The following is a 47,088-nucleotide window of genomic DNA, read 5'->3' on the forward strand; positions in this document are numbered from 1 at the left end:
GCTACACGCCGAAACAGCGTCTGGCACAGGCCGCATGACCTCTACTTTTGAATGCCCCTAAAAATGGGGGGATTACCCACTCTTCCGCATCGGGAACCATATCATTGGGGTAGAGCCGCCGAAACTCGTTTACGAGCCAAGGGGCCAGATACTTCTCCTTGTACTCAGATGCTGCAGGGTCATACGACCGACTATCGAACTTTACTGGAGCTCCACTACCAACCCAGAGCAGGTCTTCGAGTGTCAGCATCTCTCCGGTGGCAAGATTAATGTTTAATGGCGAATCACCAAAGTCAGGGTGTGCACCACCGCAAAAATAGCCGGTAAAGATACTGGCGCTGAGCAAGTTCGGACTGATGAAACGGGGCGTAACCGTCTGGTCGAATTCCCCACCCATAGGGGTACTCATACACTGAAAATAACTGGCGACCTCGCTCCACTGACGCTCTGCCAGCACATGATTGAGTTTCCCAAGCTGCTCAGCAGGTAGCCCTGACGTAATGCGAAAATACGCAATTTTGCTTTGCGGCTCTTGCAGCCATTGCAAGCTATAACCCTGAAATGACTCTCGCTTGCCCGGTTTTAGTGAAAGTCCTTCAAGTCGCATGAGTTCATAAAGATCACGCTTACGCCAGCTGACAAGAACCGGATCCTGTATATCAATGGCGCTGCTATCGACCACCTTCAATGCCACAGAAATAGGCTTCTTCCCGGCCCATGTTCCCTGAAGGCCATTACCGGAGCGCTCGAGGAGCATGGCGATCTTTTCGGGTTCACTGTTATCCCACAATTCTGAGAGCTGCAGGGTCTTACCCTCCCACTTACCCGACAGGGGAATATCCTTTCGGTACTTGCGGTAGAAGTAACGCCCACTGACCGTACCATCTGATGACGTATCAAGGGTCATCACTACCGGCATTCGTCCTACCTTGCCCTGATACACCTCGCTGGCCTGCGTAACCATAGCTAGCAACAAACAACCCAACCCCAGCCAAAACCTTGCTATCACCCTTCTCTCCTGTGTTGTGGCTATTGTCCATCCTCACGCTGCCCACTCATCAGAGTGGGCATATTGAAATTTTCTCTCGCAGAAATGGGCAATCAACAGATGAAACAGGAACCATACGATTCCGGCTTTCATCATGCCAACTCAAACACGAGCAAGCCAAGCAATTAAGCCCAGTTTTTAACTTCTTTCAGACCGCAGAAAGGATCTTTGGCATCTAGAGCGTCTTCGATACGGATCTGTCGCTTGTTCTGGTAAAAAGCCCCGCATTGCGGAGCTTTTTGTTATCGGCAGTAGCCAACTCAGTTGACGGCAACCGGCTGACCCAGCGCATCCGGCGGGGTCTGGAACTCGCGCTCGGCGTCGTCGAAGCGCTCCAGCATGGCCTTGGAGGGGGCCTTGTCCAGCAGGCTGAACACCACAATGGCGAGTCCGGAGAAGAGGAAGCCAGGGATGATTTCATAGAGCCCCAGCCAGCCGAACTGCTTCCAGACGATGACGGTCAGGGCGCCTACCAGCATGCCCGCCAGGGCGCCGTTGCGGGTCATCCGCGACCAGAGCACGGAGAGCAGCACCACGGGGCCGAAGGCGGCACCAAAGCCGGCCCAGGCGTAGCTCACCAGCCCCAGCACCCGGTTTTCCGGGTTCATGGCAACGCTGATGGCAATCAGCGCGATCACCAGTACCATGGCACGACCGACCCACACCAGCTCCTGCTGGGAGGCGTTCTTGCGCAGGAACGGCTTGTAGAGATCCTCGGTGATGGCGCTGGAGCAGACCAGCAGCTGGCAACTGAGGGTACTCATTACCGCCGCCAGGATGGCGGAGAGCAGCACCCCGGCAATCCAGGGGTTGAACAGGATCTTGGAGAGCTCGATGAAGACCCGCTCCGGGTTGCCGGTGACGCCGGCCGCCTGCTCGGTGAAGGTGGAGAAGTAGGCCAGGCCGAAGAAGCCGATGGCGACGGCGCCGCCCAAGCACAGCACCATCCAGGTCATGCTGATACGGCGGGCATTGGCCATGGAGTGGTGGGAATCCGCCGCCATGAAGCGCGCCAGGATGTGGGGCTGGCCGAAGTAGCCCAGGCCCCAGGCCATCAGCGAGATGATGGCGATGAAGTCCAGGTTCTTGAACATGTCGAGGTTGCTGGCGTTCTGCGCCGCCACCTGCACCATGGCTGTGTCGATGCCGCCCACCGCGATGATGACGAACACCGGGGTGAGGATCAGGGCGAAGATCATCAGGGTGGCCTGCACCGTATCGGTCCAGCTCACCGCGAGGAAGCCGCCGAAGAAGGTGTAGGTGATGGTGGCCGCGGCACCGACCCAGAGGGCGGTGTCATAGCTCATGCCGAAGGTGCTCTCGAACAGGCGGGCACCGGCCACCACGCCGGAGGCGCAGTAGATGGTGAAGAACAGCAGGATCACCAGGGCAGAGAGGATGCGCAGCACCCGGCTCTTGTCCTCGAAGCGGTAGGTGAAGTAGTCCGGCAGGGTCAGGGCGTTGCGGTTCTTCTCGGTATGCACCCGCAGCCGACCGGCGACCCAGCGCCAGTTGAGATAGGCCCCCAGGGTGAGGCCGATAGCGATCCAGCTCTCGGAGATGCCGCCGATGAAGACGGCGCCCGGCAGGCCCATCAGGAGCCAACCGCTCATGTCGGAGGCACCGGCGGAGAGGGCGGTCACCCAGCTCCCCATCCGGCGGCCGCCGAGAATGTAGTCGTCAAAGTTGCGGGTGGCGCGATAGGCGATAAAGCCGATCAGAACCATCCCGAGGATGTACACCAGAAAGGTGATGAGCATGGGTGTGCTGGCTGTCATTCAAAACTCCGTTATGTGACGTGTGTACCCGTTCTGACGACGGGCTCTTCCTTAAAAAAACCGCCCTAGCTTAATCAGCAGATCCCATGACCTCAACCTTTTTTAACAAACAGAAAACACAATATAAACGTTTCATCTTTAACCAACAGACCAGCTTTGCCCCGTTCCACCAGATTTTATCCTGACGCAGCAACTGCTTATCCGCCGGGCACGATCCGCGGCACAACCCCGCCACGGCCGTAAAAAAAAGCCCCGACCAGCGGTCGGGGCCATGTCGGCAAGCACCAATCAGCGATTGATCGCGATCGGCATGCCGCTGCGCTGCTCCAGCGCCTGCTTGACCAGCTGGGAGTCGCTGTCGGCGTGGGCGATGAAGCGGGTCACCGCCGGGGTCATCGGCAGCGGCGCAGGCAGGCTGGAGTTGAACTCCTCCTGATTGCGGGAGAGCGGCTGATGCACTTCCAGGTAGCGGCGACCATCCGGCTCGACACTGGCCTTGATCGGCTGGTTGACGAACTGGACGCGGGTACCGACCGGTACCTTCTTGAACAGGTACTCGATGTCGTCGTTGCGCAGGCGCACGCAGCCGTGGCTCACCCGCAGGCCGATGCCGAACTGGGCGTTGGTGCCGTGGATGGCGTACATCTTGCCGATGTAGAGCGCGAACAGCCCCATGGGGTTGTCCGGGCCGGCCGGCCATACTGCCGGCAGGCTTTCACCACGGGCGGCATATTCGGCATGCATCTTGGCGGTCGGGGTCCAGGTCGGGCCCGCCTTCTTGCGCTGCACGCTGGTCACCCAGTTTTCCGGGGTGTCGGTGCCGAGCTGGCCGATGCCGATGGGCAGTACTTCCACCACCTTCTTGCCTTTCGGGTAGTAGTAGAGGCGCATCTCGGCCACGTTCAGCACGATGCCTTCACGGGGCGCATCCGGCAGGATCAGCTGGTGCGGCACGATCAGCTTCTCGCCGGTCTGCAGCAGCAGGGGATCCGCCTTGGGGTTGGCCTCCAGCATGTTGGTCAGCCCCAGCTGGAATTTGGCGGCAGCGGCCTCCAGCGGCTGACCGTTTTCTTCGGCCGGGACCACGTATTCCAGATTTTCACCCACCAGGCGGCTGTTGGCCGCAGGCAGGGCGTATTCAACCGCGAGCGCAGGCGCGGCGCCCAAGAGGAGGCTGCAGCACAGCGCGGCCGCAGTAGTGTGGAGGAGCTTCATAACTTTCCTGTAATGGATGACGTGGTTCAAGACTCTGGGCTGACCCGGAAACGGCGGGCGATCCGGGGGGCGAAGAGAAGGCCGCCATTTTTCTCCTCTGCCGGACAAATTTCAACTGACAAGTGGCGGCGGGTCAGCGATTAATATCGCTTTTTTTAGCCGCCGCCAGCCCCTGCCTATCGGTGGTTTACCCCTTTTGCCAGGCGCGCATATCGTAACCTGTGGGAGATTGGTGCAACCGCAGATGAAATTGCTCAATGATGGCAAAGATGTGGTCGAAAATGTCGGCCTGGATCCCTTCGTAATCGGCCCAGGCGGTGGTCGCCGTGAAGCAGTAGATCTCCAGCGGCAGGCCGTCCGAGGTCGGTGCCAGCTGGCGCACCATCAGGGTCATGTCCTTGCGGATGCCGGGGTGAGCGCGCAGGTAGGCGTCCAGATAGGCGCGCAGGGTGCCGAGGTTGGTGAGGTGACGACCGTTGATGGGGCAGCTGATGGCGTCGCTCAACTGCTGGTTGTAGGCGCTCAGCTCCTGCTCCTTGCGGCTCAGATAGGGCGCCAGCAGCTGGGCCTGCTTGAGCTGCAACTGCTCGTCCGCCGTCAGGAAGCGCACGCTGGTCATGTCGATGTTGACGCTGCGCTTGATGCGCCGACCACCCGACTCCGTCATCCCCTGCCAGTTCTTGAAGGAGTCGGAGATGAGGGCATAGGTGGGGATGGTGGTGATGGTCTTGTCCCAGTTCGACACCTTGACCGTGGTGAGACCAATGTCGGTCACCTCGCCGTCGGCGCCGTACTTGTCCATCTGCAGCCAGTCACCGACGCTCAGCATGCGGTTGGCAGAGAGCTGGATCCCCGCCACCAGCCCGAGGATGGGGTCCTTGAACACCAACATCAGCACTGCGGTCATGGCACCCAGACCGCTGAACAGGAACAGCGGCGACTTGCCGAGCAGCAGGGCGATCATCAGGATGCCCACCAGGATGCTGCCCACCAGCTTCACCCCCTGGAAGATACCGCGCAGGGGCAGATCCCGCCCGAGCCGGGTATAGCGACTCACCGACAGCATGCAGTCGAGCAGGGCAAACAGGGAGAGCAGCAGGAACAGCAGGATCCAGAGCTGGGCCACCATCTCGATCAGTTGCAGGCTATCGGAGTTGCGCGGCAGCCAGATCTCGGCCTGACCGAGCAGCACAGCCCCCTGCAGCACGAAGGCAAGCCGGTAGAACAATCGCTGCTGCAACTGGGGCGGCAGCCACACCTGCTTGGTCTTGCCGAGCACCCCCACCAGCCGCACCAGCAGTACCCGGTGCAGCAGCATGTGCAGCAGCAGCGAGGTGAGCACGATAAAGCCGAGGGCAATCACCAGCCCCATCATGCCGGTTACCTCCAGCCCGAGCCCGGCCAGCCAGCGAAAAAACATCTCCTTCATCCCATCCTCCTGTGCGTGAAACTGCGGTCAGGGTACGTATCTGCCACCCCATGTCAAATGACAGCCGGCACCACGGCCGCCACAAACGACAACGCCCGGCAGAGGCCGGGCGTTGTCTGGGGGCGAGGGGGCGTTAGCCGACCAGGCTCAGGGCATCGCGGGCGATGACCAGCTCTTCGTTGGTGGGCATCACCAGCGCCAGGCGGCTGCCTTCGGCCGTGATGGGGCCTTCACCGCCCAGCACCGCGGCGTTGTTGGCTTCCTTGTCGATCTTGAAGCCGAACAGGGCCAGACGGGCCAGCACCATCTCGCGCACCATGGCGGCGTTTTCACCGATACCACCGGTGAACACCAGGGCGTCCAGACGACCATCCATGGCGGCAGCGTAGGCACCGACATACTTGGCCACCCGGTAGGTGAACACGTCCAGCGCGCGCTTGGCACCGGCGTCGGTGGCGTAGTTGGTGGTGACGTAGCGGCAGTCGCTGCTCGCCTCGGTCATGCCCAGCAGGCCGGACTCGCGAGTCAGGGTGTGGTTGATCTGCTCCACGCTGTAACCGAGCTGGTCGTGCATGAAGAAGACTACAGCGGGGTCTATGTCGCCGGAGCGGGTACCCATCGCCAGCCCTTCCAGCGGGGTCAGGCCCATGGAGGTGTCGACGGATTCACCGCCACGGATGGCACAGACGGAGGCGCCGTTACCCAGGTGGCAGTTGATGATGTTGAGCTCGGAGAGCGGCTTGCCCAGCGCCTTGGCGGTCTCTTCCGCGATGAAGCGGTGGGAGGTGCCATGGGCGCCGTAACGACGGATGCCGTTCTCTTTGTAGAGCTTGTAGGGCAGCGCGTAGAGGTAGGCTTCCTCAGGCAGGGTCTGGTGGAAGGCGGTGTCGAACACGGCCACGTTCTTCTCTGCCAGCGCCGGGAACACCTTCAGCGCGGCACGGATGCCGATCAGGTGCGCCGGGTTGTGCAGGGGGGCGAACGGAATGGCGGCTTCGATACCGGCAATCACGCCGTCATCGATGCGAACGGAACGGGAGAACTGCTCGCCACCGTGCACGATGCGGTGACCGATGGCCACCAGCTGCTCGGCCAGGGTCGGATCCTGCGGCAGGATGTGACCCACGATGTGGTCGAGGGCCTCCTGGTGCGCGGCGCCCGCGCCCAGCATGGCTTCGCCCTTGACCCCGTGGAGTTTCCATTTGATACGTGCATCATCCAGATTGAAGCATTCGGCCAGGCCGGACAGCATGTCCTCACCTGTTTCGGCGTCCATTACGGCAAATTTCAGGGAAGAGCTACCGCAGTTAAGGATCAATACCAACTTGCTCATGTTCTACATCTTCCTGTGCTTCGGCTTTATGCCGACAGTGTCGTGTCATCCAAAGTGGATGGGATTCCCCTGCCGGGGGCTTATGGTCGCAGGAAAGTGCGCCCAATTTTTCAATATGTTAAGTGCAAATCCGGATGATTCCGGGCACTCGTCTCAGCCAGGCTGCGCCAGCGATCACAGGCCGGCCAGCAGATCCCGGTGCACCTTGACCACCAGCTTCTTCACCTGAGCCGGCTGGTTGGGGGTACAGAGGGGGCGATGCAGTTCTCCCGGCCAGAAGATGGCGAAGTCGCCGGGCTGCAACGCCAGATAACTGGTCTGTTCGTCCTCGACGAACCAGAGGTCGGGATGGGGATGATCGGCGCCTTCGGCAACATAGCCATGGGGCCCGACCCCGATCCACTCTTCGCCACGCAGCAGCAGCTGGATGTCCAGGTACTGCTGATGGAACTCGCCACGGCGATCCACGGCCGGCTCGGTCAGCTCTTCGCTCACCAGGCAGAACAGCGTGAGGCCGTCGATCTCCTGTTTGCCGAGCGGCGCCTGCAGCCACTGTTCGACGCTTTGCACCACCTCGACCATGATGCGGTCCAGCGGGGCGGGCAGCGGCGTACGCTGCAGGGTGTTCAGACTGCCGGTGATCATGGCGCTTCCTTAGGTGTATTCAGGCGACATCTTAGCCGCAAAATGAAAAAGGACCCTGTTGAGGTCCTTGTGTCACACCGTCTGCAATCCGTGCAGACAGAGATAGAGCATTTGCTCATATCAAGCGGGATGAGTGCACTGTTACACACTCATCTGCGGCTTGCCAAGAGGCGCAAGCGCGTTCGCCCAGTGATCGTACCAGCTGAAACAATATTATTCACTACTCCAGCACCGTCGACTTTGACCAGACGCAAAAACGGGAGCATCTGCTCCCGTTTTTTTCGCATCACCCGGTGATAACCGGTGCCATTCAAGCCTTGCCGGCGTTCTCCACCGGCTTGGCATACATGGCGCGCCAGATGGCCTTGTGCTCTTCCGGCACCTCCGACTGACGGCTCAGGAAGGCAGCCTGCTCGATGGTATTGGCCTTGCCGGACACATCTGCAGCCAGGTAGTTGCCCGGGAAGAGGCGGTAGTTGCCCCAGATCGCCTTGTCGATCAGCGCGGCCAGCTCATCCGGATCGCTGAAACCCTCGGTGATGGGGGCGCCGAAGGAGACATGCACCCGCCCCTTCTGGCCGACGATGCCGGCGACGATGCTCTCGATGTCCTCGAACTCGCCCTTCTCGTAGCTGCCGTTGACCGACTTCTCGTACAGCTCGCGCGCCTTGGCCTTGTCGGTGGGATCCAGCTCGTAGCTGATGCTGACCGGCACGATATTGAGGCTGCGCATGTAGTCGACGAACTCGATCTTCTGCTTCTTGCCATCCACGTAGAACATCTTGAGGATGGCCGGATCTGTCTTGTCATCGCCGTTCTTGGCGCGCCCTTCCTTCTGGGCGATCCAGATGGAGTGGCCTTCGTGCACCGACTGGCCGATGTAGGCCGACAGCTCGCCGAGCGCCTTCATCATCTCCCGCGGCCCCTTGGCGGAGCGCTTGACGATGAAGCTCTTGTTGAGCTTCATCAGCTCGGTGGCGCAGGGTTTGCGCAGCAGGTTGTCGCCGATGGCAATGCGCACGGTATCGAACCCGTGGGTGTGCAGCCCCCAGTTAACGAACGCCGGATCCATGGCGATGTCCCTGTGGTTGGAGACGAACAGGTAGCCCTGCTCCTTCTTCAGATGCTCGAGCCCGGAGAAGGTCACCCCCTGGGTGGAGGTGGCGATCATCCGGCTCATGTAGCGGGTCACTCCCATCTGCACCTGATGGATGGTGGTCACCTTGGACCACTTGTAGCGCAGGAACTGGCGGATCAGCGGGCGGATGGCCCAGCCCAGCCAGCTCATCAGGGAGCCGAAACGATACTTGGCGATGGCGCCGACAAATTCATCATCCCGGATCAGCCGTTCGATGGCTGCCGGCACTTCCTCATCGCGGTAGGGGCGAATGTCCGCGAATCTATCTACTTCAGTCACAGTGTCAGCCTTGCAGGTAAGGAGTCGCGGCCAGCGCGCGCTGGCCGGAAAATTCAGGGCGCAATTTTACACGCTTTTATGCCGAGGGGTATGTGGCGTGCGTAGATAGTGAGATCTGACCAGTGAAATGAACAAATGGCCCCGTTCGGGCCATTCTTTTTTACTCTTCCACCGTGAACGAGAGCATCATGCCGGTATCCTCGTGCTCCAGCAGATGGCAGTGGGCCATGTAGGCCCGCTCCTTGGGCGCCGTGTGATCGAAACGCACCAGCACCTCGCTGCGCCCGCCCTCCACCTTGACGATGTCCTTCCAGCCGGCGCGATGCGGTGCCACCGGCTGACCGTTCTCGCTCAGGATCCGGAAGCGGGAGCCGTGAATATGGAAGGGGTGCAGCATCATGTCCCCCTCCCCCGAGATGATCCAGCGCTCGGTACGGCCGCGCTTGACCGCAAACTGCGGGTCGTTCATGGCGAAGGCCTGGCCGTTGATGCGGTTGCCGCCGTGCAGATCCAGCGGCTTGGCACTGCCCTTGTCCTCCTGCATCCCCGCCATGGTGTCGTGCTGCATCTCGCCCGCTGGCATGGCCATGGCGCCATGATCCATCCCCGCCATCGACATACCGGCCATCCCCTCGCCCTGCCCGTCCATCTTCATCCCGGCCATGGTGCCCGTATCGCCGTGGGCCATGCTCATGCCCGCCATGGCGCCGTGGCCGTAGCGGCTCATTAGCGCCTGCATCCCCTGCCGGTCCAGCTCGGGATCCATCGACAGGGTCAGGGTGCGGCTCGGCAAGCCTTGGGTGGCCGGCAGCGCCGGCAGCCGGGCCAGGCTGTCCGGCAAGCGTCCCTTGCCCTCGATGAGGGAGGGCCGGATCCGCAGCAGCGGCAGGGCCGCATCGAACGGCGCCAGGGTCATCCCCATCTGGCGTACCGGCAGGGTGAGCAGGTCGAACGCCTTGCCGTTGCGGGCATCCACCATCACCTCGAAGCGCTCCCCCGGCAGCAGCGCCAGCTCGCTCAGCGCCACCGGCTCCGCCAGCAGGCCGCCATCACTGCCGATCACATACAAGGGGCGGCCGTCACTGGTCGCCAGCGTGAGGGAGCGGGCATTGCAGCCGTTGAGCAGCCGCAAGCGCAGCCAGCCGCGAGGCGCATCGTGGGCCGGATAGACGGCGCCGTTGGTCAGCATCAGATCGCCGAACCAGCCGACCGCCGCGCTCATCACATCCAGCTGGTAGTCCACCTGATCCCGCCCATCGAGGCGCTTGTCCTGCAGTACCAGCGGGATGTCGTCCACACCCCAGCGCTGGGGCAGCGGCAGCCGCAGGCTCTCCTCGTCGTCGAGGATGAAGAGCCCGGCCAGCCCCATGGCCACCTGATGGCCGGTCTGTCCGTGGGTGTGGGGGTGATACCAGCAGGTGGCCGCCGGCTGCTCGATGCGAAACGCCGCCTGCCACTCTTTGCCGGACGGGATGCTGGCCTGCGGGCCGCCATCGGCGGTGCCGGGCACCTCCAGCCCGTGCCAGTGCACAGTGGTGGTCTCCGCCAGCTGGTTGGCGACCCGGACTCGCACCGCCTGCCCCTGACGGGCACGCAAAGTGGGGCCGAGCAGGTTGCCGTTGTAGCCCCAGCTATGGGTCGGCTGGCGTCGCCACTGCATCTGGCCCGGCTGGGCCCTGAGCTGGAACACGCCGCTGGTATCCGCCTCCAGCAACGCGGGAATCGGCAGGGCTGGCCGCTCGGCGGCAACCGCCCGACCCCACCGGGGCAGGGCGCCGGCGATACCGACGGCAGTGGAGAATTTGAGAAAATCGCGACGCTGCATGAGTCGTTCCTCGTTGGCCAAAGCGGACCTTCAGCCTAAGCAGCAACCCTGCGTCAAGGTCAAGCCCTGCCAAGCCGGCGGCCGGACAATTTCTGGCTTATCCGCTTGCCAGCAGTGCCATGGTCGTCAAGCCAACGCCAGGCTCACCGCCGCCTCGGCGTGGATGGCAGTGGTATCGTAGAGCAGCACCGCAGCATTGGCCTCCCCCACCAGCAGGGCTATCTCGGTGCAGCCGAGGATCACCGCCTGGGCTCCCGTGTCGGCCAGCGCCCTGATGATGGCCAGGTACTCGGCCCGCGATGCATCGCGAATGTCGCCGAGGCACAGCTCGTCATAGATGATGCGGTGCACCCGCTCCCGCTGCGCCTCGCCGGGCACCAGCACCTCCAGCCCGAACTTCTCCTGCAAGCGCCCCTTGTAAAAATCCTGCTCCATGGTGAAACGGGTGCCGAGCAGGCCGACCCTTTGGATCCCGTCCGCTTGCAGCTGACGCGCGGTGGCATCGGCGATATGGAGCAACGGGATGTCGATGGCAGCCTCGATCTCGGGCGCCACCTTGTGCATGGTGTTGGTGCCGATCAGCAGAAAATCGGCGCCGCCGGCCTGGATGGCCCGCGCCTCGGCCGCCAGCAGGCGGGCGGTGGCGGGCCAGTCCCCGATATGCTGCAGCCGCTCTATCTCGGCAAAGTCGACGCTGCTCAGCAGCACCCGCGCCGAGTGCAGGCCGCCGAGCCGCTCGCGCACGCCCCGGTTGAGCGCCTGATAGTAGCTGACGGTGGACTCCCAGCTCATGCCACCCAGCAGACCGATACATTTCATGGGACCTCCTTGTGTAAAACGATCATGCAAACCGAGTGTGTGAATCGATCGCGCAAACCGAGCAGAGGGCGGCGCGCATCATCGCACCGCCCCGTGAATAAAAAAGGCCCCGCAGGGCCAACAAGACAGCCGGTAAAGGCCCGGGCACAGGCCCGGACTAAATCCAGATCATCAGCACGCAGGCCGCCGTGGCGACCCCCATGCCGAGATTGAAACGACGCCAGCCTCTGGCGGTGCGGATGAGGCGGCGCACCTGGGCACCGAACAGCACCCAGAAGGCCCCGGTATAGAGGCCGGTCACGAAGAAGATGCCGAGCACCCAGATGGCGGAGGGCCAGTAGGCCTCCCCCGCCAGGGTGAAGCCGCTGATGGCGGAGAGCGCCATCATCCACGCCTTGGGGTTGAGCAACTGCAGCATGGCCCCCTGATGGGCCGGGATCAGCGGCCGGTTGCCCTCGGCCGGGCCGCTGGCGGTCGCCACCTTCCAGGCCAGCCAGAGCAGGTAGGCCGAGCCGATGAGCTTGAGCCCGTCGTGCAGCAGCGGCAGCTGCTCGAACATCACCCCCAGCCCCAGCGCCGTGGCTAGGATCATCAGGTTGATCCCCCCCACCACGCCCACCAGCAGGGGCACGCTGCGGCGAAAGCCCTGGGCCGCACCGGCGCTGGTGAGCAGCATGTTGTTGGGGCCCGGCGTGCCACAGGTGATGAGGGCAAAGCCCGCCAGGGGAAGCAACCAGTTCAGATCCATCTCAACCTCTTGATGATGCAGGGCGCCGACTCGGCGACAAGCCTTCTAATATGCAGAGCCGGTGCCCGTCAGACAAGGCCGCAAATGCACTTTCTTCGCATCTTTATGCGGCCCCTGGCAGCACTCAGTACCAGAGCATCACCACGCAGAGCGCGGTCAGCGCCCCCAGGCTGCCGTTGAGCCGGCGCCAGCCTCTGTCAGAGTTGATCCAGCGGCTGAGCTGATGACCGAACAGCACCCAGGCAAAACAGACTGGCAATCCCGCCATGGGGAAGACGGCCATGATGCCCCACAGACTCGGCCAGTAAGCGCTGCCCGGCAGACTGAACAGACTGATGGCGGAGATCCCCATCATCCAGGCCTTGGGGTTGAGGAACTGAAAGCCCAGCCCCTCCAGCAGGGTCAGCGGGCGTGAACGTCGTTCCGGATCGCCGGGGGCACCGGCCACCGCGATGCGCCATGCCAGCCACAGTAAATAGAGGCTGCCCAGCACCTGCAAGCTCAGCTTGAGCAGCGGCCAACGCTCGAACAGGGGGTAGAGCCCCAGCGCCAGCACCAGTTGCAGGACCGGTTGTCCCACCACCACCCCGATCAGATGGGGCAGGGTGCGACGCACCCCGAAGTTGGCGCCGGAGGCGGTCAGCATGAGGTTGTTGGGGCCCGGCGTGCCACAGGTGAGCAACGCAAAGCCAAACAGAGTGGCATACCATTCGATCGTCATCTTTGTACTCCTGAACTGCGCACATTGTATCGATACAATGTGCCACTTTTGGTTGTTATCGGGTTCAAAATCACGCTATATTGCCGATACATTTCGATCAATGGATTTATTGTCACCATGACAATCTGGACCCCGGACCTCACCCCCTTCGCCGGCCCCCTCTACCTCAAGCTGGTGAAGGCCATCGAGCAGGCCATTCAGGACGGCACCCTGCCGCCCGAGACCCGGCTGCCCACCCACAGGGCGCTGGCGGACAAGCTGGGGGTTACCGTCGGCACCGTCACCCGCGCCTATGGCGAGGCGGAGCGGCGCGGGCTGCTGGCCGCCCGGGTGGGGCACGGCACCTGGGTCAAGGGGGAGCATGAGGATCCGGCCAACGCCTGGGTGATCCGCAAGGAGGAGGGACACCGCATCGAGTTGTGGCAGAACCTGCCGGTGCAGCTGGATCGAGCCGCCATCATCCGCCCCATGCTGGCGGAAGTGGCGGACGGGGATCTCAACACCCTGCTCGGTTATGACAAGGAGGCGGGCCAGCCGAGCCAGCGCCAGCTGTTCATCGACTGGCTGGCCGAACAGGGGGTGGCGGGCAGCGAGGAGTATCTGCTGTTCAGCCACGGCGCCCAGCACGGCATCATGCTTTCCCTGCTGGCCACCGGCTGCGTGGGGGAGACCCTGTTCTGCGAAGGGCTCAGCTACCCCGGCATGCTGGGCAACGCCCGTCAGCTGAAGAATCAGGTGGTGGGGCTGGCGATGGACGCAGAGGGGCTGCTGCCCGACGCGCTGGAGGCGGCCTGCCGCACCCGCCGCGCCAAGCTGCTCTACCTCACCCCCACCCTGCAAAATCCCACCACCGCCACCATGAGCCTGGCGCGGCGCGAGGCCATCGTCGCCATCGCCCGTCGCCACGACCTGCTGATCATCGAGGATGACGTCAACGGCCTGCTGCCCCAGCAACCGGTGACGCCGCTGGTCAACCTGGCACCGGAGCGGGTCATCTATCTGGGCAGCCTGGCCAAGATCGCCTGCGGCGGCCTGCGGGTCGGCTTCGTGCTGACCCCGCCGGCCCTGCGCGGCGCCTTCGCCCAGGCGATGCGGCTGTCGAGCTGGATGGTGAGCCCGCTGCTCATCGAGCTGGCCTGCAAGCTGGTGAGCCAGCGCCAGATCATGCCATTGGTCGAACAGCAGCGGCAGATCCTGGCACGTCGCGGCGAGCTGCTGCGCCACCTGCTGCCGGGGGCCTGCTGGCAGGCGGGCTCCATGCACGCCTGGCTGCCGCTGCCGGAACCCTGGCGCAGCCAGGAGTTCGCCGAGGCCGCCAACGCCCTTGACGTCGGCGTGGCCAGCGGGGAACACTTCGCCGCCGGCCAGTTCGCCGCGCCGCAGGGCGTGCGGCTGAGCCTGAGCCAGCCGGCCACCGACGCCCGCGTCGCCGAGGGGCTGGAGCGGCTCGCCGGTCTGCTGCGCGCCGCGCCGCCCACCAATACCCTGCTATAGTCAGCCCCGGCCCAGCCCATCCGTGCGCTCAAAGGAGAGCCCATGCACCCGACCCGCGCCCCCTTGTTGCTCCTCACCCTGCTGCTGGGGGGCTGCGCCGCGCCCGGCCATCAGCAGCTGGGGGCCGCGCTGAGCGGACTGGAGGGAGAGTTGCAACGGCTGGAGGAGGAGCTGGCGGCGATGAACGGCCTGCACTACCAGAAGGCGATCGATGCCCCCCTCAGCCTGCGCCGCCGGCTGAGCGCCCCCGTCCCCACCGCGGAAGGGCTGCTGCCCAGCCGCAGCACGCTGACAGACGGCCCCCTGCTGCGCTACGACTACCGGCTGCCGGCCGGCATGGCCAGCCTGCCCCTCGCCGAGCCCTGTCTGCGCTACGAATTCGAGCTGCGCCACCTGGGCCGCCTCGGCCAGCTCGGCCTGCACTGGCAGGGGGCGGCGGGCTCGGGGGAGCAACTGATCCAGCAGCGCGACTGCCCCTTCTCGGCCAAAGGGCCCGGTCTGCAATAGGCCCGCCGCCGGCCGACCTGCCCCTATGGTCAGTTGAAAGGGGCGAAGCCATCTTGTAGCGTGCCAGCATCCCGACTCCTGCTGGAAGCGCCCATGAAACTGACTCCCCTGTGGCTGGCCCTGTGCAGCCTGCCCGCCCTGGCCTGCGGCCCGGATGGCTGCGAGACGCCGCTCACCCTGCAACTGACCGCCGCCCAGTGCCACCTGAACGGGCTGCCGTTCCTCTCCCCCGACAACGACACCCGCACCAACCTGGCGCTGCTGCTGGCCGATGAGCAGGCCTTCTCGCTGCCCAAGTCGCCGCTGCCGCTGCCCTTCGCCATCGAGGATCTGCTCAACCCGACCCAGGCCGAGCCGGCCCCCGCCGTGCCGGATCCCCTGCTGGCGCTGGCCGCCGGTCTCGGCATCGAGCAGAACACCACCCAGGCCGCCCTGGAGCGGGCCGCCGGCTGGAGCGAGGGGCGCTGCATCAGCAACAATCCGGTTGCGGCCGAAGCCTTCCTGCAGGCGCTGGTCGACACCCCGGCGCTGGGTGCCGACGAGCGCAGCCAGCTGGCCCGCCAGCGGCTGGCCATGCTGGGCCAGTGCGCCCAGCAGATCGAAACGGCGCCGGAGGACAAGGCCATGCCGCTGTCGGCCGCCGGCCAGGGCTTTGCCGACTATCTGGCCGCCAGCCGACTCTTCTATCAGGGGGAGTTCGCCCAGGCCGATGCGCTGTTTGCCGCCCTCGCCGGGCAGGATCAGCCCTGGCTGAAAGAGACGGCGGATTACATGCGGATCCGGGTCGCCCTCAACCAGTCCCAGCAAAGCGCCTTCGATGACTGGGGCACCCTGGATCGCAACCAGATTGACCAGGCCGCCGTGCAGCGCGCCGAGCAGTTCATCGCCGACTATCGCAGTCGCTACCCAGAGGGGCGCTATCTCGACTCCGCCAACGGGCTGCTTCGCCGGCTCGCCTGGTTCAAGGGGGACGAAGCGGCGCTGGCCAGCCTGTTCCAGCAGGCGAGCCGCCAGCCGGGCAACCCGGAGCTGCTCAACGAAATAGACCTCAAGCTGCTGATGCAGCCCGGCTTCACCGGCTCAGCCGCCATGCCGCAGCTGACCCTGGTGCAGGATCTGCGCCGGCTGCGGCTGCACGAGAGCTGGGACGAGTGGCAACCGCTGCAAAGCGGCGAGCTGACGCAGCAGAACGCCCAGTTTGCCAGCAACCCGGCCTGGCTCGCCTATCTGCAGCAGGCCGAGCGCTATTATCTCGCCAAGGATTATGCCGCCGTCATCGCCGCCGCTCCCGCCCTCGGCAAGGGACCACTCGACAACCTGGCGTTCAGCCAGCAGGTGCTCAAGGGCATGGCGCTGGCGGCCAGTCAGGCGCTGCCCGAGGCGGAGCAGCAGTGGCGCGCCCTGCTCGCCAGCCAGCCCACCCCCTTGCAGGATCAGCTGCTGCAGCTGGCTCTGGCCATGACCCTGGAGCGGGCCGGCCGGCTGGAGCAGGTGTTCGCCAAGGAGAGCCCCATCCAGAGCGTTCACTACCGCATTCCGCTGCTGGAGTACGTGGCACCGGCCCCGCTGCTGCGCCGCATGGTGCAGGATGAGCAGGCCTCCGACACCCTGCGCCAGCGCGCCGGCCACACCCTGCGCTACAAGCAGCTGACCCACGGCGACTACCGGGGCTTCCTGCAGGATCTGGCGCTGGCCCCGCTGGCCGCTCCGTTCGACTGGCAAGGAAGCCAGGAGTATCAGTGCCCGGCGCTCACGGCGGTGGTCACCACCCTGGCGGACAACCCCAAATCCCCCAGGGCGCTCAACTGCCTCGGCGAGTTTTTCCTGAGCCAGGGGCTGGACTGGGATCCGCTCCTGCAGCGGCCGGGTGCCGACACCCTGGCGGGCAGCCGGGATCTGTTTGCCGGTCAGCAGCGCAGCCGGCTCGACTGGTATCAACAGGTGATCGCCAACCCCAAGGCCGCCAAGGAGGAGAAGGCCTACGCCCTCTACCGCGCCATCAACTGCTACGCCCCGAGCGGCAACAACAGTTGCGGCAGCCAAGAGATCCCTCTCAGCCAGCGCAAGGGCTGGTTCAACACCCTCAAACGCCAGTACGGAACGAGCCAGTGGGCCAAGCAGCTCAAATATTACTGGTGATGCTGGCGCTGCTGGGCGCCGAGGCCAACGCCGCCGTCGAGGCGAGCCACTACCGCCAGTTCTGGCTGTGGGCCGGGGTCAGGCCCCAGCCGGTGCTGCAACAGGCCGAGCGGCTCTATCTGCATCAGGGGGAGATAGGCCCGCTCGATGCGCGCCAGCCCGTGCGTTTTCAGGGGCAGGGCATAGCGCCGAGCAAGCTGCCGGTAAAGGAGCTCTGGCTCGCCTACCGGGTGGAACGACTCGACTGGGATGAGGCCCTGCTCAAGAGCCTGACCAACCAGCTGGCGGCCTGGCAGCGCAAGGGCAATGAGGTGCGCGGCGTCCAAATCGATTTTGATGCCCGCACCCACCGGCTGGCGGACTATGGCGACTTCCTGCGCCAGCTCCGCCGCCAGCTGCCCGCCGACTGCGCCATCAGCATCACCGGCCTGCTGGACTGGACCCGCACCGGCGATGTGGCGACCCTCAACGCCCTCGCCGGCGTGGTCGACGAGCTGGTGGTACAGACCTATCGCGGCCGCCGCACCGAGCCGGGCTACGCGCGCTACCTGCAGGCGCTGACGCGACTGACCCTGCCCTTCAAGGTGGGGCTGGTGCAGGGAGGCGAGTGGGATCCAACGTGGGAGAGCAGACTGGCCGACTCGGCGGCCTATGGCGGCGCTGTGGTGTTTCTCATCAACCCGCCAGGTGCCTGACGCCGGGGAGGAATTGACCGTCCCCAGGCTGGCGTCGAGCGTGGTAGCTCTTTGACTCCGGCAACATGCCATACTTGTCCGTACCCTGAACCAGCCAAGGAGCGCCAAGGATGCAGATCCTCCTGATCGAAGACGATGCCATGCTCAGCACGGCCCTCTCCCGAGGGCTGAATGAGCAGGGGATCACCCCCGCCCAGCTGACCCACTGCAAGGAGCTGGCGACCCTGCCCACCCTGCTGCGCCAGCAGTCGTTCGATGTGGTCATCTGCCGCCAGTATCACCATCAGGCTCGTGAGGGGGTGCGCTTGCTGCAGGAGGCCCACTATCTGGGTCTGCTCGAGCCGGGCTGCGTGCTGCTGTTGCTGGACGAGGATCACGATCAGCTGCAGTTTCCCCCTTCCGACCTCTACTTTCCGCTGCTACTGCCCATGCCGTTCACCGCCGATCAGCTCACCGCCAGTCTGCGCGAACTGGTGCAGCTGACCGGGCTGACCCGCACCCTGCCCGCCCCGATGAAGCTCAGGGAGTGGCAGGTCAGCTGCGCCCTGTGCGAAGATCTGCTCTACCAACAGCAGAAGTACCGGGAGCTGGGGCCGTTGCTGGACCGGATCAAGGGCTACATGCTGCTGCAGCAGCAGGATCACTTTCACGCCGCCCAGCACTACGCGGTCTGCACCACGGAGCACGATGCCTGGTGGCCGCGCAAGGGGTTGATCCACGCCCTGCTGGGACTGAACAAGCTGGAGAGTGCGCGCAAGGATCTGGCCCGTAACCGGGAACGGCTGCCTGCCCCCCTGCAACTGGAGCTGGCGCTGGCCTGCCTGCTGCACGAGCGGCAGTGGGAAGGGGCCTGGGACGTGCTCACCCTGCTGCTGCAAAAGCAGGCCTGGCAACCGGAGTGGCGCCAGGCGGCCATTCTGCTGGCGCTGCTGCTCAAGGACGAGGGCAAGGCGCTGGAGCAGGCCAACGCCCTCAGCCTGCACTTCTTCGCCGATCACAAGTTCCGGGTATCCATCGAGAATTTCATCCTCAATGCCAGCCTGGCGGTGCTCTGGCACTACCCGAGCGCCGCCCGGATCAGTGCCTTGCAGCAGGAGTATCGCTACCTCAGCCAGGCGGTGACCCTGCGGGCCCACGAGGATGCCTTGCTGCAGGCCCTGATGCTGAGCCTGGACTATCGCTTCGACGAGGCCCTGTTGCTGCTCGCCAAGCACCCGCCGGAGAGCGCGCGGGACAACCACCTCAACCAGCTGCTCGGCTTTGCCGTCAGCCAGTTCTGCGGCCTGCCCCACCACGCCCAGCGCTACCTGAGCCAGCTCAGCCAGTATCAGGCCAGGGTCGCCCCGGCCCCGCTGGTGCAGCAGCTGTTCAAGCAGGTCATCGGCGATTTCATGAAACAGCTGGAGCGGCGCGAGCTGCGGCTGACCTACCTGCGCCAGGAGCGGCAGCGGGCCAGCGCGGCGGGCCAGCACCAGCTGGCCGTGCAGTATGCGCTGACCCTGCAGGAGGAGTTCCCCGCCCTGCCGGGCGATGCCTGGCAACTGCTGGAGCTGCTGCAACTGTGCTGGCCGGCCGGCATGGCCGCCCCCAGGGTGGCCCTGCTGGTGGATCGGCTGGAGCGGCGCCTCAACCACAGCGCCTCCTTCATGGAGCACCACGCCGAGGAGTACCACAAGACCCTGTTGCAGATCCGCTCCCACCTCAATCCCCGCCTACCCACCACGCCCCCCAACTAGGCCCGGTCAGCCGGGCCGCTGTTACAGCAGCCCGCGTACCAGGATGCCGGCGATCAGCAGCGGCGCCACCAGCCGCCAGCACCAGAGCAGGCAGCCGCGTAGCAGCGGCGACAGACCGGCGGGCAGCACGGACTCACCCAGTCGCCAGCCCAGCAGCAGGGTCAGCACCAGACCGAACAGCGGCATCATCAGGTTGGAGGTGAGGTAGTCCAGCAGATCGAAGATGGTCTTGCCGAACAGGGTCAGCTCGCTCCAGGGGCCGAACGACAGGCTGACCGGAATGCCGGACGCCATGATCAGCAGGGTCAGCACCCGGCAGGCACCACGGCGCGACCAACCCCACTCCTCGGTGGTGAAGCGCACCAGGTGCTCCAGCATGGAGATGGAGGAGGAGAGTGCCGCCACCAAGAGCAGCAGGAAGAACACCACCGCCAGCCCCTGGCCGAACGGCAGATGGTTGAACACCGCCGGCATGGTCATAAAGGTGAGCCCTGGGCCGGCGGTGGGATCGATGCCGGTGGAGGCCAGCACCGGGAAGATCATCAACCCCGCCAGCACCGAGATGAGGCTCGCCAGGGTCACGACCCAGACGCCGGAGCGCAGCACGCCCTCGCTGCTCGGCAGGTAAGCACCATAGGTGGTGTGCACGCCAAGCCCGATGGAAAGGGAGAAGAAGGCCAGCCCCAGCGCGTCCAGCACGCCCTGACCGGTCAGCATGGAGAAGTCCGGCAGCAGGAACTGGCGCACCCCGGCCATGGCGCCCGGCATGGAGAGGCCAGTCACCACCAGCAGCATCATCATCACGAACAGGGCCGGCATCATCCAGCGCAGCGCCCGTTCCACCCCCTTCTGCAGGCCCCCCTGCACGAACCACCAGGTGAGCCCGGCAAACACCAGATGGGTCAGCACCGGCCACCAGGGGTGGCTGACATAGCCGTTGAACAAGGCGGTCAGCGCCGCACCCTCGCTCAGGTTGAGCTGCCCGCTCACCGCCAGCGCTGCATAACCCACGGTCCAGCCGCCCACCACGCTGTAGAAGCTGTAGATGAAGAAGCCGCACAGGATCCCCATGTACCCCATCCAGCGCCAGTTCGGCCCCACCAGCTTGTGGAAGGCACCGAGCACCCCGCGCTGGCTGCGGCTGCCGAGCAGGGTTTCACCCACCAGCACGGCCACCCCCAGGGTGAAGCTGAACAGCAGAAACATCAGCAGGAAGGCGCCGCCGCCGTTGGTGGCCGTCACATAGGGAAACTTCCAGATGGCGCCAAGGCCGATCGCCGAACCGGCGGCGGCCAGCACATGACCGATACGGGAAGACCACTGAACCTGGCTCATACAACCTCCGGGCAAGACAACATTCGATACTCCATGGGTAACCGCACGATGCGGGGCAACAAAAAAGGCCGCCTGGTGGCGACCTTTGCAATGAACATTCAGACAAGCTGCGCGTGCAAGGTCACCTCTCTTGCGAGCTAAAAAATCGACCGAACAGGGCAACGCGACGTGACATGAATAATCTGATCTGAATGCTGAAAAGGGATCACAGCCTAAACCATGGAAAGAAAAATTGACACAACATGACCAAACTTTTTTTCATGCGGCCAAAATAATCTTGTTTTCACCCGGCCGGCGCCAAAAATCAGCGCCGCTGCCTCCCCGCCCACGGCCTTGAACGATAATAGTCTTAGCTTGGGCGGGTTCGACGCAACCGGATGGGACCGACCTGCCCTGCCACTCCCTTGCGCAACATGGATGTACCGACGTGACGCACCTGACCGGATACTGGATGAAATGGCTGTTGCCCTGGCTACTGTTGCCTGGCCTGGCGCAGGCCACGCAACCCCCGCTGACCCTGCTCAGCCACGAGCTGCCCCCCTTTACCCACACCAGCGACGGCAAGCTCGGCGGGCTGGCGGTGCAACTGGTGCAGGAGGCCCAGCAGGAGATGGGGGTCGACTACCCCATCAAGATCTACCCCCTCAAACGGGCGCTGGCGCTGACCCGGGTCGAGCCCGGCTTCGCCCTGTTCGTCATTCTGCGCACGCCCCAGCGGGAGCCCCAGTTCAAGTGGGTGGGGCCGCTGTTTCTGAACCGGGTGGTGATCTACCAGACCAGGGGCAGCCAGCCGCTGACCGATCTGGCCCAGCTGCGCCAGCTGGCGCGGGTCGGCGTGCTGCTCGGCAACGCCGATGACGAGCTGCTCACCCGCGAGGGCTACACCAATCTGGTGCGCTGCCAGACCATCGAAGATGCCATCGAACGACTGATGCTCGGCAAGATAGACGCCTTCCCCATGGGGGAGCAGATCATGCCGGCCATCCTGGCCAAGATGAAGTTCTCCCCCCGCAGCGTGGTGAACTCAGGGCTGTTGCTGCAGGAACACTGGCTCTACATCGTCTTCTCGAAGAGCGAGGATGACGCCGTGATCGCCCGCTGGCAGGCGGCCATCGACAAGGTCAGGGACCGTCACCAGCAGCCGCAGCGGCCCATCCGCCAACCCTGATTACACCAGCCCGCGCACCAGGATGCCGCCGATCAGCAGCGGTGCCAGCCAGCGCCAGCAGCCCATCACCAGGGTACGCCAGTGCAGCGCCAGCCCGGCGGGCAGCGCCTGGCGCCCCAGTTTCCAACCCAGCAGCAGGGTGAGCGCCAACCCGAACATGGGCATCATCAGGTTGGAGGTGACGAAGTCGAGCAGCTCGAAGATATTCTTGCCAAACAGGGTCACCTGCGCCCAGGGCCCGAACGACAGGCTGACCGGAATCCCCCCCGCCATCACCAGCGCGGTGATGAGGCCGCAAGCGGCCCGCCGTGACCAGCCCAGGCTCTCACTGACGAAGCACTGCAGGTGTTCCAGCAGCGAGATGGCCGACGACAGCGCCGCCACCACCAGCAAGGCGAAGAACACCACCGCCAGCCCCTGGCCGAACGGCAACTGCTGGAACACCGCCGGCATGGTCATGAAGGTGAGCCCCGGGCCGGAGGCGGGATCGATGCCGGTCGCCGCCAGCACCGGGAAGATCATCAAGCCTGCCAGTACGGCGATGAGGCTTGCCAGCAGCACCACCCAGAGGCTGGAGCGGCCGACCCCGTCACTGGAGGGCAGGTAGGCGCCATAGGTGGTGTGAATGCCAAGGCCGATGGAGAGGGAGAAGAAGGCCAGCCCCATGGCGTCAAGCACGCCGGACATGCCGAGCTTGCTGAAATCCGGCATCAGGAAGTGGCGCACCCCGGCCATGGCGTTGGGCAGGGTGAGGCCGAAGGCCACCAGCATCAGGATCATGATGAACAGGGCCGGCATCATCCAGCGCAGGGTACGCTCCACCCCCTTCTGCACGCCTCCCTGCACGAACCACCAGGTGAGCCCGGCAAACAGCAGGTGGGTCAGCACCGGCCAGAGCGGATCCCCCACATAGTCGTTGAAACGGGCGGTGAGGGCCGCGCCGTCACCGTGCTGCAGACTGCCCGCCAGCGCCATGCCGGTGTAGCCCAGGGTCCAGCCGCCCACTACGCTGTAGAAGCTGTAGATGAGCAGGCTGCTGAGCAGCCCCATGGCGCCGACCCAGCGCCAGCGCTTGCCCATCAGTGCACCGAAGGCCCCCACCACCCCACGTCGGCTCAGGCTGCCGAGCAAGGTCTCCCCCATCAGCACCGCCACCCCCAGGGTGAAGCTGAACAGCAGAAACACCAGCAGGAAGGCGCCACCGCCGTTGGCGGCCGTCACATAGGGGAACTTCCAGATAGCGCCGAGACCGACTGCGGAACCTGCGGCGGCCAGGATATAACCGAGCCGGGATGACCATTGGGACTGCTTCATAAGAACTCCAACCGAGGGGCCCGCCACAAGGGGCCCAAAATGACGCTCAGAGTACGGGGGGGGCTGCGCAATCACAACGCCTCTTATCTGGATAAAACGCGAATTGCTGGCATCATTACCTAATTAAATTCTATTTAACGCGCAATCCTGCCAACAAATAAAAACCGGAGCAATTTTGCTCCGGTTTTACAGGGTGGTGAACCAGCGTTGGGGACTAGATCACCCCCAGCTCCCGCAGCCGCTCCATCAGGTAGCTGTGGGCGGTGTGACGCTCGGAGAGCACCACGTCCGGGCGCGGATGGAGGAACAGCGGCAGGGAGATGCGGGACTTAGCGGCGCTGCCGCCGGTCGGGTTGATGACGCGGTGGGTGGTGGAGGGGTAATAGCCATGGGAGGCTTCCTGCAACATGTCACCGATGTTGATGATGAGGGTGCCAAAATCGCACGGCACGTCCATCCACTCGCCGTCGGACCCCTTCACCTGCAGGCCCGGCTCGTTGGCGGCAGGCAGTATGGTCAGCAGGTTGATGTCTTCATGGGCGGCGGCGCGGATGGCACCCGGCTCCTCGGTGCCGTCGAACGGCGGGTAGTGCAGCACCCGCAGCAGAGTCTTCTGGCTCTCTTCGATCATGGAGGAGAGCGGGCAGCTGTAGTGGGCGGCAATGTCGCTCGGGGTGTACTGCTCGACCCAGCCCAGCAGCTCGGCCGCCAGGTTGTTGGCGAGGCGGTAGTACTCCATCGCCTGCTCTTTCAGCTCGGCCGGCATCTGGCCCCAGGGGTAGAGGTGGAAGTACTCCTTGATGTCCTTCTGGCTGTGGCCCTTGGCCACCTCGGACACCGACGGCGGGAAGTAGCCGTCCTGGGTCTCGCGATTGAACAGAAAATCCTGCTTCTGCTCGCTCATGAAGAAGCGATACCAGTTGTCATAGATGGACTGCACCAGCTCTTTCGGGATGGGGTGATTGGTCAGTACCCCGAAGCCGGTGGTCCGCAGGGATTCGGTGAAGCGCTGCGCCGCATCGGGCGAGCGGTAATCGACGGTCAGGACTTTCATTGTTTTTGTTACATGCCAGTTAAATGATGGCGCAGTTTACCCCGTGACCGGCAACAAGGAAAGGGCGCGGGCCGCCACGCCGCCAGCCCGCGCAAATAGTGACAAACCGCTCAAAAAACGGCGCCGGCCAACACCGTTTTTCATCCCTTGTCCTGCCCCGGCATCCTCTCTAGAATGCCCCCACCATCCCTCTCGGAGCCCGTCGTCCATGTCCCCCAAGATCCTGTTGCTGACCCTACCTTTCCTGCTCGCCGGTTGCAGCTCGCTGTCGGAAGAAGAGTGCCGCACCATGAGCTGGTACAACCTGGGTTATCAGGACGGCGAGCAGGGCAAGACCCGGGCCGCCACCCGCGACTACGTCTCGACCTGCGGCGAATACGGCCTCAAGGTGGACGAGGCGGAGTGGAAACGGGGTTATGCCAAGGGGCTGGAGCTCTACTGCATTCCCGAGCTCGCCTACAGCAAGGGCAAGTCCGGTGCCGAGTATCAGGGCGTCTGTCCCAACGATGCCAGCTTCCTGACCCAGTACGATCGCGGCCGTCAGGAGTACCTGGTGGAGAAACAGCTCAGCGACCTCAAGAGCGACATGGAGCGGACCGAGCGCGACATCGAGACGCTGGAGCGCCAGATCCGCAACGAGAACGACAGCAAGCAGCGCGACTACTACCGCGCCCAGCGCGAACGCGCCATCCGTCACTACGAGGGGCTGCGCCGTGACTACAACCGGATCCGTTTCCCGGATCGGGTGATCCAGTTCTCCTTCGGGAACTGACAAACAAAAAAGGGGCCGACATGGCCCCTTTCTGTTGCTGTTTCTGTCCCTCAGGCGGGCAGAACCCAGCGCTGCAGCGCCAGCGCGATGCCGTCTTCGTTGTGATCGGCGGTGACCCGATCCGCCAGCGCCTGGATCTGTGACGCCGCGTTGCCCATGGCCACCGCCAGCCCCACCTGCTCGAACATGCTGATGTCGTTGTTGTTGTCGCCAAACGCCACCACGTTCTCCATCGCGATCCCTTCGCTCGCCGCCCACTGGGCCAGCCGGTTGCCCTTGCTGCAGCCGGGTTGCACCAGTTCCACCGCATAGGGCGCCGCCCAGTCACGGGTAAAGGGCAGTTGCTCCACCACCTCTGCCATGAAGTGATGGAGCAGGGCGGGATCCTGGTTGAACAGCTCCAGCTTCCAGACAGGCCGGCTGAGCCAGCTCGCCAGATCCTCCGCCGGCAACAGGGAGATCTTGAGATGATCCGGCTGGCTCGCCGACCAGTGGCGCATCCTGGTCACATGCTCCTCGCAGCCGAGGTAGCCGATCCCCTCATCAAGGTGGAACAGGGCCCCCATCTGGTGCGCCTGCACCTCCGCCAGCAGCCGGCTGAGGGGGGCCACCGCCAGCGGATCCCCGGTCAGGATCTGCTCCTGCACCGGATCATAGAGGTAGGCGCCATTGCTGCAGATGATGGGGGTGTCGAGGGCCAGCTCGTGATGGAAAGGACGGGCCGTCATGAAGTGGCGCCCCGTCACCAGCAGCACCTTGATGCCGTGGGCGCGGGCCTGGGCCAGCGCGGCCCGGGTGGCGGACGAGATCTTGTGATCCCGGGTCAGCAGGGTACCGTCCATATCCAACGCAATGGCCTGAAAACGACTCATATCACCTCCAAAATGTCGAAACGGTTGGGGTACCATACAGTCCCGTGTCCAGTGCAATGGCCTGAAAACGACTCATGTCACCGCCAACATGTCGAAACGAATGCGGCGCCATACCAACCCGCGTTCAAATAACGATTCATGCCACCGCCCAAGGCTGAACATAGCGGGCAGCACCGAGCGAGCGGGCAAGCAAGGCAAAGAGCCATACCGTCCCAGAGTCGGCGCCACGATGCAAGTGCCGGTTGCCCCCTTCGCGTCGTTCTGTGATCCCGTCAGCCGGCTTCCACCTGGACGTCGAGCCGCTGCCGCCGATCCGCCGCCCGGCGCAGACCATAGAAGCCGATGGCACAGAGCAGGCTGCACAACGCCGCCAGATAGAAGGGCCACTCGGTGCCCGCCAGCAGCACCAGACTGCCGACCACCACCGCCAGGATCTCGCTGCCCACCGCTAGCCCGCGATAGAGCCCCATCGCCTGCCCCTGCTGCTCGGCATGGCTGCGGTTGGAGACCGCCACCGAGGTCGCCAGCTCTCCCAGGCTCATGCCGATGCCGGTGGGAATGAAGGTGAGAGCCAGCCCCCACCAGTGGCCGGGCAGCACGAACATCAACATGCCCGCCGCCATCACCAGATGGCCGACCACCCCCAGACTGCTGCCACGCCAATGACGAGCCAGGCGTGAACCCAGCCAGGATCCCAGGATCATTGGCACGCTCACCAGCACGGCGGCCTGCGCCAGCTGCACCGGATCCCAGGCCAGCCGCTCCACCAGCCAGACGTTGAAATAGGTGAAGTAGAGCTGCACCGCGCCGTAACTAAGCAGGGTCAGCACGAAGTAGGGCAGCAGCGCCGGTTGCAGCAGTAGCTGGCGGGAAGAGAGGGCCGGTGCCGGCTGCTCACTGCGGACCGCCGCCGGCCGATTGGGCAGCAGCCAGAGCACCAGCAGCAGGTTGACCAGGGTCATGGCTACCGCCAGCCAGGCCGCCAGGCTGTAATCGCCGGAAACCACAGCGGCATAGCCGCCGATCATGGGGCCCACCACCCAGCCCAGGTTCATGCCGATGTTGATCCAGGCGAAGCTGCGCGCCTTGGTTTTGGCGGTGCTCATGTCGGCCGCCATGGCCTGCACGATGGCGATGTCACCGTTGAAGAAGCCCTCCACCACCCGGCTCAGCAACAGCAGCGGCAAGGATCGCCAGGCGATCCCCAGCGCCATCAGGGCGTAGCCCACCAGCACGCCCACCAGACAGAGGGTCAGCACCGGCTTGCGGCCATGACGATCGGAGAGCTTGCCGAGCCAGGGAGCCCCTACCAGTTGAAACAGTGGATAGAGCCCCATGATGACCCCCAGCCATACCTTGCGGCTCCAGTCCGACGCTGCCGGCGTCAGCATGCCCTGGGCCGGATCCAGCAACAGCGGCGCCAGCACCGGAGACGGCAGACTGAAGCCCGCCACCGCCAGCGTCACCGTCATCACCAGTACCCACAGGCTGGCCTGCCCCTTGATCCCTTCCATGTTCGCCCCATTAAATAAAGTTATTGGTTTATTTATGTTGGCGTTCAAACCAGATTAAGTAAAGTGAATTGTTGATTTAAAAAATCCCCCTCCCCATAATGCTCCTATCCATGCCAGAACCGCGGCCGCACCTGCCGACGATGAGAGCCTTGCCATGAACGCCAGCACCGACAAGATATTGTTTCTGCTCAAGAGCCACGGCCCACAGAGTGCCGCCGAGCTGGGAGAGCAGTTGCAGATGACCTCCATGGGGGCTCGCCAGCACCTGATGACGCTGGAGGCCGACGGCTGGGTGAGTTTCAACGACGAGGCCCGCGGGCGCGGTCGACCGGTACGGTTGTGGCACCTGACCGAGCAGGCCTGGCAACGCTTCCCCGACAGCCACAGCGAACTGACGCTGCAGCTTATCGACAACATCCAGCAGCTGTTTGGCGAGGTGGGCATGGAGCGGTTGATCGCCCAGCGGGAGCAGCAACAGCTGGCCCGCTATCAGGCCGAGCTGACCCAGCCGGCGCTGGCCGACAGGCTGGCGGCACTGACGGCGCAGCGCACGCGAGAGGGCTATATGGCGGATTTTCGCCAGGAGGAGGATGGCAGCTGGCTGCTGTGGGAGAGCCACTGCCCCATCTGCGCGGCGGCGCGGGCCTGCCGGGGTTTTTGTCGCAGCGAGCTGGAGATGTTTCGCCGCTTGCTGGCGCCGGCCGGGGTGGATCGGGAGCAGTATTTGCTGGAGGGGGATCACCGCTGTCTCTATCGCATCAGGCCGCAGCCCTGATCCACGAACGCCAGAAACAACAAAGCAGGCGCCGGGATGCCTGCTTTGTTGCCTTCGGGGAGGGGATGCTCTCGTTCCAGCCCGTCGTTGCCCGATAAGGTGAGACGGCTGATGGGGTTGTTGACCCGGTAAGGTCCTTCACCACAGAGACCGGGTTGGGTTTCTGTCTTGCCACCGGAAGATGTAACCATGGTATCCCTGCCGGCCCGGTGAGTGGTTGCGAAGTAGCATGTATTTTCAGTTGTTTTTGCAATAGTTCACCCTTAATCTAGGAAAAGTGAATTAGTAATTGCAACGAGGAACGGAGAATGCTGAAACTTGATCGCATAGACAGGCATATTCTGGAGCTGATGCAGGAGAATGGCCGCATCAGCAACCTGGAGCTGGCCGAGCTGGTCGGGCTCTCCCCCTCCCCCTGCTCCCGCCGGGTCAAGGCGCTGGAGGATGCCGGTCTCATCGACACCCACGTCACCCTGCTCAACGCCCGCCAGCTGGGGCTGACCCTCACCGCCTACATTCACATCTCCATGGACCGGCACACCCCGGAGCGGTTCGAAAATTTTGACCGCGCCATCAGTGAGCTGCCCGAAGTGCTCGAGTGTGACCTCATCACCGGCAACGATGCCGACTACCAGCTCAAGGTGGTGGTGCGGGACATGGAGCACTACCAGCACTTCCTGCTGGACAAGCTGACCCATATCCCGGGGGTGACCGGGGTGCGCTCCAGCTTCGTGCTGCGCCGGATCAAGCACAAAACGGCGCTGCCGCTCAACCATCTGGGCTGACCGCTGGCCCTGATCGGCGGGCCAGACCAGATAAAAGAAGAGGAGGCCACTGGCCTCCTCTTCTTTTATCTGCAGTCAGCGGCCTGCACTCAGACCGCTACCTGGCTGACATCCTGTACCTGCAACAGCCAGCCGGCCTGCTCCTGCTGCGGCTCACCGCTGACCCGTAGCCGCTCGCCGGTCGGCACCCACTGCCCCTCGGGCAAGGAGACCAGCAGGCTCTCGCTGCCGTTGTCGAATAGCCAGCGATCTTCACCCAGCGACTCGATCAGATAACCTTCCATCTCCACTCTGGACTCGGCTTGCCAGGATGGCGCAACGGAATCACGGCTCTCGATGAAATCCCCCTGAACACCAAAACTGGCCAGCCCCCACAGAATGGAGAGCCCAACCAACGATGATTGCATCTCGTCTCTCCTCTTTTGGAACTGTAGGGCCAGTATGGGAAGAGAAAACTGAGCACACCATGAACAAGATGGCAAAGTGCCGACGGGATCGCGAAAAAAACCGGCCAGTTGGCCGGTTGTGTCATTTTATGGCGCCTGGATCACACTATTTGGCGGCTTCCTCTGCCATCCGTGCGGCTCTTGGCTTATTCGTCCACATGGCAACACCGCGATGATCCGCGCAGATCCCCTCCTCCACCACGGCCCGCACCCAGGTACCGTCCTTGCAGATAGCCTGCCAGGCATCGGCATCGTCGATGGCCATCGAAGGGGCATGGGAACCGGCACTGCAGGCGGTCAGCAACAGGGCAAACAGGGGCAACAGAAGTTTCATCGGGTGATCCTCAGGCTGGATGGATGGGCCGCACTCAACGCCCCAGCTGGGCCGAGATGCGATCGCAGAGCTGCTTGAGCTGGGCCAGTTCAGCATCGGCCAGATCCACCTGATTGCGCAAGTTGTCCGCCAGACAGCATTCCCTCACCTCCTGCTGCAGCTGACGCCCCGCCTCGGTCAGGCCGATGCATTTTTGCCGCTCATCCTCGCTGGAGACGGTGCGGGTCAACCAGCCCTTGCTCTCCAGCCGCTTGACGATGGGGGTCAGAGTGCCCGCATCCAGCCCGGTCTCCTGACCGATCTCCTTGAGGCTGACCTCGTCCCGCGCCCACAGCGACAGCATCACCAGATACTGGGTGTAGGTGAGATCCAGCTTGTCCAGCAGCGGCCGATAGGCCCGCATCACCGCGTTGGAGGCGCTGTAGAGGGCAAAACAGACCTGCTTTTTCAATTCACTCATGGGGCACCTCGCTGACGACTGGGGCCAGTATACCCCAGGAAAATCGGGGGTCGAATAATTTGCACACAAAATAGTTGTCAGCCCGCATTTTCGGGATTAGTCTGAATTTACTTTGCACACAAACAAAATCAGAGACCCCGACATGAAGACGCTCTATCGCACTCAAGCCATCGCCCAGGCCGGCCGCAACGGTGAGGTTCACACCCTGGACAACAGCCTGCAGCTGGCACTGGCACTGCCGACCGCCCTCGGTGGCAACGGCAAGGGCAATAACCCGGAGCAGCTGCTGGCCGCCGGTTATGCCGCCTGCTTCTCCAATGCGCTGATCCACGTTGCCCACAAACTCGGTGCGCCCCTCTCCAGTGCTCCCGTCACCGCCGAGGTCGAGTTGCTGGCGCTGGACGATGGCCGCTTCAACTTCGCCATCACGCTGGACGTAGCGCTCGCCGCTACCCAACCTGAACAGGCGGCGCAGGCCGAGCAGATAGTGCGGCTGGCCCACCAGACCTGCCCCTTCTCCAACGCCATGCGGGGCAATGTGGTCACCCGGCTGCTGCTCAACGGCGCCCCGCTGGATGAGACGGCGTGAACCCGTTCAGCCTCAACCCCTTGGAAATAGCCATGCTGGCGACTCGCAGGTTGCCAACCCCCCTCACACTGGAGAAAAAACCATGAATCAGTCCAGCCATCAGATCCAGCTGCTGCGTCGCCCGGTCGGCCTGCCCAGCCTGGCCGATTTCACCCTGACCGAGGTGGCTCTGCCCGAGCTGCAAGAAGGAGAGGTGCGGGTCGCCAACCAGTGGCTGTCGGTGGATCCCTACATGCGCGGTCGCATGAGCGAAGCCAAGAGCTATGTGCCCCCCTTCCCCCTCAACGGCCCCCTCGATGGCGGCGCCATCGGCGTGGTGGAAGCCTCCCGTCACCCGGACTTCGCGGTGGGCGACCGGGTGAGCAGCATGCTGGGCTGGCGCGATCGCTTCGTCGCCAATGGCGCCCAGCTGACCCGCCTGCCCGACACCCGCTTGCCGCCCCAGCTCTTTCTCGGCGCCCTCGGCATGCCGGGTATGACCGCCTGGACCGGGCTCAACCGCATCGCCAAGCTGCAGGCCGGTGAAACCGTGCTGGTGTCGGCCGCCTCCGGCGCCGTCGGCTCCATGGTGGTGCAGCTTGCCAAACGGGCGGGGGCCCACGTCATCGGCTCCACCGGGTCGGCCGACAAGGTGGCCTACCTCAAGAGCCTGGGGGCCGACGAGGTGATCAACTACCGTGAGACTCCGGATCTCGATGCCGAGCTGGCCCGGCTGGCACCGGAGGGGATCCACGTCTACTTCGAGAACGTGGGGGGCGCCATGCTGGACGCCGCCCTCAACCACATGGTGGTACACGGTCGCATCGTGATGTGCGGCCTCATCGAGCAGTACAACGGCCAGAGCGAGGCGAGCGGCCCGCGCAACCTCTCCCAGGTGATCCGCAAACGCCTCACCATGCAGGGGCTGATCGTGTTCGATCACTGGCAGCATTACGGCGAGTTTCTGGCCGAGGTGACCCCGGCCTTCGACGCCGGCACCCTGCAGGCCGAAGAGACCGTCTATCAGGGGCTCGCCAGCATGCCGCAGGCCTTCATCGGGCTGTTCGAGGGGCTCAATACCGGCAAGATGCTGGTCAAGCTGGCGTGATCCGCAGCACTGGCGCCTGACGCCGCAGACTGCTTGCATGACGGGCCCATCCGCCCTAAGGTGGGCCCGTTTTTTATGGTGCAATCCGCCGCTTGTGCAAGGAGCCGCTCATGGGTTCCCTGCTTGTCTCGCGTCATCCCAGCAAGGAGCCCTTCTTATGTCTACCCCCTATCCCCACGTCGGCGGTCGATGACAGAGTGATCCTGACCAACCCATTACCCCCTCAGCAAGGAGCTCTTCTTATGTCTACTCCCTATCCCCGCGTCGGTGTCGGCGTGATCCTCACCAACCGCCAGGGCCAGGTGCTGCTTGGCAAGCGCAAGGGCAGCCACGCCCCCTACTGGTCCATCGCCGGCGGTCATCTGGAACTGGGAGAGACGTTCGAATCGGCAGCGATCCGGGAAGTGGCCGAGGAGACGGGTTTTCAGATCAGCAACTCCAGCGTCATCGCCGTCACCAACAACCTGGAGACCTGGCGTGAGAGCGGCCTGCACTATGTCTCGGTCACCCTGCTGGCCGAGGTAGAGGGAGAGCCCCAGCTGCTGGAGCCGGAGAAGTGCGAAGGCTGGGTCTGGTGCGATCCGCGCAATCTGCCCGAGCCCCACTTCGATGCCAGCCGCCAGTCCATCGCCTGCTGGCTGGCGAATCGTTGCTACCTGCCGACCTCGAGCCAGCCGGCCCCATAAGCCATCGCCTGCTGGCTGGCCGTTGCTATCTGCCGACGCCAAACCAGCCCACCCCATAGACCATCGCCTGCTGGCTTGCTGGCCGTTGCTATCTGCCACAACCAGGCCAGCCGATGGAGTGACCTGCGGCTAACAAGGCGCGGCAACCTGCCAGCAGCCCCTGATTTGTCATAAAAAAGTCACCGCTTTGTCATATCATCGGGGCGATGATGACAACGAGGGAGTGAGGACGTGGGGCAGGTGTTTATTCAGTTTTTATGGTTGGGCTGTGTCAGCTTCGGCGGACCCGCCGCCCATATCGGCTACTTCCAGCGCACCTTCGTCGAGCGACTGGGCTGGCTGACCCAGGCCGAATTCGCCCAGTTGCTGGCCCTCTGCCAGCTGCTGCCGGGCCCCGCCTCCAGCCAGCTCGGCTTTGCCATCGGCCGCCAGCGGGCCGGGCTCGCTGGGGCGCTGGCCGCCTTCGCCGGTTTCACCCTCCCCTCCTTTCTGCTGTTGCTGGCCGCCGCCATCGGTCTGGGCCAGCTCGGCAACAACATCTGGCTCGATGCCGCCCTGCACGGCCTCAAGCTGCTGGCGCTGGTGGTGGTCGCCGATGCAGTGCTCACCATGAGCCGCCAGTTCTGCAAGACCACGCGCAATCAGGGGATCATGGTCGCCACCGCGGCCGCCCTCTGGTGGCAGCCCGGCCTGCTCACCCAGCTCGTCATGCTGGCGGGCGCTGCCCTGCTCTGTGCCCGCATCGACGCACCGCAAACACCAGACCCACAGCCCTCGCCGGCTCAGTCCATGCCTGTGCACCAACCCCACTGGCCTACCCTGCTGCTGTTTGCCCTGCTGTTTGTCGGCCTGCCACTGCTGGGAGGCCCCGTCGGCCAGCTGGTCGCCGACTTCTATCGGGCCGGCAGCCTGGTGTTTGGCGGCGGCCACGTGGTGCTGCCCCTGCTGGCGGAGAGCGTGGGCCACAGCCTCAACCAGCAGCAGTTTCTGACCGGCTACAGCCTGGCCCAGCTGGTGCCCGGCCCCATGTTCACCCTAGCGACCTATCTCGGCGCCCAGTTGCTGCCGGCCAGCCCGGTGGGCGGCGCTCTGCTGGCGACCCTGGCGCTATTCCTGCCCGGCTTTTTGCTGCTGTGGGCCATGGGCCCCTGCTGGCAGAGCTGGCTGGCCCGCCCTCGCCTCGCCGGTGCCGTGGCCGGTATCAACGCCGCCGTGGTGGGTCTGCTGCTGGCGGCGCTCTATCAGCCGGTCTGGCAGAGCGCCGTGCTGGCTCCTACCGATCTGGCGCTGGCCGCCATCGGCTTCTATCTGCTGCGGGGACTCAAGCTGCCCATTCTGGCGCTGGCCACCCTGCTGGTGGTCGCCACCCTGCTGCTGGCCTGATAGGCCCAGGCAGCGGCCACAAAGAAACGGCCCCCTGCCGAGGCAGGGGGCCGTTTTTGCATTGATGCCCGGCGCCAGACTCAGGGCTCGGGATCGAAATCCAGACTCAGGCTGTTGACGCAGTAGCGCTGACCGGTTTCGGTCGGCCCGTCCGGGAAGACGTGGCCGAGGTGGGAGCCGCACTGCCTGCAGGTGATCTCCACCCGCTTCATGCCGTGGCTGCCATCCTCGGTGTAGGTCACGGTCCCCTCGATGGCCCGATCGAACGAGGGCCAGCCGCAGCCCGAGTCAAATTTGGCATCCGAGTGGAACAGCACCTGCTTGCAGCAGACGCACAGGTAGTCGCCGCTCTTGCGGTTGTGGAGCAGGGCGCCGCTGTAGGGACGCTCCGTGCCCTTCTCCCAGCAGACGTGATACTGCTCGGCGCTCAACTGCCGGCGCCACTGCTCGGGGTTGGGGGTGTTGCCGCTCATACTGACTCCTTGCCGTGAATATCGGTGCCCAGCATACCCAGTCAGGGCGCCGCGCTCTACCCCGCCAGCGGGAACTGTGATCCGGTTGGCAACACGACGGCAACATCCGGGGTGGCGACCACTCCCTCCTCGGCCAGCGCCACCGCACTCAGGGCGACCCGCTCCAGCAGCTTGAGGGAGTGGGCCCGGCCCACCGCCACCTGCCGCTTGATATCGTCGGGCAGGAACGGCAGCCCGTCGTTGGTGGCGGTGTCGATGGTCTGGATCCACTCCAGCCCCTCCCCCGGCGGCGGCAGACGGAACTGGATGTCGTAGTCGCTGGCGTTGAACAGCACGTACCAGCGCTCACCGCCGCAGCCGATCATGCCGATGTCCATGGCGAACGCCTGCCCCATGGGGGCGTGCCAGTCCTGATCGGTGAGCTGATGGCCGTCCGGGTGATACCAGTTGACCTGATGGCAGCTGCTGGGGGCGCCGTTCCAGCTGTCGTCGCTCAGCTGCAGGTTGGAGAAGACGGTGGACTCCGCCCGCAGCGCCAGCATCTGCTGGGTGAAGGCGAGCAGCCGTTCATCCTCCGGCCGCCACTGCCAGTTGACCCAGCTGATCTGGTTGTCCTGGCAGTAGGCGTTGTTGTTGCCGAGCTGGCTGCGGCCCATTTCGTCGCCGGCGAGGAAGTGCGGGGTGCCTTGCGACAACAGCAGGGTGGCGATCAGGTTGCGCTTCTGCTGCTGGCGCAGATTGTTGACCCGCGGATCCAGAGTCGGCCCTTCCACCCCGTGGTTGTTGGAGAGGTTGTTGCCGTGGCCATCCCGGTTGTCCTCGCCGTTGGCCTGGTTGTGGCGCTGGTTGTAGGAGACCAGATCCTCCAGGGTGAAACCGTCGTGATAGCAGAGGTAGTTGACGCTGGTATGGGGGGATCGCCAGTTCTTCGGGAACAGATCCCGTGAGCCGACCAGCCGGGTGGCAAAGTCCCCCATCTTGCCCGCATCACCGCGCCAGAAGGCGCGTACCGTGTCGCGGTAGCGGTCGTTGATCTCCAGCCACTGGCTCGGGAACTGGCCGAGCCGATAGCCGAACGGGCCGATATCCCAGGGCTCGGCGATGAGCTTGACCCGTGCCAGCACGGGGTCTGCCATCATGGCCTTGAAGAAGGCCCCCATGGGGTCGAACTCGCCCGCCTCCCGCGCCAGGGTGACCGCCAGATCGAAGCGAAAGCCATCCACCTGCATCTCGGTGACCCAGTAGCGCAGGGCGTCGAGCACCAGCCGCAGGCTGTTGGGGTGATCCAGATTGACGCTGTTGCCGCAGCCGGTGACGTTGGCGTGGCGAGTGTAATCGGGGCCGTGCGCCCCCGCCTCGAAGGCGTAGTAACCGGCGTTGTCAAAGCCCTTGAAGGAGAGCATGGGGCCGTCGAAGCCCGACTCCGCGGTGTGGTTGTAGACCACATCCAGGATCACCTCGAGGCCGGCCTTGTGCAGCTCGCGCACCATGGTCTTGAACTCGGTCACCGCCTCTTGCGCCGCATAGCGCGGCTCGGGGGCGAAGAAGGCGATGGGGTTGTAACCCCAGTAGTTGGTCAGCCCCAGCTGCTCGAGCCTGGGCTCGGACATGAAGGCCGCCACCGGCATCAACTGCACCGAGGTGATGCCAAGAGACTTGAGATGCTCGATGATAAGCGGGTGGCAGATGCCCAGATAGGTGCCGCGCAGCTCGCTCGGCACCCCCTGATGCTGGCGGGTGAAGCCCTTGACGTGGGTTTCATAGATGACGGTGCGGGCCGGCTCGATGGCGGGCTTGCCCACCCCCTGCCAGTCGAAGGCATCGTCCACCACCACGGATTTGGCCACCATGGCCGCACTGTCCCCCTGATAGAGGGCATCATCCCAGTGGGTCGGGCGGCTGAGCGCCTTGGCGTAGGGGTCGATCAGCAGCTTGTCCGGGTCGAACAGCATCCCCTCCTGCGACGTGCCGTGCACCCGGTAACCGTAGCGCTGACCGGCCTTGACGCCGCGCACATGGCCGAAGCGGTACTGGCCGCGCCGGCCGGGCAGCTCGAGGCGCGCCAGCTCCCGCTCCTGCTCGTCGAACAGGCAGAGCTCCACCTTGTCCGATTGCGGCGCCCAGACGCAGAAGTGACAACCCGTCTCGTCGAGCAGGGCCCCCAGCGGATGGTCCTGCCCCTTTTCCATTGCGAACATCAAGACTCCTGTTTGATGAACAAGGTCGCGAGCGGCGGCAGATCCAGCACTATGCTGTGCGCCATCCCCTGCCAGGGGGTCGGCTCGGCGACGAAGACCAGACCCACATCATAGTTGCTGCCCCAGTAATGCTCGCTGTCGGTGTTGAGCACCACCCGGTAGTGACCGGCCGCCGGTACCCCGAGCCGGTAGGCAAGCCGTGGCACCGGCGTGAAGTTGCAGGCCACCACCAGCGGGTTGGCCCCCTGCTTGTCGGCCCGCAGCCAGGCAAAGATGCTGTTGTCGGCGTCGTTGTGATCCAGCCAGCGGAAGCCGTTTTGCTCATAATCCGCCTGATACAAGGCAGGTTCATGACGGTAGAGGTGGTTGAGATCGTGGATCAGCCGCTGCTGGCCGCCGTGCTTGGGATACTGCAGCAGGTGCCAGGGCAGCTGGGCATCGTGATTCCACTCGTTGCTCTGGGCGATCTCGGTGCCCATGAAGTTGAGCTTCTTGCCGGGGTGGGCATACATGAAGCCCATGTAGGCGCGCAGGTTGGCCGCCTGCTGCCATTCGTCCCCCGGCATCTTGTAGAGCATGGAGTGCTTGCCGTGCACCACCTCGTCGTGGGAGAGCGACAGAATGAAGTTCTCGTCATAGTGGTACACCATGGAGAAGGTCATGTCGTTGTGGTGGTAGCGACGGTGAATGGGCTCTTTCTGCATGTAGGTGAGGGTGTCGTGCATCCAGCCCATATTCCACTTGAAGCCAAAACCCAGGCCGCCCAGGAAGGTGGGACGGGAGACCCCGGCGAAGGCGGTGGACTCCTCGGCGATGGTCATGGCGTGAGGGTACTTGCCGTACACCTCCTCGTTGGTCCACTTCAGCAGGCTGATCGCCTCGTAGTTGTGGTTGCCGCCATCGACGTTGGGCACCCACTCGCCGGCGTTGCGCGAATAGTCCAGATAGAGCATGGAGGCGACCGCATCCACCCGCAGGCCGTCGACGTGGAACTTGTCGAGCCAGAACAGGGCGCTGGCCACCAGGAACTGGCGCACCGTATTGCGGCCGAAATCATAGATGTAGGAGTTCCAGTCCGGGTGCCAGCCGCGGCGCGGATCCTCGTACTCGTAGAGCGGAGTGCCGTCGAAGCGGGCCAGCCCGTGGGCATCGGACGGGAAATGGGCAGGCACCCAGTCAAGGATGACGCCGATACCGGCCTGGTGGCACTGGTCGACGAAGTATTTGAAATCATCAGCCGTGCCGTAGCGGCTGGTGGGCGAGAACATGCCCACTGGCTGGTAGCCCCAGGAGCCGCTGAACGGGTGCTCTGAGACCGGCAGCAGCTCGATGTGGGTGTACTCCATCCCCTTGACGTAATCCACCAGCTCCACCGCCAGTTCGCGCCAGCTCAGGCTGTCACCGTTGGGGTGACGCTTCCAGGAGCCCACGTGCAGCTCGTAGATGGAGAGCGGCTGCTCGCGTTTGTCGTTGAGCTGGCTCTCGCGCCAGGCGGCATCCTGCCACTGGTACTGGTCGTGGTCATAGACCACGGAGGCGAACGAGGGGTACTGCTCGCAGTAGAAACCCACCGGGTCGCTCTTGTGCGGCAGCCGGTTGCCGGCCGGGTCTTTCAGTTCGAACTTGTAGCGATCCCCGGCCTTGAGGCCCGGCACGAACAGCACCCAGTGACCGCACTGGCTGCGCTGCATCGGGTGGCGACGGCCATCCCAGAAGTTGAAATCGCCGATGAGGCTCACCGCGGTGGCGCTCGGCGCATAGACCGCAAAACGCACCCCTTCCACTTGCTGATCCAGATGCTCCACGGTGCGCAGCTGGGCACCGAGCGTATGGTAGAGGTTTTCCGGCTGGTAGGTGAGTTCCGCCAACCCGGCCCAGCCCGCATCCTGGAACTGATAGGGGTCGATGACCTCGACGCTGGCATCTGGGTAGTCGGCAAGCAACTGGTAGGGGAAGGGATTTTTACGGCGGGTGAAAACAGTTTCAAAGAGGCCCGAATCATCGGTGGGCGCCAAGGTGGCAACAATCTTGCCCGACTTGAGATCCCTGACCCGTACGGCCTGGGCATCGGGTAACCAGACGGTCAGCTTGAGGCCGGGCCCATCCGGATTGGCCTGCAGGCCTAAGTGGGAGAAGGGATCGGAACAGCGGGCTGCAACCAAACGTTCAACGAGCATCGAGATTTCCTTTCATAGCTGAGCATCCGCTCCGGCCTGGGCCGAAGCGGATGTAAGTGAGTCACGTTTTGTCGGCAGTGGCTCAACGACTGGCCTCGTCACGGGCCTGGCTCATCTTGCCTGCCAGCGCCTTGAGCGCCTCATTGGCAAAAATATCCTCCAGATCGGTAGACAGCTTGCGGCGCCAGTTCGGGTACTCGTAACTGGTGCCCGGCACGTTGACCGGCTTGTCCATCTCCAGCCAATCCTCCAGCTGGGTGCTGAACAGGGCGCAGCTGCCGCGAGACATATGCAGTTGCAGACCGTGGTTGAGCTCGGTGTTCATGCCGACCCAGTTCACGTCGTGGCTGATGTTGCCGGAGATCACCCCGTGGCCGTGCAGGCTGTCGAGGATCCGCTGCTTGGCCTGGTGGCGATCAGCATACAGGGTCTTGAGTACGTCTTCATCCGGATACAAGCCCAGCTCGCGTCCCAGCGCCAGATCGTCGCAATGCCAGAAGCCCTTGAGGGTCGGCATGTCATGGGTGGTCAGCGCCGACATGGCCTGCTCGGCGTAGTGAGCCGGAGAGATGAAGCCGCCATCGGCCTTGGAGCGCTCGAAGAAGAACACCTTGTAGGAGTGGACGCCGTTCTCTTTCAGGGTCACGTCGATCCCCTCCGGCACGGTACCCAGATCCTCGCCGATCAGCAGGCACTGGTTGCGGTGGGACTCGAGGGCCAGGATGCCGAGCAGGTCGTTGACCGGGTAATAGATGTAGGCGCCTTTGGCGGCCGACTCTCCGGGCGGCACCCACCACAGGCGCAGCAAGGCCATCACGTGGTCGATGCGCAGCGCGCCGCAGGAGCGCATGTTGGCACGGAACAGATCCACCATCGGCTGGTAGGCCGCCTCGAACAGCTGGTTCGGGTTCATGGGGGGCAGGCCCCAGTTCTGGCCGAGCGGACCCAGAATATCGGGCGGCGCACCGACCGAGGCTTTCGGGCAGTAGAGATCCCGGTTGGCCCAGATCTCGGTGGAGCCTTCGGAGACGCCCACCGCCAGATCGCGGTAGATCCCCATCACCATGCCGGCCGCCTTGGCACGGGCGTCGGCCCGGGCCAGCTGCTCGTCGGCCAGGAACTGCAGATAAAGATAGAAATTCACATCCTGGCTATGCTCGGCCATCCAGGCCGCCACTTCGGGATTGTGGTAGTCACGGAACGGTTCCGGCCACACCGGCCAGCCCCAGGCATTCTCGCCTTTGGCGTAGAAGTGAGCCTGCAGGGCATCGAAGGCGGCCTGTTGCTGCAGGCTGTCGCCGCCGGCGGCAACGAAGGCATCGAAGGCGGCCTGACGCTCGGCGCTCAGACTGGCCTGGTCAAACACCTGACGCAGCATGCCGAGTTTGGTCTCGACGACGCCGGTGTAATCCACGTTGCCCTTGGCACGCAGCTCACTCAGGTGCTGCTGGAAGGCGGGGTTCGCCACCTCGGCCTTGAGCCGGGCATTGGCCAGAAATTCGGGCACGGCTTCCACATCGATGTAGGCCACGTTGAGCCAGCGCCGAGACGAGGGGCTGTAGGGACTGGCGCTCTCCGGGTTGGCCGGATAGAGGGCATGAATCGGGTTGAGACCGACGAAGTGGGCGCCCCAGGCGGCCATCTTCTCGACCAGCTGGCCCAGATCGCTGAAATCGCCGATGCCCCAGTTGTGGCGGCTGCGCAGGCAGTAGAGCTGCACACTCGGACCCCACACCTTGCGGCCATTGGCGATGGGAGGCTGCTTGTAGCACGCCTTGGGCGCGACGATGAGGCGCATGCTGGCGAGCGGCTCGTCGTTGCCCTCCTCCAGCAGGATCAGATCGTGATAACCCAGCTCGGGCTGCACAGCCAGAGCCACGCGATAGGCCTGGCACTCCATCTCTTCGAATTCGGCCACACCGACCAGCTCGCCGTCGATGGGGGTGAGCTGACCGGACAACAGGCCGCCCTGCTCCAGCTTGAGCTGCCAGCTGAGGGCGTCGTTGACGAATTCGATGGGCAGACGAACTTCGAGGGTAATGGGCTCGCCGCTGCGGAGCACCATCACGGGATCCAGCGCACGCAGCCAGTGCTGGCGGTGCTCCTGCTCAAGCTGCTCGGTCAGGGCGGCCTCGTCATCGACGCGGTAACCCATGGCGCCCAGCATGGCGGCCTTGCTCTCTTCGGATACCTGAGCCGGGTGGCCCCAGGCATCAACATACTCGCTGGCGATACCTTTGGCGGCAGCCAGCTGTTCAATCAGGGTGGTCATAGTTTGAGAATTCCCGCTGTGGATTCTATCTATACTATTTTGATTAATTTTTATGGGTGGTACTTGAACAGTGGCTCTATGGGCCATGCTAAACCGCGCACATTTTTACACATCTGCCTGGCTGGTTGTGTGACCGAGCAGGCACTATTGTTGATAACCGCACCGCCAGGAGATAGATAGTTATTTCGACAAAAGCTGGTAGTCAGTTACATAAACAGAAAATAAATTTCACAGTTTTTCATGATATAGCGCAATTTCAGACAGATTGTTGGTTGACTCACGGGGGAGTTCTAGTAAATTTACAAACGGAATTTTCTTTGACTACTGAACAGTTAGGTAACCAATTATGACTATCAAAGTAGGTATTAACGGTTTTGGCCGCATCGGCCGTTTCGTCTTCCGTCTGGCCGCTGAGCGTTCTGACATCGAAGTGGTTGGTATCAACGATCTGATCGACGTTGACTACATGGCCTACATGCTGAAGTACGACTCCACTCACGGCCGCTTCAAGGGCACCGTTGAAGTCAAAGACGGCAACCTGGTTGTCAACGGCAAAACCGTACGTGTTACCGCTGAGCGTGACCCGGCCAACCTGAAATGGGGCGAAATCGGTGTTGACGTTGTTGCCGAAGCTACCGGTCTGTTCCTGACCGACGAGACTGCTCGCAAGCACATCGCTGCCGGCGCCAAGAAAGTCGTTCTGACCGGTCCGTCCAAAGACGCTACCCCGATGTTCGTAATGGGCGTTAACGACGCTACCTATGCTGGCCAGGACATCGTTTCCAACGCTTCCTGCACCACCAACTGCCTGGCTCCGATCGCCAAGGTTCTGAACGATACCTTCGGTATCGAGTCCGGCCTGATGACTACCGTTCACGCTACCACTGCTACCCAGAAGACCGTTGATGGTCCGTCTGCCAAAGACTGGCGCGGTGGCCGCGGTGCGGCTCAGAACATCATCCCGTCCTCTACCGGTGCTGCCAAGGCTGTTGGCGTGGTTATCCCGGAACTGAAAGGCCTGCTGACCGGTATGGCTTTCCGCGTTCCGACTCCGGACGTGTCTGTTGTTGACCTGACCGTCAACCTGAAGAAAGCTGCCACCTACGCAGAAATCTGCGAAGCGATGAAAGCTGCTTCCGAAGGCGCCATGAAGGGCGTTCTGGGCTACACCGAAGACGAAGTTGTATCTACCGACTTCCTGGGTGAGCGTCAGACCTCCGTATTCGACGCCAAGGCTGGTATCCAGCTGAACGACAAATTCGTTAAAGTTGTATCCTGGTACGACAACGAAATGGGCTACTCCAGCAAAGTTCTGGACCTGATCGCTCACATCTCCAAGTAATTTGGGATACGCAATCAAGTAGCTTGAAAAAGGCGGCCATGGGCCGCCTTTTTGTATTCTGGACCGGGATTTTTCCAACCCTCTCTTCTGAATGTGCGCGAGCACAGGAGTCCTCATGCAACCGACACGCTCTCTGACTGCCCACTGTACCCTCAGCCACCACCCGGCTGGCCAACCCCTGCTGACCGTCGACAACGGCTACGCCAAGGCAGAAATCAGTCTGTTTGGCGCCCACGTGCTGAGCTACCAGCGTCACGGCGAACCCGCCTCCATCTGGCTCAGCGACAAGGCGGTACTGGATGGCAGCAAACCCATCCGCGGCGGCATTCCCCTCTGCTGGCCCTGGTTCGGCCCGGCCCCTGCCCGCGTCGGCAGCGGCAAGCCCTCCCATGGCTTTGCCCGCACCAGCCTGTGGACGCTGGACGGTGTCTCCGATCACGGAGACGGAACTTTGGTACACCTCTCTCTGCGTGACAACGAGGCAACCCGTCAGCTCTGGCCTCATGCCTTTGAGCTGGAGCTGGACGTGCTGGTCGGCAAGGAGCTGGCCCTGGTACTGACCACCCGCAACACCGGCAAAGCACCGCTCGTCTACAGCGGCGCCCTGCACACCTACCTGCAGATAAGTTCACCGGAGTCAGTGAGCGTCAGCGGCCTTGGCGAGCCCTATGCCGACAAGCTGACCGGCCAGAATGGCCAGCAGCAGGGCCCTCTGACCCTGAACGGCCCGCTGGATCGGGTCTATTGGCAGCCTGCGGCTCACGTCAGCATCCAGGATGGCGAACGCGAGACCCGGGTAGTCAGCGGCAACCACGACAGCGTGGTGGTCTGGACCCCCTGGCTGGAAGGCGCCCGCGCCATGGCCGACATGAGCGATGATGGTTATCGCACCATGCTGTGCGTCGAAGCCGCCATCGCCAGCGAGGCAGGCGTGACCGTCGCACCGGATGAAGAGCACAGCTTCTCCACCGTGATCATCTGAGCTGGATGAGGTTCAGATAAATAAAGAGGGCTCCCGCGGGAGCCCTCTTTGCATCTCTTTGTCTTGGTGATCAGGCATTGCCCTGGGTCTTGAGCCTGAGCTCGGCGGCGAAGTTGAGCATGCGGTCGAGCGGGATCAAGGCCTTCACCCGCAGATCCTCGTCCACCAGGATCTCGTGACGCTCGGCGCCATCGGTGAGGGCCTCCTTGATGGCCACCAGGCCGTTCATCGCCATCCAGGGGCAGTGGGCGCAACTGCGGCAGGTCGCACCATCGCCACCGGTCGGCGCCTCCACCATCTCTTTCTCCGGGCAGGCCTGCTGCATCTTGTAGAAGATGCCGCGATCAGTCGCCACGATGAGCTTCTGCTGGGGCAGCTCCTTGGCCGCCTTGATCAGCTGGCTGGTAGAGCCCACCGCATCGGCCAGCTCGATCACCGAGGCAGGGGACTCCGGGTGGACTAGCACGGCGGCATCCGGATTCTGCTCCTTCAGCTCACGCAGGGCGCGGGCCTTGAACTCGTCGTGGACGATGCAGTGCCCCTGCCAGCGCAACATCTCGGCGCCAGTCTTCTTCTCGATGTAGGCACCGAGGTGACGGTCCGGGCCCCAGATGATCTTGTGACCCTGGCTGTCCAGATGTTCGACGATCTCCAGCGCGATGCTGGAGGTGACCACCCAGTCCGCCCGCGCTTTCACCGCCGCCGAAGTATTGGCATAGACCACCACGATATGGTCGGGATGGGCGTCGCAGAAGGCGGAGAACTGCTCGATGGGGCAACCCAGATCAAGCGAGCACTCGGCCTCCAGCGTCGGCATCAGGACTCGCTTGTGGGGGCTCAGGATCTTGGAGGTCTCTCCCATGAAGCGCACCCCGGCGACGATCAGGGTCTGTGCCTCATGATCGCGGCCAAAGCGGGCCATCTCGAGGGAGTCGCCGACGAAGCCACCGGTCTCCTCCGCCAGCGCCTGGATCTCGGGATCCGTGTAGTAGTGGGCGACCAGCACCGCCTTGCGTTCCTTGAGCAGTGCCTTGATGTCTGCGATCAGGGTCGTCTTCTGCTCGGCGCTCAGGGGAAGGGGCTTGGCCGGAAACGGATAGTCCATCTCGACTACCGGCGGGACATTGTTCAGTGCATTGCTCATTGCGACTGTTCCATCAACGCTTGGAAAGGCAAAAATTATAACCAGAAGCCGCGCACAAACCCATCAACAAATCCGGTGCTGCACAAGTGTCCGAATATACTCAAGTAATTCGTTGTCATTCTTGCCAAAGGAGTTGTCGAATGAAACAACGTTCCCTCAAAACCAAGCTGCTATTGCTCACCATGGGGCTGTTTCTCGCCAGTGGCCTCGCCATGACCCTGATGCAGTCCTCCTCGCTGAACACCCTGCGCAGCAACATCGTCAGCCAGACCCGCCAGGCGCTGGAGCAGGAAGTCTCCCGTACCCTGCAGTTCCAGGCCGAACGCTATGCGGTGCAGATCGCCGACCTGCTGCAGCAGTCCTATCAGGTGCCGCTGGGCATGGCGGCCCAGCTGGAGGGCAGCATGGCGCAGCCGGACAGGCTGCTGAGCCGCCCCCAGGTCGAGACGCTGCTCCAAAGCCGACTGCAGCAAGCGGGCGGTATCAGTTCCATCTATGCCCAGTTTGAACCCGACGGGTACGACGGCCAGGATGCCAGCTGGCAAGCCGGCGCCTCCCACTCCGTCGTCGGCAAGGGCAGCCTGGAAATTTATTTCACTCGCGACCAGGGCGGCCAGATCAGCCAGCAGCCGGTGGATGCCGCCACCAGTGCCGCCAAATACGATACCTCGGTCAACGAGTTCGGCATCCGCAACAGCGAATGGTACCTGTGCGGCCGCGACACCCTGCGCCCCTGTCTGATGGAGCCCTACCTCTACGAGATAAGCCCAGGCAACAAGATGCTGATGACCAGCCTGACGGTGCCCGTTCTGAAAGCCGGCAAGTTTGCCGGCATCACCGGCGTCGACATGAACCTGCCCATCTTCCAGCAACTGGCCGAGAACCTCGGCAAGAGCCTGTATGACAACCAGGCCGAGGTCACTCTGGTCAGCAAGATGGGCCTCATCGTCGGCAGCAACCGTCACGCCGACAAGCTGGGGCGGCCGCTGACGGAAGCCGGCCTCACCGCCCCCACCGGCCAGGAGCAGGACACCGAGACCGACTTCATCCTGCAACAACCGGTCAGGATCGACGCCGCCGATACCCAGTGGTGGCTGATGCTCAAGGTGCCCAAGGCGCTGGCCCTCAGTCAGGCCAACACCATCAGCAACCAGCTTGGCGACTTGCTGCAGGCCACCCAGCAGCAACAGCTGATCGCCATCGTCGTCATCACCCTGCTGGCGCTGGCGCTGCTCATCTGGTTCATCCAGACCATCACGGCCCCCCTCTCCCTCATCAGCCGCCATGTGTCCCACCTCTCCAGCAACGAGGGGGACCTGACCCAGCAGATGAGGATAGACACCCACCAGGAGCTGATCGAGCTGGGCGGCCACCTCAACGCCTTCCTCGGCAAGTTGCGCGGCATGGTTCAGGGCAGCAAGCAGATTGGCCAGCAGGTGCACCAGCAGGCTCAGGGCATGAAGCAGACGGCCGATACCATGCGCAGCAGTCTGGACGAGCAGAGTCTGGAGCTGGAAAGCGTGGTCAGTGCCATGCATCAGATGAGCACCACGGCGGTCAGTGTGGCGGGCTATGCCGAGCAGGCAGCCCAGGAATCGGAGACGGCCACCCATCACATCAGCACGGCCCAGCAGACCCTGAGCCGGGCCCGCACCGAGATCCACACCCTGGTTGAAGACATGCACCTCGCCGACAAGGCCGTCGCCCAGGTGGCCCAGCGCAGCACCAACATCAGCCGCATTCTCGACGTGATAAGAGCCATTGCCGAGCAGACCAACCTGCTGGCGCTCAATGCGGCAATCGAGGCGGCGCGGGCCGGCGACATGGGGCGCGGCTTTGCCGTGGTAGCGGACGAAGTGCGGGCGCTGGCCAACAAGACCCGGGAGTCCACCGACGAGATAGGTCAGCTCATCGGCAGCCTGCAGACCGAGGTCAACAGCAGCCAGCAGTTGATGAGTACCGGCATCACTCGCTCGGCCAGCACGGTGGAAGGGACGGAGCAGGCCTTTGAGGCCCTCAATCAGGTGGTCACCCAGATCCAGCAGATCCACGATCACATTAGCCAGGTGGCCACGGCGGCCGAGCAGCAGAGCGCCGTCAGCGACACCATCAACCAGAATCTGATGCGGATCGGCGACGCCGCCACCACCCTGGGGCAGGAGGCCAACGCCAGCCATCACCTGAGCGAGCAGCTGGAGCAGGCCGCCACAGCACTGGCCACCCAGCTCGAGCGGCTGAGAACCTGATGCCGAACGGCCATAAAAAAAGCCCGCATTGCTGCGGGCTTTTTCAATCTGGTGGTCGTTACTGGGATCGAACCAGTGACCCCCTCCTTGTAAGGGAGGTGCTCTCCCAGCTGAGCTAAACGACCTGGGAG

Annotated in this window: 41 protein-coding genes and 1 tRNA gene; 16 read left to right on the forward strand and 26 right to left on the reverse strand. The window is 63.7% G+C overall.

From position 1 onward, the window contains the following. Window position 1: 1 nt before the first annotated feature. The 11 genes from PG899_RS14450 to PG899_RS14500 form a co-directional block, all read right to left on the reverse strand. Window positions 2-1,009 (reverse strand): hypothetical protein, encoded by a 1,008-nt coding sequence (locus PG899_RS14450; RefSeq protein ID WP_270697455.1) that lies wholly within the window; start codon window positions 1,007-1,009, stop codon window positions 2-4. A gap of 299 nt (window positions 1,010-1,308) precedes the next feature. After that, window positions 1,309-2,826 carry a sodium/proline symporter PutP gene (gene putP, locus PG899_RS14455; RefSeq protein ID WP_042066398.1) on the reverse strand — a complete coding sequence of 506 codons (1,518 nt, stop codon included), beginning with the start codon at window positions 2,824-2,826 and terminating at the stop codon, window positions 1,309-1,311. Window positions 2,827-3,114: 288 nt separating this feature from the next. Continuing rightward, window positions 3,115-4,041: a L,D-transpeptidase family protein gene (locus tag PG899_RS14460; protein ID WP_016351926.1), complete on the reverse strand. Its 927-nt coding sequence runs from the start codon at window positions 4,039-4,041 to the stop codon at window positions 3,115-3,117. Window positions 4,042-4,228: 187 nt separating this feature from the next. After that, the gene (locus PG899_RS14465) at window positions 4,229-5,470 is read right to left on the reverse strand and encodes a mechanosensitive ion channel family protein (RefSeq protein WP_011707327.1); all 1,242 of its coding nucleotides are present in this window, start codon (window positions 5,468-5,470) and stop codon (window positions 4,229-4,231) included. Between the two features lie 133 nt (window positions 5,471-5,603). Beyond that, window positions 5,604-6,803 carry an acetate kinase gene (locus PG899_RS14470; protein ID WP_043160403.1) on the reverse strand — a complete coding sequence of 400 codons (1,200 nt, stop codon included), beginning with the start codon at window positions 6,801-6,803 and terminating at the stop codon, window positions 5,604-5,606. 174 nt (window positions 6,804-6,977) lie between these two features. Beyond that, the gene (locus PG899_RS14475; RefSeq protein WP_041216553.1) at window positions 6,978-7,448 is read right to left on the reverse strand and encodes a YhcH/YjgK/YiaL family protein; all 471 of its coding nucleotides are present in this window, start codon (window positions 7,446-7,448) and stop codon (window positions 6,978-6,980) included. Between the two features lie 310 nt (window positions 7,449-7,758). After that, complete coding sequence (locus PG899_RS14480) at window positions 7,759-8,865, reverse strand: 1-acyl-sn-glycerol-3-phosphate acyltransferase (RefSeq protein ID WP_011707330.1); 1,107 nt, start codon at window positions 8,863-8,865, stop codon at window positions 7,759-7,761. Window positions 8,866-9,025: 160 nt separating this feature from the next. Next, window positions 9,026-10,690, reverse strand: coding sequence for a multicopper oxidase CueO (cueO, locus tag PG899_RS14485; RefSeq protein WP_077096558.1), 1,665 nt, complete (start codon window positions 10,688-10,690; stop codon window positions 9,026-9,028). Between the two features lie 126 nt (window positions 10,691-10,816). Next, a complete protein-coding gene (locus tag PG899_RS14490; RefSeq protein ID WP_077096557.1) occupies window positions 10,817-11,509 on the reverse strand; it encodes an aspartate/glutamate racemase family protein in 693 nt (230 codons plus the stop codon). Window positions 11,510-11,666: 157 nt separating this feature from the next. Continuing rightward, window positions 11,667-12,257 carry a LysE family translocator gene (locus PG899_RS14495; RefSeq protein ID WP_017411093.1) on the reverse strand — a complete coding sequence of 197 codons (591 nt, stop codon included), beginning with the start codon at window positions 12,255-12,257 and terminating at the stop codon, window positions 11,667-11,669. Between the two features lie 124 nt (window positions 12,258-12,381). Beyond that, a complete protein-coding gene (locus PG899_RS14500; RefSeq protein ID WP_016351932.1) occupies window positions 12,382-12,978 on the reverse strand; it encodes a LysE family translocator in 597 nt (198 codons plus the stop codon). A 117-nt stretch (window positions 12,979-13,095) separates the two neighbouring features. Between PG899_RS14500 and PG899_RS14505 the strand changes: the two genes are divergently transcribed. The 5 genes from PG899_RS14505 to PG899_RS14525 all read left to right on the forward strand — a co-directional run bounded on the left by PG899_RS14505 (window position 13,096) and on the right by PG899_RS14525 (window position 19,549). After that, on the forward strand, window positions 13,096-14,472 hold the full coding sequence (locus PG899_RS14505; RefSeq protein ID WP_077096556.1) for an aminotransferase-like domain-containing protein: 1,377 nt from the start codon (window positions 13,096-13,098) through the stop codon (window positions 14,470-14,472). Between the two features lie 42 nt (window positions 14,473-14,514). Next, a complete protein-coding gene (locus PG899_RS14510) occupies window positions 14,515-14,979 on the forward strand; it encodes a hypothetical protein (RefSeq protein ID WP_190283789.1) in 465 nt (154 codons plus the stop codon). A 93-nt stretch (window positions 14,980-15,072) separates the two neighbouring features. After that, the gene (locus PG899_RS14515) at window positions 15,073-17,118 is read left to right on the forward strand and encodes a hypothetical protein (RefSeq protein WP_179101442.1); all 2,046 of its coding nucleotides are present in this window, start codon (window positions 15,073-15,075) and stop codon (window positions 17,116-17,118) included. Continuing rightward, the gene (locus PG899_RS14520) at window positions 17,088-17,813 is read left to right on the forward strand and encodes a DUF3142 domain-containing protein (RefSeq protein WP_077096554.1); all 726 of its coding nucleotides are present in this window, start codon (window positions 17,088-17,090) and stop codon (window positions 17,811-17,813) included. Before PG899_RS14515 ends, PG899_RS14520 begins: the two co-directional genes overlap by 31 nt. A 110-nt stretch (window positions 17,814-17,923) precedes the next feature. Beyond that, entirely contained in the window at window positions 17,924-19,549 is a 1,626-nt protein-coding gene (locus tag PG899_RS14525) for a hypothetical protein (protein WP_045525416.1), read from the forward strand. Window positions 19,550-19,570: 21 nt separating this feature from the next. On the opposite strand, the gene PG899_RS14530 is transcribed toward PG899_RS14525, so the two are convergent. Then, window positions 19,571-20,884 carry a sodium-dependent transporter gene (locus tag PG899_RS14530; RefSeq protein WP_017411099.1) on the reverse strand — a complete coding sequence of 438 codons (1,314 nt, stop codon included), beginning with the start codon at window positions 20,882-20,884 and terminating at the stop codon, window positions 19,571-19,573. Between the two features lie 451 nt (window positions 20,885-21,335). Here PG899_RS14530 and PG899_RS14535 point away from each other — a divergent pair, with 451 nt between their 5' ends. Next, window positions 21,336-22,052 (forward strand): substrate-binding periplasmic protein, encoded by a 717-nt coding sequence (locus PG899_RS14535; protein ID WP_077096553.1) that lies wholly within the window; start codon window positions 21,336-21,338, stop codon window positions 22,050-22,052. Here the strand turns inward: PG899_RS14535 and PG899_RS14540 are convergent, their stop codons facing one another. Next, entirely contained in the window at window positions 22,053-23,366 is a 1,314-nt protein-coding gene (locus PG899_RS14540; protein ID WP_011707342.1) for a sodium-dependent transporter, read from the reverse strand. A 214-nt stretch (window positions 23,367-23,580) separates the two neighbouring features. Further along, window positions 23,581-24,420: an isopenicillin N synthase family dioxygenase gene (locus tag PG899_RS14545; RefSeq protein ID WP_011707343.1), complete on the reverse strand. Its 840-nt coding sequence runs from the start codon at window positions 24,418-24,420 to the stop codon at window positions 23,581-23,583. Between the two features lie 208 nt (window positions 24,421-24,628). Between PG899_RS14545 and PG899_RS14550 the strand changes: the two genes are divergently transcribed. After that, complete coding sequence (locus tag PG899_RS14550; protein WP_011707344.1) at window positions 24,629-25,192, forward strand: DUF2799 domain-containing protein; 564 nt, start codon at window positions 24,629-24,631, stop codon at window positions 25,190-25,192. Window positions 25,193-25,242: 50 nt separating this feature from the next. Here PG899_RS14550 and PG899_RS14555 read toward each other — a convergent pair whose 3' ends face one another. Together PG899_RS14555 and PG899_RS14560 are read right to left on the reverse strand one after the other, a co-directional pair. Beyond that, entirely contained in the window at window positions 25,243-26,064 is an 822-nt protein-coding gene (locus PG899_RS14555) for a Cof-type HAD-IIB family hydrolase (RefSeq protein ID WP_043127345.1), read from the reverse strand. Window positions 26,065-26,336: 272 nt separating this feature from the next. Continuing rightward, window positions 26,337-27,578 (reverse strand): MFS transporter, encoded by a 1,242-nt coding sequence (locus PG899_RS14560; RefSeq protein WP_077097384.1) that lies wholly within the window; start codon window positions 27,576-27,578, stop codon window positions 26,337-26,339. 154 nt (window positions 27,579-27,732) lie between these two features. On the opposite strand from PG899_RS14560, the gene PG899_RS14565 reads away from it, so the two are divergent. Further along, window positions 27,733-28,353 carry a helix-turn-helix transcriptional regulator gene (locus tag PG899_RS14565; RefSeq protein ID WP_077097386.1) on the forward strand — a complete coding sequence of 207 codons (621 nt, stop codon included), beginning with the start codon at window positions 27,733-27,735 and terminating at the stop codon, window positions 28,351-28,353. On the opposite strand, the gene PG899_RS14570 is transcribed toward PG899_RS14565, so the two are convergent. After that, window positions 28,329-28,544 carry a hypothetical protein gene (locus PG899_RS14570; protein ID WP_135318988.1) on the reverse strand — a complete coding sequence of 72 codons (216 nt, stop codon included), beginning with the start codon at window positions 28,542-28,544 and terminating at the stop codon, window positions 28,329-28,331. The two genes, PG899_RS14565 and PG899_RS14570, sit on opposite strands and share 25 nt — an antisense overlap. Window positions 28,545-28,661: 117 nt before the next feature. On the opposite strand from PG899_RS14570, the gene PG899_RS14575 reads away from it, so the two are divergent. Then, window positions 28,662-29,138 (forward strand): Lrp/AsnC family transcriptional regulator, encoded by a 477-nt coding sequence (locus tag PG899_RS14575; RefSeq protein WP_005304871.1) that lies wholly within the window; start codon window positions 28,662-28,664, stop codon window positions 29,136-29,138. Window positions 29,139-29,227: 89 nt separating this feature from the next. On the opposite strand, the gene PG899_RS14580 is transcribed toward PG899_RS14575, so the two are convergent. From PG899_RS14580 to PG899_RS14590, 3 genes are all read right to left on the reverse strand, one after another. Beyond that, window positions 29,228-29,545: a hypothetical protein gene (locus tag PG899_RS14580; protein WP_016351944.1), complete on the reverse strand. Its 318-nt coding sequence runs from the start codon at window positions 29,543-29,545 to the stop codon at window positions 29,228-29,230. Window positions 29,546-29,690: 145 nt separating this feature from the next. Next, window positions 29,691-29,918: a DUF3761 domain-containing protein gene (locus PG899_RS14585; RefSeq protein WP_077097388.1), complete on the reverse strand. Its 228-nt coding sequence runs from the start codon at window positions 29,916-29,918 to the stop codon at window positions 29,691-29,693. Window positions 29,919-29,952: 34 nt separating this feature from the next. Next, on the reverse strand, window positions 29,953-30,378 hold the full coding sequence (locus tag PG899_RS14590) for a MarR family winged helix-turn-helix transcriptional regulator (protein ID WP_016351946.1): 426 nt from the start codon (window positions 30,376-30,378) through the stop codon (window positions 29,953-29,955). A gap of 142 nt (window positions 30,379-30,520) precedes the next feature. Between PG899_RS14590 and PG899_RS14595 the strand changes: the two genes are divergently transcribed. The 4 genes from PG899_RS14595 (at window position 30,521) to chrA (ending at window position 34,123) form a co-directional block, all read left to right on the forward strand. Further along, window positions 30,521-30,967 carry an organic hydroperoxide resistance protein gene (locus PG899_RS14595; protein WP_179101488.1) on the forward strand — a complete coding sequence of 149 codons (447 nt, stop codon included), beginning with the start codon at window positions 30,521-30,523 and terminating at the stop codon, window positions 30,965-30,967. Window positions 30,968-31,049: 82 nt separating this feature from the next. Then, window positions 31,050-32,054 carry an NADP-dependent oxidoreductase gene (locus tag PG899_RS14600; RefSeq protein ID WP_190283791.1) on the forward strand — a complete coding sequence of 335 codons (1,005 nt, stop codon included), beginning with the start codon at window positions 31,050-31,052 and terminating at the stop codon, window positions 32,052-32,054. A 242-nt stretch (window positions 32,055-32,296) separates the two neighbouring features. Further along, window positions 32,297-32,740 (forward strand): nucleotide triphosphate diphosphatase NUDT15, encoded by a 444-nt coding sequence (locus PG899_RS14605; protein ID WP_077097392.1) that lies wholly within the window; start codon window positions 32,297-32,299, stop codon window positions 32,738-32,740. A 231-nt stretch (window positions 32,741-32,971) separates the two neighbouring features. Then, on the forward strand, window positions 32,972-34,123 hold the full coding sequence (chrA, locus tag PG899_RS14610; RefSeq protein ID WP_077097394.1) for a chromate efflux transporter: 1,152 nt from the start codon (window positions 32,972-32,974) through the stop codon (window positions 34,121-34,123). An 80-nt stretch (window positions 34,124-34,203) separates the two neighbouring features. Here the strand turns inward: chrA and msrB are convergent, their stop codons facing one another. The 4 genes from msrB to malQ all read right to left on the reverse strand — a co-directional run bounded on the left by msrB (window position 34,204) and on the right by malQ (window position 41,243). Further along, complete coding sequence (msrB, locus tag PG899_RS14615) at window positions 34,204-34,596, reverse strand: peptide-methionine (R)-S-oxide reductase MsrB (RefSeq protein WP_077097396.1); 393 nt, start codon at window positions 34,594-34,596, stop codon at window positions 34,204-34,206. A 56-nt stretch (window positions 34,597-34,652) separates the two neighbouring features. Next, complete coding sequence (glgX, locus tag PG899_RS14620; RefSeq protein WP_077097398.1) at window positions 34,653-36,794, reverse strand: glycogen debranching protein GlgX; 2,142 nt, start codon at window positions 36,792-36,794, stop codon at window positions 34,653-34,655. Then, entirely contained in the window at window positions 36,794-38,971 is a 2,178-nt protein-coding gene (gene glgB / locus PG899_RS14625) for a 1,4-alpha-glucan branching protein GlgB (RefSeq protein ID WP_077097400.1), read from the reverse strand. The genes glgX and glgB overlap by 1 nt, the downstream gene beginning before the upstream one ends. A gap of 82 nt (window positions 38,972-39,053) precedes the next feature. Beyond that, the gene (gene malQ, locus PG899_RS14630; protein ID WP_179101489.1) at window positions 39,054-41,243 is read right to left on the reverse strand and encodes a 4-alpha-glucanotransferase; all 2,190 of its coding nucleotides are present in this window, start codon (window positions 41,241-41,243) and stop codon (window positions 39,054-39,056) included. Between the two features lie 346 nt (window positions 41,244-41,589). Between malQ and gap the strand changes: the two genes are divergently transcribed. Together gap and PG899_RS14640 are read left to right on the forward strand one after the other, a co-directional pair. Next, window positions 41,590-42,585, forward strand: a complete 996-nt coding sequence (gap, locus tag PG899_RS14635; RefSeq protein WP_011707358.1) for a type I glyceraldehyde-3-phosphate dehydrogenase — start codon at window positions 41,590-41,592, stop codon at window positions 42,583-42,585. Window positions 42,586-42,700: 115 nt separating this feature from the next. Then, window positions 42,701-43,567, forward strand: a complete 867-nt coding sequence (locus PG899_RS14640) for a D-hexose-6-phosphate mutarotase (RefSeq protein WP_077097404.1) — start codon at window positions 42,701-42,703, stop codon at window positions 43,565-43,567. Between the two features lie 70 nt (window positions 43,568-43,637). On the opposite strand, the gene nadA is transcribed toward PG899_RS14640, so the two are convergent. Then, on the reverse strand, window positions 43,638-44,711 hold the full coding sequence (gene nadA / locus PG899_RS14645) for a quinolinate synthase NadA (protein WP_045789014.1): 1,074 nt from the start codon (window positions 44,709-44,711) through the stop codon (window positions 43,638-43,640). Between the two features lie 140 nt (window positions 44,712-44,851). On the opposite strand from nadA, the gene PG899_RS14650 reads away from it, so the two are divergent. Then, window positions 44,852-46,957, forward strand: coding sequence for a methyl-accepting chemotaxis protein (locus tag PG899_RS14650; RefSeq protein ID WP_190283792.1), 2,106 nt, complete (start codon window positions 44,852-44,854; stop codon window positions 46,955-46,957). A gap of 49 nt (window positions 46,958-47,006) precedes the next feature. On the opposite strand, the gene PG899_RS14655 is transcribed toward PG899_RS14650, so the two are convergent. Next, a tRNA-Val gene (locus PG899_RS14655) sits at window positions 47,007-47,082 on the reverse strand. Window positions 47,083-47,088 lie beyond the last annotated feature (6 nt).

Origin of the sequence: Aeromonas sp. QDB39, from assembly GCF_027707585.1 — a bacterium.
Lineage (GTDB): Bacteria > Pseudomonadota > Gammaproteobacteria > Enterobacterales > Aeromonadaceae > Aeromonas > Aeromonas hydrophila.

What these genes read in the sequence shown, in the direction of transcription:
- PG899_RS14590 (WP_016351946.1), bottom strand. Translation starts at nt 30,378, where the DNA reads ATGAGTGAATTGAAAAAGCAGGTCTGTTTTGCCCTCTACAGCGCCTCC.
- PG899_RS14500 (WP_016351932.1), bottom strand. Translation starts at nt 12,978, where the DNA reads ATGACGATCGAATGGTATGCCACTCTGTTTGGCTTTGCGTTGCTCACC.
- PG899_RS14515 (WP_179101442.1), top strand. Translation starts at nt 15,073, where the DNA reads ATGAAACTGACTCCCCTGTGGCTGGCCCTGTGCAGCCTGCCCGCCCTG.
- glgB (WP_077097400.1), bottom strand. Translation starts at nt 38,971, where the DNA reads ATGCTCGTTGAACGTTTGGTTGCAGCCCGCTGTTCCGATCCCTTCTCC.
- PG899_RS14540 (WP_011707342.1), bottom strand. Translation starts at nt 23,366, where the DNA reads ATGAAGCAGTCCCAATGGTCATCCCGGCTCGGTTATATCCTGGCCGCC.
- gap (WP_011707358.1), top strand. Translation starts at nt 41,590, where the DNA reads ATGACTATCAAAGTAGGTATTAACGGTTTTGGCCGCATCGGCCGTTTC.
- nadA (WP_045789014.1), bottom strand. Translation starts at nt 44,711, where the DNA reads ATGAGCAATGCACTGAACAATGTCCCGCCGGTAGTCGAGATGGACTAT.
- PG899_RS14525 (WP_045525416.1), top strand. Translation starts at nt 17,924, where the DNA reads ATGCAGATCCTCCTGATCGAAGACGATGCCATGCTCAGCACGGCCCTC.
- PG899_RS14545 (WP_011707343.1), bottom strand. Translation starts at nt 24,420, where the DNA reads ATGAAAGTCCTGACCGTCGATTACCGCTCGCCCGATGCGGCGCAGCGC.
- PG899_RS14475 (WP_041216553.1), bottom strand. Translation starts at nt 7,448, where the DNA reads ATGATCACCGGCAGTCTGAACACCCTGCAGCGTACGCCGCTGCCCGCC.
- PG899_RS14535 (WP_077096553.1), top strand. Translation starts at nt 21,336, where the DNA reads ATGAAATGGCTGTTGCCCTGGCTACTGTTGCCTGGCCTGGCGCAGGCC.
- PG899_RS14570 (WP_135318988.1), bottom strand. Translation starts at nt 28,544, where the DNA reads ATGGTTACATCTTCCGGTGGCAAGACAGAAACCCAACCCGGTCTCTGT.
- PG899_RS14505 (WP_077096556.1), top strand. Translation starts at nt 13,096, where the DNA reads ATGACAATCTGGACCCCGGACCTCACCCCCTTCGCCGGCCCCCTCTAC.
- PG899_RS14510 (WP_190283789.1), top strand. Translation starts at nt 14,515, where the DNA reads ATGCACCCGACCCGCGCCCCCTTGTTGCTCCTCACCCTGCTGCTGGGG.
- PG899_RS14460 (WP_016351926.1), bottom strand. Translation starts at nt 4,041, where the DNA reads ATGAAGCTCCTCCACACTACTGCGGCCGCGCTGTGCTGCAGCCTCCTC.
- PG899_RS14575 (WP_005304871.1), top strand. Translation starts at nt 28,662, where the DNA reads ATGCTGAAACTTGATCGCATAGACAGGCATATTCTGGAGCTGATGCAG.
- PG899_RS14560 (WP_077097384.1), bottom strand. Translation starts at nt 27,578, where the DNA reads ATGGAAGGGATCAAGGGGCAGGCCAGCCTGTGGGTACTGGTGATGACG.
- cueO (WP_077096558.1), bottom strand. Translation starts at nt 10,690, where the DNA reads ATGCAGCGTCGCGATTTTCTCAAATTCTCCACTGCCGTCGGTATCGCC.
- PG899_RS14470 (WP_043160403.1), bottom strand. Translation starts at nt 6,803, where the DNA reads ATGAGCAAGTTGGTATTGATCCTTAACTGCGGTAGCTCTTCCCTGAAA.
- PG899_RS14580 (WP_016351944.1), bottom strand. Translation starts at nt 29,545, where the DNA reads ATGCAATCATCGTTGGTTGGGCTCTCCATTCTGTGGGGGCTGGCCAGT.
- msrB (WP_077097396.1), bottom strand. Translation starts at nt 34,596, where the DNA reads ATGAGCGGCAACACCCCCAACCCCGAGCAGTGGCGCCGGCAGTTGAGC.
- PG899_RS14490 (WP_077096557.1), bottom strand. Translation starts at nt 11,509, where the DNA reads ATGAAATGTATCGGTCTGCTGGGTGGCATGAGCTGGGAGTCCACCGTC.
- PG899_RS14605 (WP_077097392.1), top strand. Translation starts at nt 32,297, where the DNA reads ATGTCTACTCCCTATCCCCGCGTCGGTGTCGGCGTGATCCTCACCAAC.
- PG899_RS14650 (WP_190283792.1), top strand. Translation starts at nt 44,852, where the DNA reads ATGAAACAACGTTCCCTCAAAACCAAGCTGCTATTGCTCACCATGGGG.
- malQ (WP_179101489.1), bottom strand. Translation starts at nt 41,243, where the DNA reads ATGACCACCCTGATTGAACAGCTGGCTGCCGCCAAAGGTATCGCCAGC.
- PG899_RS14465 (WP_011707327.1), bottom strand. Translation starts at nt 5,470, where the DNA reads ATGAAGGAGATGTTTTTTCGCTGGCTGGCCGGGCTCGGGCTGGAGGTA.
- PG899_RS14595 (WP_179101488.1), top strand. Translation starts at nt 30,521, where the DNA reads ATGAAGACGCTCTATCGCACTCAAGCCATCGCCCAGGCCGGCCGCAAC.
- PG899_RS14555 (WP_043127345.1), bottom strand. Translation starts at nt 26,064, where the DNA reads ATGAGTCGTTTTCAGGCCATTGCGTTGGATATGGACGGTACCCTGCTG.
- PG899_RS14565 (WP_077097386.1), top strand. Translation starts at nt 27,733, where the DNA reads ATGAACGCCAGCACCGACAAGATATTGTTTCTGCTCAAGAGCCACGGC.
- PG899_RS14495 (WP_017411093.1), bottom strand. Translation starts at nt 12,257, where the DNA reads ATGGATCTGAACTGGTTGCTTCCCCTGGCGGGCTTTGCCCTCATCACC.
- PG899_RS14530 (WP_017411099.1), bottom strand. Translation starts at nt 20,884, where the DNA reads ATGAGCCAGGTTCAGTGGTCTTCCCGTATCGGTCATGTGCTGGCCGCC.
- PG899_RS14550 (WP_011707344.1), top strand. Translation starts at nt 24,629, where the DNA reads ATGTCCCCCAAGATCCTGTTGCTGACCCTACCTTTCCTGCTCGCCGGT.
- putP (WP_042066398.1), bottom strand. Translation starts at nt 2,826, where the DNA reads ATGACAGCCAGCACACCCATGCTCATCACCTTTCTGGTGTACATCCTC.
- PG899_RS14640 (WP_077097404.1), top strand. Translation starts at nt 42,701, where the DNA reads ATGCAACCGACACGCTCTCTGACTGCCCACTGTACCCTCAGCCACCAC.
- glgX (WP_077097398.1), bottom strand. Translation starts at nt 36,794, where the DNA reads ATGTTCGCAATGGAAAAGGGGCAGGACCATCCGCTGGGGGCCCTGCTC.
- PG899_RS14600 (WP_190283791.1), top strand. Translation starts at nt 31,050, where the DNA reads ATGAATCAGTCCAGCCATCAGATCCAGCTGCTGCGTCGCCCGGTCGGC.
- PG899_RS14585 (WP_077097388.1), bottom strand. Translation starts at nt 29,918, where the DNA reads ATGAAACTTCTGTTGCCCCTGTTTGCCCTGTTGCTGACCGCCTGCAGT.